Origin of the sequence: Rhizobium johnstonii 3841 (assembly GCF_000009265.1) — a bacterium.
Classification (GTDB): Bacteria; Pseudomonadota; Alphaproteobacteria; order Rhizobiales; family Rhizobiaceae; genus Rhizobium; species Rhizobium acaciae.
In genome coordinates, this window is sequence record NC_008378.1 from 459,829 (window position 1) to 517,314 (window position 57,486).

Sequence of the window (57,486 nt, forward strand, 5' to 3'; positions counted from 1 at the left end):
ATAGACATTGAGATAGGAGGTGGCCGGCCCCTTGACGGCGCTTGCCACGCTGACGTCGACGGTGTCGATGTTGGCGATCTTCATCAGCGTCGTAGGAACCGTGCCGCTGGCCGTCGCGGTGATCTTATGGTTTGAGGTATCGATGTCGATGTCGCCAAGCGTATAGCTGTTTTCCACCTGCGCGTGGAACCAGTCTGCAACCTTTTCCTTGAGGGCGTCGGTGTCGTCGGTATCGATCTCTTTGACTGCGGCGATCAGGGCCGTGTCGAGATCGCTCTGCATCCTCTGGCGGACATTGTAGGTACGGATATAGTCAAAGCTCGCGCCGACTGCGACGATCATCGGCACCAGGGTGAGGGCAACAACGATCGCGACATTGCCGCCCCTGTCCCTTCCGAGGCCGCGAAAGGCTTTGAAGACCCTGCCAATTGAATATGAAAGACCCGAGCGCAATAAAACCACCGTCAAATAAGTCATACTAATGTGCAAGAAGTATCCGAAGTGCTTAAGTCTTTGTTAATTCCTGCGTTTTCCGACGGGACGCGGACTGCCGACGCAATGTTTCGTGCGCAAATTGTATATGTCTGCGAATTATGGATAGGCCGTGGAATGACATATCATCTCATTCATGCTGCGGGGATCCGCATGCGTGAGTGAAGCCGGACGCGGCGATATGTCCGGCGCTCATCCGCGACCTCTCCAGCGTTTTCGTTCAACAGCCTGAGCTATCCAAGCACGGATATCAGCGCTTTGGCGGCAGGTTCTGCTCTTTCTCGGGCCGAAGACCAGGCCGACGAGGCTGGTGTGGGACATTTCCGCCAGGCCGGAAATTGGATAACCCAGCGATGACCGTGCGTATCAAGATTTCGCATTCAGCGCTGGATCAGGAGGTCATGCAGGCGTTGTTGAACGCCCTGCGGGGACATGTTCCGATTGTTGAAGAAGTCGCTCACTATGCCGATCCAGCCTTCCGACTTCTGGGTCGGCATGGCCTGGGATTGGGCGCTCACTTCGCCCTTCCTGGCCGAAATTAGCCACTTAAACCCGGTCTTTATTCGGCTCCGACGAACTCAGTTTCTTCAGAAGCGCTTCGGAAAGAGGTTCAACAAACGGGGAAGACAGGAGATCAAGAACTTTCCCCGTTGACATTCTACCTACTAGAAGGTCATCAGCAATCTTTCTGGGCGATCAGCGTACCGACAGAGACAGTCGAGGGGAGCCCGGGTCTGATCGTTATTGAGAAAGACGGTCGGCGCCTATTCAAATCTATGCCCTGGGGATTCCCGCTCCGGCTTCAGGGCATGAAACCTGACTCTAAACCCAAGCCTGTCAACAAATATCGCCGATCTTAAAAGGCATCTGGATCGGCCTTGCGCGCAAGCCGCAATGGCGTGCCTGATCCTGCTCACCGGCTTCGCCGAGATAGTTGGCGACGGAGTGGTCCTCGGTTCAGATCCCTTCAAGCCGCCACACTCAAAACGTAGGGAGCAGTCGGTGAGGTCTAATCCGTTTAAAACTCGGAGTTCACACACACCGCATGCCATTTTTTAGAAGTTAAAACGACTTATAGTTCTTCAAGATTCTCGTTTAAGGCCTCAATGTCACGAAGGCGTTTTCGCCCTTCAACCCCGGCTTTTTCGAAACACCGGGTAATCAGCAAATGGCACAACGCCATCACCGAGGTGTGGTTGAACAACGGGCCGGGCGCAAGTGTCTGGCATTGGAAGTGCCAACCGGCGGCCGTCTCGAAGGGTGCGCTTTCGTCGGTAACGTAAAGAAGATTTGCCTTCGATCTCCGGATTTGCTCGAGAATTGCGTCCATCTGCGCAATTCGTCGGCGCATAGCAAAGACGACGACGACGTCCTTTTCACGAAGGCTCACGAAATGTTCGCCTAATGTCTGCCCAGAACCGGGGATGGCGACGATGTTTTCAATGACCTGGATCAGTTGCCATTGAAGATACGAGGCAAATGGGTGACTGCTTCGAAATCCGACAACCCAGACTTTTCGCGCATGGAGGATTGCTTCAGCTGCGGCCTCTATCTGACTGTCGGGAATAGAAATGAACGTCGCTTCAAGGTTTGCGATGCCTTGGGCTATATGTGCCTCTACCGACTGGATCGACGCAGCGTTGGCCGAACTCGCGAGAAAAAGCCGGGACCCGGTTTGCTTTTCCTCCCGCGCATGGCGGCGGGCTTCCTCGTAGGTTTCATAGCCGAGCCGCTGGATGAACCGTGTGACAGTGGCCTTTGAAACGTGCGCGAGTGCCGCAAGTTCCTGTGCTGAATAGCTCGCGAGTTCGCCGGGAAAATCGCAAACGAACTCAGCCAATCGCTTTTCCGCCGGATGAAGGTTGGGAAGCGCCTCTCTCACGCGAAACAGGAACGAACGATCTTTCGGCACAGTACTCTCCGCGACATCTCCAGGCGGCGGACTTTCCGTCGCAATCTCCCGATTTGCAATCGGAAAACTCAAGCTGCCGCGCCCGAGCGCCCTTGTCACTGCGCCAAACTCGCAGCGACTGATGCGAGAGGAAACATCCGCTTGAGGAGGAGTTTAGTGGCTGATTCAATCGGGGCGATCACTGGCGCGGACAGCTGCTGCTGAAGTTGGGCCGCTGCTCTGCCAAGCGGCCCGCCGCCGATGATGACCACCTCGGCGCCATCAAAATCCAGGCACTCTTTGACGGCAATGGCGAGGGCTGTCTGCAGCCGCTCTGGCTCGAAGGAGAGAGAGATTGGGTCCCCACTGGTCAATCGAGTGCCGGTGAAAAGGTTGGCAAGCCCGAGGCTCACTGCCTTTGCCGCGAAGCTCTCGACGAGATCTGGTGTGACTGTCGCAATGCCGAACCGTCGTCCGCCGAACGCAGCTTCCAGCATGCTTGCCTCGCATATGCCGATAATGGGTATATCGGTCATTTGTCTCAGCGGTTCGAGCCCCGGATCCCCGAAAGCGCTGACGATGATGCCATCAGCCCTTGACGCCGCGGTCAACCCCATCTGCACGACGCCGTCGGCGGAGGCGGCAAGCTCATTGCCGTTGAGGATCATCGGCACGCCTCTTGCCGCGGTCACGCCTTCGACCGAAATGCCAGCGGGAACAGACTGGCGAGCGATGTCGGTCATCATCGCCGTGGTCGCCTCCGATGTGTTTGGATTGATGATAACGATGTGTGTCATGGTCCTTCGGACGCCGCAGCCGCGCGTCCACCTCCCTGATTTATTGTATTTTTCGGGTTTCTCAGCCGTATAGAAGGCAGGCAACCCGGCCAGCTCGTCCCGCTGCGACGAGTGCCGGAACTTCGGTAAGACAGGGTTCTGATACCTGCGCGCATCGTGGCGCAAACGCGCAGCCGGGCGGCATGTTGGCCAGATCCGGCGGCGCGCCCGGAATGGTGATCAGTCGATCGCGGCCGTTTGCAAGTTCAACGCGCGCGCCGAGCAGCCCTTTTGTATAGGGATGTTTCGGCTCGCGGATGATGTCTTCAACGCGCCCCTCCTCGACGACCCGTCCCGCGTACATGACCGCGATGCGGTCAGCGACCTCGGCAGCAACGCCGATATCGTGGGTTACGAAGATGACGGACAATCCATACTCCTTCTGCAATTCGCGGATTAGCAGCAGGATCTGGATCTGTACGGTGGCATCCAGCGCCGTCGTCGGCTCATCGGCGAGAAGGACCTTTGGATTGCACGCCAGCGCCATGGCGATCATCGAGCGCTGCAACATGCCGCCCGACATCTCGTGGGGGTAATTCTGAAGGCGACGCTCTGGCGAGGGAATGCGAACCTTCTCAAACAAGGCAAGCGACCGGGCAGCCGCGGCGGAGCGAGAAATCTTTTCATGGCGCATGATCGTCTCTTCGATCTGCCGGCCAAGCGTGTAGACCGGATCGAGGGCAAGACGCGGCTCTTGAAACACCATCGACACGACGGCGCCACGCAGATTGCCGAGCTCGCGCGTCGACAGGCCGGTGACCTCGCGTCCGGCCACCGACATCGACCCGTCGATTGTCGTCCCCTTCGGATGCATACGAAGCAGCGAGCGCATGGTGACGCTCTTGCCCGACCCGGACTCCCCCAGGAGGGCCACGACCTCGCCAGCCCTTACCTGGAGGCTGACGCCATTGACGGCCTTCACCGGCTTGCGTCCTCGATTGAAGGTAACGGAGAGGTTCTGAATATCGATCACAACATCGGATTGCGTCATCTCAAGCCTCCATGGTGATGGGCGCACGGCTGTGGCCCGACCCCGGTGTCGACATTAGGCAGGCGGTGGACTGCTCGTCGGAGACAGTTGCCAGCGACGGCGCAGTTCGGCTGCAGGCATCCTCGGCGAAGCTGCAACGGGTATGAAAGCGACAGCCGCTGGGCGGATCGATCGGGTTCGGTGGATCCCCAGAAAGCGGCGGCTCCAGCGTTCTCTCAGATGGATCCATTTTCGGCATCGAGGCCAGCAGCGCCGAAGAGTAGGGGTGCTGCGTGTTTTCGAAGATTGCCTGCCGGCTGCCGATCTCGGCGACCTTGCCGAGATACATCACCATGACCCGGTCGCACATGAAGCGGACCACGTTGAGATCGTGGGAAATGAAGAGATAGGTCAGACCGAAGTCGCGCTTGAGGTCGAGCAGCAAGTTGAGAACCTGTGCTTCCACCGATTTGTCGAGCGCGGAGACCGCCTCGTCGAGGATGATCAGCCTTGGTTGGAGCGCCAGCGCGCGGGCGATGTTGACGCGTTGCCGCTGCCCGCCCGACAGTTCGTGCGGGTATCGCCCGGCAAAGCGCGTCGGCTCCAGCCCCACCCGATGAAGCAGGTCGTGAGCGCGCGCAATCGCCTTTCCGGCCGGAACACCATGAACCTGCGGCGCAAAGGCGATCGATTGCTCGATCGTCAGCCGAGGATTGAGCGAGGCATAGCTGTCCTGGAAGACCATCTGCACCTGACGGCGGTATTGAGCAAGCGGCAACGTGCTGCCGACAGTCTCGCCATCGAACAGGATGTCGCCCTGATCGCGAACGATGAGGTTCATCAACAGCCGCGCCGTCGTCGATTTACCGCAGCCGCTTTCCCCGACGACGCCGAGCGTCTCGCCCTTGAGAATATCGAAGTCGACGCCATCGACGGCGCGCACGACTTTCCGCGGCCCGAGAAAGCCACTGGTTTTGACCGGAAAATGCTTCAGAAGCCCGCGGGCGGAGATGAGGGGCTGAGCCGGTCCACCGCGCTCGCCGATTTGCATATCCTGATTGTAGGGTGAAATTGCTGCGCTCATGATTTCACGTCCATGGCTGTGCGCAGCCCGTCGGAGAAAAGATTGAAGCAGACCGAGGTGGTGAAGATCATCAATCCCGGCAGAGCCGCGACGAACGGATTGTTGTAGATCGCTGTTCTCAGCGTATTCAACATCAGTCCCCATTCGGCATCGGGCGGACGCACGCCAAGGCCGAGAAACGACAAGCCGGACGCAAGTATCATCGAGACCGAGATCAGGCTGGTGGCGAAGACGAAAATGGGACTGAGAACATTGCCGAGAATGTGCACCCGAATGATGGTGCGATCAGGAGCGCCGGATGCGCGGGCCGCATCGACGTAGTCGAGTTTCCTGACCTGGGTCGTGACGCTTTCTGCAACGCGCGCGATCTGCGGGATGAAGACCACGGTCAGCGAGACCAGCGCATTGGTCAGGCCCGAACCAAGGGCGCCTGACAAAGCGACGGCGAGCAGCACGGAGGGGAATGCGTAAAAGACGTCGATCGTGCGCATGATCAGCGTGTTGGTGATCCCGCCGGCATAACCGGCAATGATGCCGATTCCTGAGCCGATGACGAAGGCGATCGGAACCGGGATGACGCCCATCACCAGAGAGAGACGGGCGCCATAAATCAAACGCGAGAGCATATCGCGTCCAAGTTCGTCGGTGCCGAGCATATATCCGGGCGTCCCGATCGGCTTTAGGCGGCGAATGACGCTGCCTTTCGACGGGTCGTAAGGGGCGATATAGGGCGCGAATATCGCGATGAGCACCAAAAGAATGACGACGCCCAAAGCCGCGAGCGCCACCGGATCACGACAAAGACGGCGAACGACACCGCTCCAGAAACCCGGTGATTTGAGGATTTTGGGCGCTTCCGAGGCCAGATCTGCTGTAATGACGGCCATGGGTCAGCTCCTCTGGATGCGTGGATCGATTGCGCTCTGCAGCACATCGACGATGAGGTTCAGGAGGACGAAGAACATCGCAAGTACGAGGATCGTGCCCTGCAGGATCGGCAGGTCGCGGGTGAAGATGGCGCCGTTCAACAGGAAGCCGGTGCCCGGCCAGGAGAACACGGTCTCGATCAGGATCGATCCGCCCAGGAGATAGCCGAGCTGCAGGCCCATGACAGAAATTGCGGTCGGGGCGGCATTGCGCACCACATGGCGCATGATCTGCCGGTTCATCAGCCCCTTGGCAGCCAGCGCCTGGGTGAAATCCTGTGACAGGATATCGGCCACCAGCGAGCGGATGGTGCGGGCGATTATTCCCATCGGGATGACGGACATCGTGACCGCAGGTAGGATCAGGTATTGCATATATTCCCAGCTGAAGCTGCGTCCGTCCGATCCTCCAGGCCCGCCGCCCATTGCCGGCAGCCAACCGAGCGTGACAGAAAATGCAATGACGAGAACCATGCCCAGCCAGTAATGCGGGACGCTGACACCAAGCATCGCGAAAGCGGAGGCGAGGCGATCGATCCAGCCGCCCCGGAAGACGCCTGCCACGAAGCCGAGTACCGAGCCGACGGTGAAGCCGATGATCGTCGCGGCAAGCGCCAGGATGATCGAGTTGACCGAGGCATCCATGATTTCGCTGAGCACCGGGCGGCCGGACGCGATCGAGACACCCAGGTCGCCATGCAGCGTACGCCATGCCCACAGGGCATATTGCACCGGCAGCGGGCGATCAAGGCCGTAGAAGGCCCGCATCTGGTTCTGCATCTCTGCAGAGGCGTCGGATGGCAGGATCGCGGCCAGTGGGTCACCTGGAGCTATATGGATCAGCATGAAGCAAACGATGCTCACACCGATGGCCACGGGAATGACATGCAGCAGTCGTTTCAAGGCATAGGCCAGCATGGTTTCCTCACAATATTGTTCGGATCGGGCATAATGAACTGCGCGCCGGCGTGCCGGCGCGCAGGCCCATGCGTTGGATCAGGGGTCCATGCTGATGGTGGAGAAGTCCTGGAACCAGTTCTGTGCCTGGACGAAGCCCTTGATCTTGCCGGTCATGGCACGCGGGTTGACGTCATGGGTCACCATGAGGAACAGGGCTTCGTTCACGTATTTCTCGTGGATCTGCTGAAGCACCTTGTCCTGTTCGGCAGCGTCGAAGGTCGTGCGCACCTTGTCGAAGAGGGCATCCATCTCAGGGTCGCAATAGTAACCCCAGTTGGTACCGTTCGGTGGTGCGAGGTTGCATTGCGACTGGCGGATCAGCGCGGTGAAGGGATCCTGGATGAAGTAACTGTAGTTGATCGCCGTCGCACCCTTGGCGCTCGGATCCTTAGCACCGGCACGCCAAATGTTGATGACGGTGTTCCAGTCAGCGACCTCGTATTCGATCTTGATGCCGATTTCAGCCAGCGTCTGCTGGATGTATTCGTTCATCTGCAACGGCAGCATCTGGCCCGAGCCGGAGGACGAGATGATGACTTTGGTCGTGATGGGCTTGTCCGGACCGAAACCGGCCTCAGCCATCAGCTTCTTTGCCTCTTCGACATTGTAGCTCAGCTTGAACGTCGGGTTGCCGAACCACTGGTGGCCAGGCGGCAGATAGCCCTGCGCCGGGATCGACAGGCCGCCGAGCAGTTCGTTCAGGCCGTCGCGATCGACCGCAAGGTTTGCCGCCTTGCGAACGCGAATGTCATTCCACGGCGAACCCTCGACACGAGAGAAATGCCAGGTCCAGTTGTGCGGATAGGAGTTGGTGATGATCTTGAAGCCTGCGTCCTTCAGCGAGCTGACGGAATCTGGAGCCGGTGCTTCGATCCAGTCGACCTGGCCGGACCGAAGCGCGGCGACGCGGGTGTTCGGTTCAGGCAGCGGGATTAGAATCAGCTTGTCGAGCTGTGGTACGCGCTTCTTGTCCCAGTAGTCCTTGTTCGGCGTCAGCTCGACGCGCTCGCGCGGGGTGAAACCACTTTCCATTTTCCATGGGCCGGTGCCGGAGGGTTTCTGGGCAACCGCGTCCCAGCTCTTGTTCTGGGCTTCCCAGTTCGTCGGCGATGATATCAGGATCCAGCTGATCTGATAGGGCAGGGTGGCATCCGGTGTCTTGGTGGTAATTTCGACCGTGAGCGGATCGATGACCTTGTAGGAGGCAACGGCCGGAATGCGTGATTTGCCTTGCGCGGACTGACGCTTGTCGAACTGTGGGGCATCCTGCTTCAGGATCTTGTCGAGATTCCATACAACGGCATTCGCGTCAAAGGCGCTGCCATCATGAAACTTCACCCCATCACGAAGCTTGAATACCCATTTCGTTTTATCAGTCGCGTCGACGTCCCAGGAGACCGCAAGGCTCGGTATCAGGCTCGAAGGCTTGTCTGCGCTCGTCAGATCCCATTCGATGAGCGAATTGTAGACGGTATAGCCCATGAACCGCTGACCCTCGCCCCCTTGGTCAGTTTGGCCAGTCGTCAGGGGAATATCGGAGGCAGTCATCCCGATGCGCAACGTACCCGCAGCCAGCGCTCCGCTTGCGTTTGCCGTCATCATTGCAAACGTAGCAGATACTGCAAGGATTGCCGTGCGGAAGATCATGGTCATTCGCTGGCTACGGGAAATGTGAGTGTCCCTATGCGTCATTCTGTTCCCTCTTTTTTGCTGCCGCTGAGCGTCTGCCCAGTCGAAAGAAGAGAAGCAGGTTTCGTGCCAAGTTATGTGAAACTATAATTTCATCTTATTGGTCAATTAGATAACCTCTTAGGGGGAGATGTATTGCTCGCTGATGATGACTTTGATGTTGCCGAGTTTGTGAACGGCAGTCAAAGCATATGCTCAAACAAGCGCCAGGGCTCCACCGTGAGCAAAAACAGCTATTTCTCAGCCGTGGGCGGACGGCCTCCTCAGACAAATATTCCATCGAGCAAGGCTGAGTTTACGACGGCCTACGCGGTTACACGCGTGGCCTCTTGACGGCCAATCTTCACAATGCGCGTCGCGGATCGCGCCTGGAAACGATCGCCGGATCCCCCAGCGCTCGTAACGAAGCCGACCAACTGCTCATTTGCCCCTCACTGCGCCCATGTAGTTCCCGCTTGCTTGGAGACAATCCCGCCAGTGATGAGCTTGGGACCTAGACGAAGAGTGCGCTGTTTTCTCGGGCCACCGGCGCCGATGTGCTTCCGGCAAGAACGCTCTTTTTTTGCCGGGCACGACGTGGGAGCGGAGAACAGGGCCACGATCGCTCGCTCATCGAAACCTGAAAGCTCAACGCCGTCGATCCGCTTGCCTATCTGACCGCCACTCTCACCGCCATCGTCAACGGCCGCAAGCAGAGCCGGATCGACGAACTCTTGCCGTGGCATTGTCCGGTCTTATGTCGCTAGTGCCGCTAATGACTGCTGAGGCCCGAAGCGGTCACTGGGAATAGTCCGATTTTAGGCCCTCGCTGTTACTATCCATATCGAGGCGACTAGTGCCACGCTCGCCGGGTTTTCGAGCCCTGCGAGTGCTTCGCGCAACTTGGGTTGCGCCGTCGACTTGATCATGGCGTTCTCGCGAGCAATTTTACCAAGCGGGCCAATGCTCAACAGCACGCGCGTCATTGCGTCAACGTCACCACTTGTCACTGCTTCGTCATAAGGCACGATCGCAATGTCTTTAAATCCGGCAGACATCAGAACGTTGTGAACATATCCCGCGTCTGAAAAGCTGAAAGGGGTGTCGTCTTCTGGCGATTGAAATCCCGCCGCAAGTAACGGAAACCTGTCCAATTCATTATCCCGAAAGGGCCGCCAACAGCAGAATGCAAGCCTGCCATCGAGCTTTAGCAACCCGATGGAAATTGGAGAAAGCGGCTATTGGATCGCCAAATGACATCACGCCAAAACGGGAGAAAATCGCATCCACGCTGCGGGGGGTAGCTCCAGAACCTGAGCGTCAACCTCAATCAAGCGAACACATTTGCATTGGCTCGTACGTTGACCGGCGACCGCGAGGAGCTATTCTGGAATATCTACACCGTAAATCAACCCTTCCTCACCGACCCGATCCACTAATTGCAAGATCGTCTGCCCGTCCCACAACCGACATCGGTCACGGTATCCGTAGGACCCAAATGCAACTCCTCCATGGCTCGCAGGCCAAGAGGAGAAAGCTGGCGGTCAATGAGTTCGTATTCTTCGGCCCAGGCCTTAGCGTGCAATTGCCTTGGACTGCAGGTATCGATGCCTGCTTCTGTCATTCACTGGTCCGTCCGATGATCCCGTGATTTCCCATCCGCGTGTGAGCGGCACACCGCCTCTGATGTCCGTTGTCAATGCTTTAGGCGCGAGGAACCGACCGCCCAAACGAACGGCTGTTCATGATGATGATCGCGTATGGGTGGAGGCGGAACTCAAGGACGTCGGTGATCAAGCTCTGATGCGCGGATTGGCTACCGCATTCCCGATAGTGCGTCCGGGGCTGCTCCGATCTTACTGCGGGCGTCGGTCAAATGCCGGCCACAAAGCGTCTGACGGGTGTTCCCCTGCCGTTGTTCCGCCCCCGCCCATGCGCGAGGTGCAAGTTCGATGTGGCGATCTATAATCTGATCGCCTGCGCCTCCCTTGCAACAGCCCACATGAAGCCGGTCAGCTCACGGGCAATGGCGGTACAAACCACCGTCGTTCGCTTTCCGCGCCCGGTCAACATTCGATAACGAGCCGTCAACCGGCTCTGAGCCTTCCATGCTATCTCCCGCACTTTCGGCGGCGCTTGCTCCAGACGGTACAGCTTCCTCGCGCCGACCTTCGGCGGATGGCGATAAGTCCAGGCGCTCTCGACCAACATGTGCCGAACCCGGCCGTCTCTCGACTGGACGCCGGGCCCAGCATCAATGGAGAACAGCCATGACAGAGTATATCGGTCTCGACGTGTCAATGAAAGAGACAGCAATTTCGATCCGTCGCGCGGGCAGGCGGATCTGGCGCGGGAAGTGCGCCTCTGATCCCGCCGCCATAGCCGAACTTATCCGCACGCGAGCGCCAAGTGCGGAGCGCCTTGTGTTCGAAACGGGCCCTCTCTCGGTATGGTTCTATCATGCGCTGCGCGCCGAGGGACTGCCGGCCATTTGCGTCGACGCTCGTCACGCCAAAGCCGTGCTCGACATGGCTGCCAACAAAACCGATGCCAACGACGCCGACGGGCTCGCGCACCTGGCGGAGGTCGGTTTCTTCCGCGAAGTCCGAGTAAAGGCCTTCGACAGCATGCTTTCTCGGACATTGGTCGCGGCTCGCACGAAACTCATGCGAACGACACTGGACGTAGCGAACCAGATTCGGGGATTGATGAAAACGTTCGGCCTTATCGTTCCGTGCAGTATGGGGGGCAAGTTTGAGGTGCATATTCGCTCCCTCCTGGCCGACAACGCCGGCCTTTCGAGGATAATCCTGCCCTTACTCGAAGCGTGGCGTAGCCTGCGCCTCCAGGCGGCTAGGTTGGGGAAGCAGCTCCTCGCCGAAGCACGTAGAAACCAGCAATGTCAGTTGCTTATGTCGATCCCCGGCGTTGGCGCGATCACAGCTACTGCCTACATAACTGCCGTCGAGGATCCCGCGAACTTCAAGCGATCGCGCTCGGTAGGCGCATGGCTAGGGTTGACGACGCGGCGCTATCAATCAGGCGAAGTAGACTATGACGGCCATATCTTCAGACGCGGTGACACTCATGTGCGTTCGCTTCTCTATGAAGCGGCGGTGGTGATCCTGACCCGCAGCCGGGCCGACAGCGATCTGCGTAAATGGGGTACAAAACTACGCGAGAAGATTGGCTTCAAACGCTCCGCGGTCGCTGTCGCCCGCAAACTCGCCGTCATCATGCATGCGATGCTTCGATCCGGTGAGCCCTTCAACAGGGCGACAGCCACTACCTAACTCTCGAGCTCTGTAACGCCCATGGCGTGAAGAGGCGTCCCTGCCGGGACCGAGGCTGGTCCATTCCGTTAAGACCGTTGCACCACGAGTTGCTCGGAGCGTGCGAGACATACATTGGAAGGACCGTCCCGCGAAGCACCATAATGCGGCGACCCATGTCGACCGCGTAGACGACCATGCTCTCGGCAAACAGCCTCTCACACCTAAAAAGGCGCTTGCAAATCTCGCTATTAGACGACGGCCTTACACAGATCCGGCTGACCACCTGGGTCGGTCATGAGAGCCCGGGAGTCAATCGAGCACACATCGGATGGTGTAATCCGGAGGATGACCGGGGGACGCGGGGCAGTCGTTAAGACGGCTAGTTTGACAGGCAGAAAGAAGCCGACTTCGCTCGTTTCTGGGCCTGCCTCCGGGGTCATCCCGCCCTGGCGCTCGCAAAGAAAAAACAGTTTTTAAAAGTCCTTGCGTCCGGATCATACGGTTGTTTTGGCTTGTGTCGTACGCTGCTCCGTATCCTAACGTTAGGCACCTCGTTACCAAGCGACTTCGTAGATCCTCGCGGCATCCGACAGCGACACCGTGCGCGGATTGTTGACCAGCAGGCGGATCTGTTTCATCGCACTTTCCGCTAGCAGGGGAAGCCCGTCCTTGGGAATTCCGACATCCCTCAGGCGTACGGGCAGGTTGAGGCGCACAGGCAGTATTGCCAGTCCTTCGATGAAACCGGCAAGCCGCTCAGCCTGACCGGCGGGCTCAAGGTCAGGAAAAAGGCACGGCGCCAGTTCCGCATAGGCATCACCGCACGCGATCGCGTTGAAGCGCAGCACATGCGGCAGGACCAGACTGTTGGAAAGGCCGTGCGCAACGTGATAGCGGCCACCGATCGGGTAGGCGAGAGCATGGACGGCAGCGACCGGCGAATTGGCAAAGGCCTGACCGGCCAACATGGCGCCGAGCAGCATCGCCTGCCGGGCGGCGAGATCGGTTCCTTTCATGACTGCGATCTCGATATTTGCCCCGAGTAGCCGAAGAGCCTCCTTGGCTAGGGCACGGGAAACCGGATTGTTGTTCGCACTCGCGGAGGTAAAAGCCTCGATGGCGTGCACCATGGCGTCAATCCCCGTTGCAGCCGTCACGGCTGGAGGAAGGCCGAGGGTCAACTCCGCGTCGAGAAGTGCCGCATCCGGCAGTAGCACCGGCGATACGACGCCTTTTTTCTCGTGTGCACCCGTAGTGACAATGGAAATTGGAGTGACTTCGGAGCCGGTGCCTGCCGTCGTCGGCACGAGTACCAGCGGAAGGCGCTGCCCACGAACCTTAGCTACACCATATATATCGCCGAGTGCTTCGCCGCTTTTGCAGAGCAGGGCTACAAGTTTTGCGACATCGAGCGACGAGCCGCCGCCAATGCCCAGCACACCCGTGGCACCGAAACCGATCGCCTGCGCCACAGCCGCATGAATGATGGCTTCCGGCGGATCGGCGACAACGCCGGTGAAGACCGATACTTCAACGCCGCCGTCCGCAAGGCTTGCCAGGGCCGGCTGAACAAGCCCCGCCTTGACGACGCCTTCGTCCGAAATCACCATGACGCGCGACCCAAGTCGCGTTTTCGTCAGCTCCGAAAGCCTTGCGATGCAGCCCGGTCCCGCGATGATCTGCGGGACGGTCGCGAATGTGAATGTGGACATCTTGGCCTGTCTCTCACTGATGCCATTTGACGAGCGGCTGATAGTGATGCGGCTGGCGCATGACGACAAGATCCTTTCGTCTGACGATGTTCGTCGGATAAGGCGTGTCGAGATTGGTGGTGTCGACGGCTGCCGCCGCAATCCCGTCCTCGTCCAGGATTGCCGATTCCTGACGCGGAAAGGCAAAGGAATCCGGCCCGAAGACAGCGCTCTTGCCTTGGTATCCCCGTGCCGCATCCAGGACGTTGGCGAAGGCGAAATAGAGGTTGTTCTCGCCACCGCGCACGCGCAACGCATGCCAGTGGTAGGGATCGGCGCCCTTGGGGATCGGATAGTTATGCGGGATTTTCGTGCCGGTGTGGCTGCCGGTGAAAGTGCCTGCTATGGCTGATGGGCAAGCGACCACGTCGCATCCCATCAGCGCGAGCGAACGGATGGCTTCCGGATAGAGCGCGTCATGGCCGACCGCCAGGCCGACGCGGCCGATGGCAAGATCGTAGACTTTCCATTCGTCGCCGGCCGTCGCCCAGCTGTCGGCAATGCCGAGATGTGTCTTGCGATAGCTGCCCACGAGGCCCTCGGGGCCGGCGAGAACAGCGCTGTTGTAGACCTTGTCCCCGTCCTCTTCGGCAAATCCGGCTACAAGATAGAAACCGAGCTTCATCGCCAGACGAACGAAGGCCGATACCGTCGGGCCCGAGAGCGATTCCGCCCTGCCATGCGGGGCCTCCAATCCTGTCAGAGATAGTTCCGGGAACACCAGAATATCCGGTGCTGTCGTTGCCTTCGCCTCGGCTGCCAGATCGGCGATGCGGGCGAGATTGTCGGCGACAACGGAGGTGGGGGCGAACTGGGCGACGGCGGCGCGCGATGCGCGTCCGCGCGGGATCGGCTGGTAGCCATAGAGACGGAAGTAATCGCCCGGATTCCAGGTGAAGCTGTTGGTCATCATGTTCATGTAGAGCTCGGGCCGGCGGGACTTGAAGACCGGTTCGAACAAGACCTCGCGGCGGCGGGCGCGGGCAAGATCGACCGTGCCATAGGCAATCCCGTCGCCCGTATCGATCGATGCTGCGACCGTGCCGTCCGGTTCGATCAGGCAGCTTCCACCGGAAAACTGCACGGTTCTCTCCAGCCCCCACCGGTTGCTTTCGATCACATAGCAGGCGTTTTCGAAGGCGCGGTTGATCCAATAGGGTGCCGGCGTGCGCTCCTGCAGCCAGTTGGAGATATGGCAGATGATGTCGGCACCGGCGAGTGCCTCCAGGCGCGCCGTCTCGAAGAAGTGCAGATCCATGCAGACCAGCATCGAGATCCGGCCGATCTCGGTTTCGAATACCTCGTGGACGATGTCGCCGTTGGCAGCCCATTTCGGTTCCGCGATATAGGGATGCGATTTGCGATGCCGGCCAACGACGCCGCCTGGGCCGATCAGGACGGCGGTATTGTAGTAAAGATCGCTTGCCGGATCGACTTCCGGCATGCCGACGACGATATAGCAGCGGTGTTTGCTGGCAATGGCCTGGAAAACATCCGTGGTCGCTCCGGGGATAGTCTCGACGAAAGGTTTCACCTCGGCCCTGTCGAACCAGCAATAGCCGGTCGTGCCCATTTCGGGCGTGACGATCAGGCGCGCACCTGCCTCCGCTGCCTCCTCGCAAAGGGCTGTCAGCCGGCTGATATTGCGCGCCTTTTCGAACATGGTCGGTTCGAACTGGATGGTGGCCGCGGTATAGCTTTGTGTCGATGTCATGGTTGTTCCCATTGTCTCTATGAAAGGATATCGGTCTGTTTCAGACAGCCATATGCCGATGAACAAGCGCGTCGGAGAGCGTGTCGATGGCGCCGGCCGCGACCACGCCTCCCTTCTCCAGCATTGCGAACTGATGAGACGCGTGCCGCGCAAAGGCGACGTTTTGCTCGACGAGAATGATCGTCATGCCGATCTCGCGATTGAGCCGGATGATGATCTTTTCAATCTCCTCGACGATGGAGGGCTGGATGCCTTCGTTCGGTTCATCGAGAAGAAGCACCTTTGGGTCGGCGGCCAGCGCGCGGGCGATAGCAAGCTGCTGTTGCTGACCGCCCGAAAGCACGCCGCCAGGTCGATCGAGGTTGGCCATAAGATAAGGGAAGAGCTCCGGCACCAGCGCCGGAATCTCGCGTTTGCCATCGGTGCGGGCAAAGGCGCCCATCAGGATGTTCTCACGGATGGTAAAATCGGGAATGATCTCCCTGCCCTGGGGGACATAGGCGATACCGGCCCTGGCCCTCACATGCGTTGGGGACAAGGCGATGTCTTTTCCCTGCAGACGCATCTCGCCCGTCATGCGGTCGGTCAGCGCCATCAGGGTTTTCAACAGCGTCGTCTTGCCGGTGCCGTTGCGGCCGAGAATGCTCGTCACCTTGCCGGCCGGAACATCGAGCGTGATGCCGTGCAGGATATGGCTGCGGCCGTAGTAGCTGTGCACGTCTTTCAACGACAGCATCAGGATATTCCTTTCGAACCGAGATAGGCTTCGCGAACTTTCGGATTGCGTTCGATATCTTCGACGCTTCCTTCCGCCAGAACCTCTCCGAGATGGAGAACGGTGATGCGCTCGGCGATTTCACGGACGAAGCCCATGTCGTGTTCGACAACGAGAATCGTATGGCGACCTTTGAGATTGTTTATGATCTCTGCGGTCTTGCGGGTTTCCGCCTGGGTCATCCCGGCGGTCGGTTCATCGAGCAGAACCACCTTGGGATCCTGGACAATGAGCATGCCGAGCTCCAGCCACTGCGTCTGGCCGTGACTGAGATAGGCGGCCATCATGCCGTGCTCGGCATCGAGGCCGATGAGGGCAAGGACGTCGTCCACACGCCCTGCCTCGGCGCGCGAAAACCCAAACCGCAGATTGGCGAGCACTGAAGGGTTGCGGCAATTGGCGACCTCCAGATTCTGTCGCACGGTAAGATCGCGAAAGACGCTGGGGATCTGGAATTTCCGGCCTATGCCGGCGCGCGCGATGCGGTGTTCGGGCCAGTTGGTGATGTCGGTGTCGTAGACGAAGACCTTGCCCTGCGTGCTGCGCGTCTTGCCGCTGACCAGATCCATCAAGGTCGTCTTACCCGCGCCGTTCGCGCCAAGCAGCACACGCAGCTCGCCGTCGAAGACGGTGATGCTGACATTGTTGACGGCGCGGAAGCCGCCAAAATCGACGCTGAGACCGTCGATGGTCAATGCGATCGCACTCATATCACAATGCCTCGCTTTGTTGCTGCAACGATGAAGATGCAGCGCCTGGTTTGAGCCGGCGGATAAACTGCCGCAGCACATCATGTGCAACGCCGCCAAGGCCACGCGGCATGAACAGAACGACCAGCACGAAGATGAGACCGATGATTGCCTTCCATGCCTCGACCAGCGCTTCGGTCTCGCTGACCTCCGCCTCGATCATGTTGATCAGGATCGCGCCGATGCAGGCGCCGAGCAGGGAGGAGCGGCCGCCGACGGCAGCCCAGACCACCATCGTCACGGAAAAGGACAGGTCCATGAACGTCGGAGAGGCGAACTCTGCGACGACCACGTAGAGCATGCCGGCAACGCCGGCGATCCCCGCCGAAATCACGAAGAAAAACACCTGGTAGAGCGAGACGTCGAAGCCGAGATAGCGGGCGCGCACATGATCGTCGCGGATGGCCTGCAGGATCATGCCGGCGCGGGTTTCAACAATGAGACGGGCACCGATGAGCGTCAGCGACAGGCATGTGGCACACAGATAATAGGTCGCCCGGCTGTAGGGATCGAATTCGATGCCGCCGATCGTCAGCCAGCCAAGATCCGTCAGGCCGTTGAAGCCGTTGGTCACCGGTTGCGCATCGACCACGACGAGGCGGACAAGCAGAACGAGCGCCAGCGTGATGATCGAGACGAAAACGCCAGAAATGCGCTTGCGGAAAACCAGCATGCCAAGTGCTCCGGCAATTACCACCGGAAGCACGATGCCGAGCACCAGCCCCACCGACTGGCTTTGAAACGGAAGCCAGAGGAAGGAGCCCTTGTTGATGCAGCAAAGCTCCGTCGGCGCGCCGGGCTCGGCATTCCAGAGCATGAAATCAGGAACGGGCTTATCGGAGCCCTGTTGGAGACTGGTCAGGCTCGACAGCTTCAGCGACATGGCCAGCATGTATGCGCCGAGGCCGAAAAACAGTCCCTGGCCGAGATTGAGAATACCTGCATATCCCCATGTGAGCGCGATGGCGACGCCCAGCATGCCGTAGACCAGGTATTTCGAAATGCGATTCAGCCAGAATTCGTCGCCAAAAACGGGCGCTGCAAAAATCACCGCGATGAAGAGCACATAGGCCGCGACCTGGAATTTCCGTTCGATGCTCATGTCAGCGCCCCTTGAACGAGAACAGCCCGCTGGGCTTGACGAGAATGACGAGAATGACGACCCCGAACACGACGGCACGTGCCAGGATGTCGTTCGTCCCGATGGCGACCAGCGCATTGATTTCGCCGAGCAGCCCTGACGACAGGATGGTGCCGAAAAGGCTACCGACCCCGCCGGTGACGACGACCATGAAGCCGTCGACGACCATTGTCGTGCCCATATCGGGAAAGACCGTCTTGAAGCCGGACATCATGACGCCGGCAACACCGGCAAGGCCGGAACCGAACGCAAATGTCATGGCGTTGACGCGTTTCACGTCGATGCCGCAGGCTGCCGCCATTTTCGGGTTCCGGATGATGGCGCGAACCTGCATGCCGGCCGCCGTCCGGTAGAGAATGAACCACGTCGCCAGTGTCAGCGCGGCGGTAACGGCGATGATAAAGGTGCGGTAGGCATTGATGTCGGCGCCGGCAAGCCTGAACGTGCCCTGCAGGTAGGCAGGCACCGGGACGTTCTGCAGGCCGGCCCCAAGACCTTCGACATGAATGCCGAAAAAGGACAGGCCGAATTCGAGCCGCACGGCCTGCTGCAGGAGGATGGCGATCCCCCAGGTGGCGAGAAGCGTGTCCAGCAGACGGCCATAAAGCCGCCGCACAACCACCCGCTCGATCAGCAGACCGAGCAGGGCCGTCACGACGAAGGCCAGCGGGATCGCAAGCAGAAGGCTTGCCTTCAGCCAGATGCCGGAGAGGACGGCGACATAGGCGCCGATCATGACCATCTCTCCATGAGCCATGTTGATGACGCCCATAGCGCCGTAGGTGATGGCAAGGCCGAGCGCCACCAAAAGAAGGATCGAGCCGAGACTGAGGCCGATAAACAGAATGTCGAGCATAACGCCACCGTTCGTGACAAGGGTGGGCCGAACTCTGCTGCGCCTTGCCGATCCTGACGGCAGGATGGCAGCTTGGGGAAGAAGAGTGGAGGCCCGCCTTAACGAGACATGATCCCGCCACCCATGGATGGCGGGACGACGCGGGAGGGGTCAGCCCTTGAGCTTTGCGGCGTCGAGACCGTTGCTGGTGCAGAACAGATTGCTCTCCGTCTCCCCATAGGCCGAATAGGGCAGAGGCTTGATCGGCGCCGGGTAGGCGTTCACCACCTTGCTCTGGCCGTCCGCCTGCCATTGCCCGATGCGCGGCGTCAGCCAGCAATGCAGGTTGTCGGGGTCGGTGGTCACCTTGCCGCCGGGCGCTTCGTAGGTTTGGCTGCGAATTCCGGCCCTGATCGCGTCCGCGGACAGGTCGCCGGATTTTTCGACGGCCTGCTTCCACAGGAAGACCTGAAAATAGGCGGCTTCGAGAGAATGGTAGGTGACGGCTTTCGGATCGTTGACGAAGGTCCTGAAGCGATCGATGAAGCTCTTGTTCGCCGGCGTGTCGATCGACATAAAATAGGGGAAGGAGGTGTAGCTTCCGGCGGCATATTCGGCGCCCATCGCCGCGATCTCGATTTCGGAGGTGACCGTCGCGCAGATCGGCAGAACCTCCTGCGAGAGCCCCTGGTTCTTGAACTCGCGGTAGAAGGCGATGATGGAGTCGCCGACCACGTTGGACAGGACCACGTCGGCGCCCGACTCCTTGATCTTGCTGACCATGACGGCCCATTCCGAATGGCCAAGTTCCAGATATTCGTCCGCCACCCACTCGGCGCCGGCTGCCTCGATCAGCTTCTTGGAAACCTTAGCCATTTCGCGCGGATAGACATAGTTCGAGCCGACGATGAAGAATTTCTTCTTGCCCAGTTTCTCGACGATCCAGGGAATGTAGTTGGAGAGCTGCTGGTTCGGAACGGCGCCGGAATAGACGACGTTGCGCGAGCACTCGAAGCCTTCGTAATGCGTCTGGTAGAACAGCATGGCGCCACGTCGCTCGAAGATCGGCAGCACGGCCTTGCGGCTTGCTGATGTGTGGCAGCCGAACACGGTCGAAATCTTGTCCTTGAGGATCAGTTTCGAAGCCTTCTCGCTGAAGGTTTTCGGATCGGAAGCACCGTCTTCGACGACCACCTCGACGGGGCGACCGAGTACACCGCCGGTCGCGTTGATTTCGGCCACGGCCATCATGACGCCGTTCGCCAGAAGCTTCTCGGCAACCGAAAGCCCGCCCGTCTGCGAGTAAAGCGCGCCGACCTTGATGGCATCGGCTGCGAAGGCGCGGCTGCCCAGAGCCGGCAGGGCGAGTGCGGCGGAAGCGGTCGCTGCGGTTTTCAGAAATTCACGTCTGTTGAACACCATCTTGGTTCCCCTTTTTTTGATTGGCGCGGACGGCGGCAGAGCCCGCCAAACGGCGAGACTTTCATGCCGAAAAATGGATAGAGGACTGACGTCACTGTCAGCAAACAACAAAAAACCCGCGAGGCTTGTCACAGCCTGCGGGCATCCTTGCCATCACCGCATCACGGCTGCGCCGCGTGCAACAGCGGCACATGGCTTCGTCAAACGAAGGGATGTGCCGGAGGTGTTTTGTTGGAAACACGTGAAAAACTAATCATGTTTTTGGGGCGGGCGCAAGAGCTGTTCGGCGTTGATAATCGAATTGGCGATTTCATCGATCGGCACCCGCCGAGCCATCGCCTGGTCGCGCATTTCACGATACGCCTCATTCTCGCTGGTGCCGCGATTGGCCATCAGAATGGCTTTGGCCCGAGCAAGTTTCTGGTCGCCCAGTACCTTGCGTTTGTATTTGCGCGCTTCCTTGACGAGCTTTTGCCGCTCCAGCCACAGGTTGCGGGCGATGGCGAGATTGGTCAGCAGGCCAAAGGGTTTGATCGGTCTTTCGACAATGGCGAGTGCGCCGCTTTCCAGAACGATCTGCAGCGTCGAGGGGTTTTCGTAACCGACGATGGCAAGCATGGTCGGGGCAGGATTGGGGAAAGACTTCAGCAGGCGTTCGATTTCCGGTCGCGCCTCATCTTCCATCGCGAGGAAGACGACATCTGTCCCGTGCGGCAACTCGGCAGGCACCGGCCAAAGGCAACTGACCGTACAGCCGATACGGCGCAGGTGATCGACGAGAAACTCTCCTTCGGATGTCCGGGGGTGGATGACCAGAACCTTGAGATCCCGCAAATCTCTGAGAAGGGCGAAAGACATCGTCGCTCCCTCTCAAACCTGAACACGATGCGGGAAAGTCCGCGTCAAGTCCGGGCGATATTCTCGCATGAACGGGTCTGGCGCCACCCGGAGCGACGGATCATAGACGATGTCGTAGTCGCCCTGTGGATTCACCCTTGCCACTCTTGGCCACAGATGCGTGTGGTTTGTCGTCCGGTCTATCTTTACCGCGCCCTGCGGGGCATCGTACTCGACATCATAGAGAGCCGGCAGAAGCTGCTCAAGCCCGTCGCCACCGGCGCGCTGCAAAGCCGCCGCATAGAGATAAACCTGGAAATAAGCCGCTTCGGCCGGCGCGGTCGGCAGCATCTGCAGGCCGTATCGCTGTTGGTAAGCCGAGACGAAGGCGCGGGCGCGGGGCGTATCCAGAGAGGCGAAGAAGGGGGCTGCGGTGATATGCCCCTCGGCCACATCCGGCCGCATACGGATCACGTCCGCCTCGCTGGTCGACTGGCTCGCGATCGGCATTGTCGCCGCATCGAATCCGGCCTCCTTGAACGCCGTGTAGAAGGGAATGATACCGTCGCCGACGATCGTCGAATAGATGACATCCGGCTGTGCCGCGCGAATATGCTGGATGATCTTTGCAACGTCCTCGTTTTTGAGGTTCAGGGGAACATACATCTCGTCCAGCACCTGTCCGCCCAGCTGGAGAAACAGGTCGCTGATCGTCCGATTGGATTCATAAGGATAGACGTAGTTCGACCCCACAAGGAAGACCCGCTTTCCATAATGCTCGGTCAGGAAGTCAACGAGCTGGACGGAGTTCTGGTTGGGGGCGGCTCCTGTATAGATGCAGTGACGGGAGTATTCGAATCCCTCGTAGAGCGTCGGGTAAAACAGCAGTGCATCACGGGCCTCGATGACGGGCAGAACAGCTTTGCGGGTGCTCGACATATGGCAACCGAAAACGACCCGGACCCGGTCTTCGTCGCAAAGCTTGACTGCAAGTTCCTTGTAGAGATTAGGCGTCGATTGCGGATCATAGGCGATGGGTTCGATCGCCCGGCCGAGCACGCCGCCCGCCGCGTTGATCTCATCGATCGCCAGCACGGTCGCGGCCTTTTGGGTTTTTTCCACGGCTCCGGTCACACCCGTTTCGGAGAACAGCACACCGACCCGCCAGTTTTCTGAATGCATCATCGCCCACCAAAAAATAAAAAAGCTCCCGCCCGTTTCCGGTCGAGAGCTACCCTGCTCATGGAATATCAGCGGCTCATTGAAGCCTGCCGATCCATGATGTCAGTTTCCGTGTCCGGTGACAATAGCGGAACGAAAGGCACCTTTCATCGCGATGATCGCTGTCGGCGTAGTGGCGTTGCTTTGTCCCGGCTACTTCATGACCCACTGGCCTTCACGCATCGCGCGCGAACGGGATGAGATTGATCCGCCTGTTAGAATTCATCCCTTCAAAGCGCATCTAGTCGTTTGTCGGATCGAAGATGATGAGACAATTTTTGTAGTACGAATTCGCCACGCCCATGAAGATTGGGCAACTGATTCAATTTAGCGACGCCTCGGATGGAACTGTGGGATTTGGTGTGTCTCAGGTTCGAATCGGTTCAAGACCCTCAATTGGGCAGACCCTTACCAAGGGCTCGTGTGGACTACGCGTTACGCCGCCAATTGCCAGGCGTGGTGCCGACGATACCCGCAAAGACGCGCGTGAAATGGCTTTGGTCCGCGAAGCCGCAGGCGATGGCCACTTCGGCGAGAGGAGTATTTGAGGTCCGCAAGATGTCGCGGGCACGGCTTATTCGCTCACGAAGGACCCATTGATAGGGCGTCATACCGGTCGTTTGACGAAAAGCGCGAATGAAATAGCCACGTGACAGGTTGCAGACCTGGGCGACGTCGGAAATCGACACGTTGCCATCAAGGTTTTCGAGAAGCAGGCTTTTCGCCAGATCCTCCTGCGCCCGCGAAAGGCTACCCGACCTATCGGAGCCTACCATTGGCCGGCCGCCGTAGCGCTGGACCAGGTAGGTGCCGATGGCGGTCGTCATTTGTTCGACGAAAAGCGCGTTGGCTTCGTCTGGCTTTTCGAGCGCCGGGATCAGCGCCCGAGCGAGATTGGCAAGCACAATATCTTTTGATGCTGTTTCAACTGACAGCGACGTTATGCCGGGCATTTCAGCATCATCGGCAATTTTGCCGAGGGAGGCTGGCGAAATCTCAAACAACACGAAATCGAAAGGACCGCGGAGATCCGCCTTGTAGGCGTGCGAGAGATCGCGAATATAGATCGAGTTCTCGGTAAAGTCGTGGGTTGTCGCACGATGTTCGTGGAAGATGCGTCGCGTGTGGCCGCCGAGCGAGGAAACCCCCACGACGAACCCTCGATCGCTTGCCGGTGTCATGACCTGATCGAGTTCAGTGTTGACTGTCGCCTTACGAAAGATATCGATGTCTGAACCAGGAAGGCTTTGGTTGATCGACAACTGCTTCAACGAGCACCCGAACCCGTCGGTCGAGTTTCCGGTGGAAGATTGCTGGCGGAGGGGGAGGACTTGGACCACGACGCAGTTCTTTCATTTCTAGACACTCGAACAGGGGACCTGCCGGCTTTGGTCGCTTTCCCACGGTAAGCTTGCCTCACGACAATTTATTAAATCGGCCCCGCGAGGATCCTTTTGTTCAAGATTGCCGTTTGAAACCTGTGTAGGAAACTTTGACGCGCGGCATCTCGTCGGTACGGCTATACAGTCCCCAGCCAGGATGATCGAGACACATATGAGTGAGGCGTTGACAATCAGTGAGAGAATTGCGGCGTGTTTTGGGATTAATGCCGCAAGGGCGCTGGCAATCAGGCCTCTTTACAAGGCAAAGCTCGCTGTCGTCCATCTCGAGCACTCCTATGACAGTAGCGAACACACAATCGTCCTGCCGGCTGATGACGCCTTTCTGGTCATGCTCTATCTCGTTGACGTTGATCATTGCGACGTCCTGCCGGACGGAGCACGGACACCTCGGAAGACCTATTCCAGAGGTTCTATGTGTCTCATCAGTTTGAGGAATGGGGCCGCAATTTCTGTTCGTGGCCGCTTCGAAGCACTGGCGTTTCATATCCCAAGCGCGCTTTTTGTCGAGCTCGCGGAGGAAGCGGGCGAGCCGCGTATTGATGACCTCACAACCTGCCGCGGGATTGACGATCAGGTGGTCCGCAATATCGGCGCTGCACTGATACCGATGTTCGACATGCCGGACGAGGTCAGGGATACACTGCTTCCTCATATCGGATTAGCGCTAAGCGCCCATCTTGCGCATCGTTACGGGCGGTCCCCCATCCAGCACCTGTCGGGCACCGGTCGGCTGTCTCCGCTGCAGGAAAAGCGCATCAAGGCGTACATAGCTGCGAACTTATCGGGCGGCACACCGGTCGATAAGATTGCCGAAGCCTGCGGATTTTCAGTCGATGAGCTCTGTTCCGGATTCTTGAACACGACCGGGCAGTCTGTTTCGGAATGGATTTCGTCATATCGAATAAGCAGAGCCCAGTCGCAACTGAGCAGAACAGGTGAAACCATTGCCCGGATCGCTGAAGAGTGCGGGTTTCCGGACGAAAATGAACTCGTTGCAACATTCACGAGGGTCGTGGGGGTGCATCCTGCGGCTTGGCGCTCGAGCAACCGACACTAACAGAAAACCATCGAGCAGCACTGCTGGGCTTTGAGCTCAGCTTCGCTCAGGACTGTCCTGGTGACAGCCTGCTTGGTCGGGTTTGTTCGGCCGGATCCGGGTGCAGCGTGGGCAGCCACACCCGGACGGTCCAATTAAGCCTGGATAAATGCCAAGAGGTCGGCGTTCAGGACCTCAGCATGCGTTGTCAGCATGCCGTGCGGATAACCCTGATAGACCTTGAGGGTGCCATTCTGCACCAGTTTGACGGACAGCTTGCCAGCGTTGTCGATGGGCACGACCTGATCGTCGTCGCCGTGCATAACGAGCGTCGGAACAGTGATTGCCTTCAGGTCTTCCGTCTGATCGGTCTCGGAAAAGGCCTTGATCCCATCGTAATGAGCCTTGGCGCTACCCATCATGCCCTGCCGCCACCAATTCTGGATGACGCCTGGATAGACCTTCGCGTCGGGACGGTTGAAGCCGTAGAACGGACCGGTGGGGAAATCGACGAACAGCTGTGCGCGGTTATCGGCCACCCCCTTGCGAATGCCGTCGAAGACTTCCATCGGAAGGCCGCCCGGATTTGTCTCCGTCTTCAGCATCAGCGGCGGAACGGCGGAAACCAGAACGGCCTTGGCGACGCGCCCGGAAGGCTGGCCATATTTTGCCACATAGCGAGCGACTTCCCCGCCGCCGGTTGAATGGCCGATATGAACGGCGTTCTTTAGATCGAGCGCTTCGACCACGGCGAAGGCATCGGCGGCATAGTGGTCCATGTCGTGACCGTCAGAAACTTGAGCAGAGCGGCCGTGGCCACGGCGGTCATGGGCGACGACGCGGAAGCCCTTTGCCAGGAAGAACAGCATCTGCGCATCCCAATCGTCCGACGAGAGCGGCCAGCCGTGGTGAAAGACGATCGGCTGGGCATCCTTCGGACCCCAATCCTTGTAGAAGATTTCGACGCCGTCCTTGGTGGTGATGTAGCCCATTCTATTGTCTCCTTTGATTGAGGTGGGGGTGGAGGAAATGTTGGCAGCAAACCCGAAAGATGTGGGGAGTGCCATGGCTGCGGCGGCGGCAGCGCCGGAAAGCAATGCGCTGCGGCGGGTGATGGAAGGGAAGTTCTCGGTCATTGTCGATTACCGTCATCCTTTATTGAGTATGATTGCGAGGGTAGCAGCGGATGCCGCCCAACTGCGTCGCTAGGCGGCCCCCGGCCGGTTGATTGTGAGGAAATGCCGGACAACGGGCTTATCCGTTCCTGAGTGATAGGCGAGGACCTGGCCTTGCAGATCAGCATCGGCATTTGAAACCCGCTTGTGCTGGCGAAGATGCTCGGCCCAGGATTCGACCATGAACCATTCGACAATCTTTTGCGGATCGGCGGAGTCTTCCGTCACCCCCCATCCGTAGGCGCCGTCCCGCCGCCGCTCGTGGGACATCTCATCCAGCGCATGCAGGAAGGCTGTGCGATGATGTTTTTCGACATGGTATTCGATGAGGATCAGAACAGGACCGCGGTCGTGGGCGATAGGCTCGGCGACCAATGGTTCTGGCCAGTGATTGGACGGCACCATATCCGCGTCGCCGGCCGGCAGCTTTAAGCGATGCATGATGAAGCCCGCAATGAGCAGTCCAACCGCGCCGATCAGCAGCGCACCCGGCACCCCGGCAGCTTCACCAACGGCACCCCAGCCAAGGCTACCTGCCGTCATCGCACCATTGAAGACGGTGAGATAGACCGCCAGGCCGCGACCGCGGACCCAGTTCGGAAGCACCGCCTGCGCTGCGCCATTCAGCGTGGTCAGGGCGGTGATCCAAGCGCCTCCGAGAAAGAGCAGGACGATGATGGCGACCCATTTCGGCGGCGCGAACGACAAAGCGCCCATGACGAGTGCGGTGATGACAGCGGCCCCTAGAAGCAGGCCATCGGCATTCAGGCGTTCGCGCAGTTTAGGCATGAGCAATGCGCCGCCGATCGCGCCGGCGCCAATGGCGCCAAGCAGGATACCGTAGAAGCCTGCGTCACCGCCGAGCAATTCTCGGGCGACGAGCGGCAGGAGTGCCCAGATGGCACTGGCGAAGGCAAAGAATATCGCCGCGCGCAAAAGTACGACATGCAAGGGCTTGCTGGCGCGGGTGTAGCGCAGGCCTGCACGGAACGCGCCGAAGAAACCTTCAGCCAGCGCATCATTTGTGTTCTTTGCCCGCGGCCACCAGACGAGCGCCGCGATGACGACGAGATAGCTGGCAACATCCGCGCCATAGGTGACGCCCGCGCCGAAGGCAGCAAGGAGCAGACCGCCGGCGGCCGGCCCGATCGACCGGGCGATATTGATGCCGAGCGAGTTGAGCGCGACGGCGCTCTTGACGTCTTCTCTTTTCACCAGTTCCGGCACGATCGCCTGCCAGGTCGGCCCCATCAACGCGGCGCCGATGCCGCCAAGGAAGGTCAGGCCGATCAGCGCACTGATCGAAAGCATGCCGGTATTTGCCAGGACCATCAGGCTTACGCTGACTGAGGCGAGCAAGATCTGCACGGCGATCAGGAACTTGCGACGATCGAGAATATCGGTGAGCACGCCCGCAGGTATTGCCAGGAGGAAGATCGGCAGGGTTCCGGCCGCCTGCACCAGGGCGACGGCGGCCGGCGAAGCCGATAGATCAGTCATGAGCCAGGAACTGGCGACATCGCGCATAAAGCTGCCGGTATTTCCAAGGACGGTTGCAGCCCAAAGAACTGCAAAGACGGGCTGGGCAAGCGGAGCAAAGCTGCCCCCGGAGGATTTGGTGCTCATTTGCCTGCTCCCTTGGTCAAATCAATTGCCGCGACAATGATGAAAGCGCCGGCGAGCCCGAGATGTTCGAAGAAGGCGTTGGTTGCCATCATGCGGTCTATGCCCGGGGGCAACTCCCAGAAACGAAGAGCGATAAGGGTGGCAAAGAGCGTGAACGCGGCGAGCGCCAGCGCACCTGCCCAGCGAAGGATCCCCGACACCACCATGGCCGAGGCAGCCAATTCGAAGACGATAACGGCGACTGCAAAGAATGCCGCCGGATGGAGGCCGAAATGGTTCATTTCAGCGATTGCACCGTTGAGATCAAAGATCTTGGTAATTGGTCCCTGGATATACGCCGCACACAAGGCAAGCAGCGCAAGCGTCCGGCTGGCGGGGGCAGCAACGATCCCGGCGATAAGCCGGCGCCACCCGTTGGCAGAGAAGGTGTGATCGGTCATGTCGGCTCCTGCAATGTTGGCCGCTTCGTCCATGCGGGCGGCGTTGGTTCCATCTGATGGAGCGATATTGGCCGCAAAGATTAGAGCCAACAATTGCATCAAAAATTGAGATTCTCTTGCGATATTCGCAATAGTCTTCCATGGGGCAGCGATCTGCTGCTGCCTCATGGATGATGTTGAAAATCACACCGCCCAGCAGGCGCAGCCAAGGGCGCCGAAGAAGCCCTTGAGATCGGCGATCGGCAGCTTCGATGTCCAGGCGCCAGCGTGGTCGTGACCGTGGACATTGCAGGAACTGGCGCAGCCGCAGGTCGAGATTGCCGTCCGGCGCAGGGAATTCACGCCGGCACCCTGCGGTTCACCCCAGGCCGCATAGCCGCCGAACGTGCGAACGGGTGACCAGTCGGGCATGGCGGGCGGGACGTCATTCTCGTCGAGCGCCGCAAAATCGCCCGCGCCATAGACGATCTTGCCGCCGACCATGGTCAACTGCGAGGTGAGGTACGAGATCTCGTCTTCGGCGCAGGTGAAGAAGTCCTTGTCCGGCACGACGACGTCGGCAAACTGGCCTTTTTCGATCCGGCCCTTCTTGCCTTCCTCGTTGGAGAACCAGGTCACCTTTTCCGTCCACATGCGCAGCGCCGTCTCGCGGTCGAGGCAGTTGGCGCGCGGGTAGAGCTGCATGCCGCCCACCGTCTTGCCGGTCACCATCCAGGCAAGGGAAACCCATGGATTGTAGGAGGCGACACGCGTCGCGTCAGTCCCTGCCGATACGTTGACGCCCTTGTCAAGCATGCGCCTGATCGGCGGCGTGGCCTCGGCGACGCCGTGACCGTAGCGCTCGACGAAATATTCGCCCTGATAGGCCATGCGGTGCTGAGTGGCGATGCCGCCGCCGAGCGCCGCGATCCGGTCGATCGAACGATCCGAGATCGTTTCGGCATGGTCGAAGAACCAGTTCAAACCTTCGAGCGGAATGTCCTTGTTGACCTTCTCGAAGACGTCGAGCGAACGGGAAATGGTTTCGTCATAGGTGGCATGCATGCGCCAGGGCCAACGGTTCTCGGCAAGCACGCGAACAACTTCCTCAAGTTCTCCTTCCATTTCCGGCGCCATTTCGGGCCGTGGTTGACGGAAATCCTCGAAGTCGGCGGCGGAGAAGACGAGCATCTCCCCAGCGCCGTTATGCCGGAAGTAATCGTTGCCCTGCTTGTATTTGACCGACTGCGTCCAGTTGAGGAAGTCCTGCTTCTCTTCCTTCGGCTTCTGCGTGAACAGGTTGTAGGCGAGGCGCACCGTCAACTGGTCCTCGTCCGAAAGCTTCTGGATGACCGCATAATCGTCCGGATAGTTCTGGAAACCGCCGCCGGCGTCGATCACGCCGGTGATGCCCAGCCGGTTGAGTTCGCGCATGAAGTGGCGGGTGGAATTGACCTGATATTCGAACGGAAGCTTCGGCCCCTTGGAAAGGGTCGAATAGAGAATGCCCGCATTCGGCTTGGCAAGCAGAAGCCCCGTCGGATTGCCGTTGGCATCGCGGGTGATCTCGCCGCCTGGAGGGTTCGGCGTGTCTTTGGTATAGCCGACGGCGCGAAGGGCGGCGCCGTTCAGCAGCGCGCGGTCATAGAGGTGGAGCAGGAAGACCGGGGTATCGGGTGCGATCGCGTTGATCTCGTCGATCGTCGGCAGGCGCTTCTCGGTAAACTGATGCTCGGTAAAACCACCGACCACGCGAACCCATTGCGGCGCGGGCGTGATCGCCACCTGTCGCTTCAACATGTCCATCGCATCGGCAAGCGAGCGAACACCGTCCCAGCGGAGTTCCATGTTGAAGTTGAGGCCGCCACGCACGACATGCGTGTGGTTGTCGATCAGGCCGGGAAGCACGCGCTTGCCCTTGAGGTCGACGATCTTCGTATCCAGTCCGGCGAGCGCCATCACCTCGCTGTCGGTTCCCACCTCGAGGAACAGGCCGTCTTTCACGGCGATCGCGGTGGCGTTCGGATTTGCGCGGTCAAGCGTTGTGATCCGCCCATTGTGAAGAACGATATCGGCGTGCATGGAAGCGGCTCCGGTCTTGATAGGATCGGCGGCATTGGCCGGTGAAAACAAGTTTGAAAAGGCGAGGCTCGATGCTGCGCCCAGGAATGTGCGGCGCGTGGCCATCAGCTTTTCCTCGATGTCGGATCTTCGCGGGGCGGGTTCACCGCCACCATGTTGGTCCCGCCCTTCGGGAGGTGCCCGAACATGTGCGGCTTGACCTGGTGAAGCCAGGAGACGGCGGCAGGCTCGCGCGCCCAGATGCTTTTTGCCAGGGGCACCAGCTGCTCACCAACGAGGATGCCGAGCAGACCTATGAGAGCGACAACGGGCGGGGCGGGCGAACGGACATTGAGCAGGCTGTAGATCACGCCCACCAGCAGACCGGCACCGAGGGACAAGAGATAGATTTTCATCGCGGATCACCTTCGCTTGGGGAGAAAGAGTTCACTCCGGCAGGCGGCGGCCTGCCGGAGTGATGACGGTTTTACTTCGCGGGGTTCGGGCCGATCCGCTTGCCATGGCTGACCCGCTCGGCGCCGCCGTGGACGTGGGTGACGGCATAGTCGATGCCCATGCCGTAGGCGCCGGAATGCTCCTTCACCAGCGACGTCACCGCGTCGTAGGTTTCCTTACGGGCCCAGTCGCGCTGCCATTCCAAAAGGACCTGCTGCCAGGTGACCGGAACGACGCCGGCCTGCACCATGCGGTCCATCGCATATTTGTGCGCATCGACGGAGGTGCCGCCGGAGGCATCGGCGACCATGTAGATTTCATAGTCGGTGTCGTTCATGCAGGAGAGCGCGAAGGTCGTGTTGCAAACCTCGGTCCACAGGCCGGCGACGACGACCTTCTTGCGGCCGTCTGCTGCATGCTTGGCAAGCGCGTCGCGGACGTTCTGGTCGTCCCAGGAGTTCATCGAGGTGCGTTCGAGGATATCATTGTCGGGGACGACGGCGAGCAGTTCCGGGAAGGTGTTGCCCGAGAAGCTGTCGGTTTCGACGGTGGTGATGGTGGTCGGGATGTTGAAGATCTTCGCTGCCTTGGCAAGACCGACGACGTTGTTCTTCAAGACCTGGCGGTCGATCGACTGAACGCCGAAGGCCATCTGCGGCTGCTGGTCGATGAAGATGATCTGGCTGTTCTGCGGGGTGAGGACCTGAAGCTTGCTGGACATCTCGTGTCTTCCTTTGATTGGGTTGCAGGTAGGTAATGGGGCAGGCAAGGCGGCACGTCTTGAAAGTTATGCCGCCGTATTGTTGGAAAGCGACCTCAGGCGGCGAGTGGCGTCAGGCCGGCTTCGATCTGGTCACGATAGGGCTCGTAGCGGGCCGGCAGTTTCAAAACTTCGCCGAGATGCGCCGTGTCCTCGTCGCGGTCGAAACCGGGTTCGTTCGTGGCGATTTCGAAGAGCACGCCGCCGGGTGTGCGGAAGTAGATGGCCCAGAAGTAATCACGGTCGATGACGGGTGTTACCTGGTATCCCGTATCCATCAGCGCCTTGCGGACGTCGAGCTGCTTTGCGCGATTCTTGACGGCGAAAGCGATATGATGCACCGAACCCGCGCCCTGCCTTGCGAAAGGCGTTTTCGGAAGAAGCTCGAGATCGATCTTGTCCGCACCATTGCCGCCGGGGATGATGAAGCGGGTTACATCGCCATCCGTCTCGGCACGCTGGTATCCCATGAAACCGAGCAGTTCGGACGTGGCAGCGGTGTCATGCAGGCGGAACTTGGCACCGGTAAAGCCGCGGATACCGACGCTTTCGTCGATATCTGCACCGGTCCAGGCCTTGCGGCCATCGTCTTCCGCTTCAACAAGGGCAAACCCTTCACCGTCCGGCCCCTTGAACAGCAGGTGGTCAGCACCGAAGGCAGTACCGGCCTGCAGCTCCCCGGCTCCCTTTGCCGACAGGCGATCCTGCCAGAAGGAGAGGGAGCCCTTCGGCACTGCGAACTGCGTTTCGCCGACTTCGCCGACGCCGGGTCGGCCGCGCATTACGTCGGGAAAAGGGAAGTAGGTCATGACGGAGCCGGGGGTGCCGGCCTCATCACCGTAATAAAGGTGGTAGACATTGGGGTCATCGAAATTCACGGTCTTCTTGACGCGGCGCAGGCCGAGCGTGTCCGTGAAGAACGCGTTGTTCTGGCGGGCATCCGATGCCATCGACGTGATGTGATGCAGTCCCTTGATATCCGTGATCATAATGCTCGCCCTTTCGCGGCTGCGTTGGTTTGTCTGGTGTGATTGAAAACCTACGCCCGTTGATCCGCGGTCGGAATTGCAATAATAGTTGTCAGTGAATTGCCTCAGGTGAAATAATCAATGAACGACTACAAGCTGCTTCGAACCTTTCTACTGGCCGCCGAGAAGCGCAACTTCGCGCAGGTCGCGCGCGAGCTCGACATGACCCCCGCAGCCGTCACTAGGGCAATCGCGGCCCTGGAAGAAGATCTTGGCGTGCAACTCTTTGTGCGGACCACGCGCCAGGTATCGCTGACGACTGACGGCGCGATCTTCGCCGCACAGATCCAGCCGGCCGTGCAGACGTTGGACAATGCGCGCAAGGATCTGATGAATACCCACAAGGCGGATCATGGCCGCCTGCGGATCAGCGCACCGACCTGGTTCGGCCAGCAGGTCCTGCCGCCTATCCTTTCCGCATTCAGGGAACGCTACCCGAAGATCAGCTTCGAGATCTCGCTTGCCGATGGGCTCGTGAATATCATCGACGACGATTACGATCTGGCGATCCGCATTTCCGCAGCCCCCTCGGACAAGTTCACGATCTGGCGCAAGATCAGCGTCGTTCACCGCATCCTCGTCGCAGCGCCCGGCAGCCGGTTTTGCGACATGAAGCACCCGAATGAACTCATTCCCGACGATTGCCTGGCCTATAGCGGTGACAGCAAACGGGAGACCTGGGCACTGTCGGATGGCAGTGGCAGCGCCACGATTTCTGCCGGCCGCGCAGTCAGCGCCAATAGCGGGGAAGTGCTCGCGAGCATGGCTGCCGACGGCGCCGGGGTCGCGATGCTGCCCAAGTTCCATGTGGCCGAGCATCTGCGGACCGGACGGCTGGCCCACGTCCTGCAGGACTGGTCGCCGCCGGACTTGTGGCTGACCCTGTACTATCCGCCGTATCAGGCGCTTCCGCCGCGCATCGCCTCATTCTCGAAGTTCTTCGAGCAACAGATCCCGGCGTTTATATCGGCAATCGAATGAACAGAGTTTGTTTTGAACAGGTCTTCGAATGGAATATTGCTCTTGACCGCATGAGCTCGCGCGAACGGCAATGCTGCGTTGCCGGCGCAGGGATGGCGAGCTCGTCGCCCATTTTCGCCAAGGGCACCAGCTCGGCGTCAGAGAGTGTCGATATCTGCTGCCGGTGTCGCTCGGCCGGAACCGGAATGGCTGTCGTGGAAATTCTCCGCCTGCTGGCCGTTCGATTGGAGCCGGCCCTATGGCCGGACATCCAGTTTGCCCGTCACGGCGGGATGAAAACGACAATAGAAATCGACGGCTCCCGCTTGGCTGAGGGTCATGCGGCCTTCCGATTTCGCCGGCAGGTCGATATCGAAGCTTGTGTCGCGAGCGGTCGCCGTGTGCGTGAATATGTCATCGTTTCGCCAGACGATCACATCTCCGAAATGCAGCTCGGCAGGCGGCGAGCGGAATTTCATGCCGGTGATGGTGATCTGATGGTCCGCCGCCGAGGCAAGCCCGTTGCCTGCCCAAAGCAGTGCTAAGAGTAGCGGGAGCTGCAGCGATGTCATCAGCGAGCCCATTGCCATGTCTACTTGATCATCGAAGCTAGATGCTCGGCATGCTCGGATGTTCCTTGAACAAGAGGCATGCCCGTTTCCAGCAGCGACTTGAGCTCTTTATTCTGCGCCGAAGGGATCAAGATGTTGGCAAGCGCGTCGTTGACCGACTTGTGATAGGCGACCTCGTTTTCGACATAGGCCTTGGCGAATGCCGCGCCGTCGAGCGCTTCCAGCGTCGTCAGTTCCTTGGTCGCCTGTGTCGAAAGGGACTGGCTGACGGGGTTGTCTCCGGGCGTCACCTTCAGCTTCTTGACGAGGGCGAGCGCCTGGTCGTTGACGGCCTTGTGGTCGCGCTCCATGGTTTTGGCGAATGCAATGACGTCGGCATTCTTGCTCTTCTTCAGCGCCTGCTCTGCCGCGGTGACATCGATCTGTCCCGCCGTATAGGCGATGTGGGCGATCTGAGGATCGGTCCGCTTGGCATCGGCGGCGAGCGAAGCCGTGCCGAGCGATGCCGCCAGCAGAGTGGCGCCGAGAATTCGTTTCAACATGATCTGTCTTCCTTTTGTCGTGACTGGATGCCTTCCGGCGGGAACGATGTGTGCCTTCGGAAGCGAGCATTGGATGCAGCTCGGACGAAAAGGTTCCCAGAAATTTCGGACACGGGGAGGCCGGGTGTCATCGACGTCGGTCACCGACGCGTCAGTCTTTGCCGAGGAAGCGTTGAAGCACGATGGCGTGATTGTGCTGTAGGTCTTTCGCAGCGTAGAGAAGCGTCGTGTCCGCTTGCTGGATCTGGCGTTTCAGCTCCTCGACGGCGGAGGGATTCTTCTCCAACTCGTCCCGATACCGGCGCTGGAACTCGATCCATTTGGCGGGATCATGGCCAAACCAACGGCGCAGCGTCGGGCTTGGTGCTATATCCTTCAACCAGATATCGACTGCTGCATCCTGCTTGCTCAATCCGCGAGGCCATAGACGATCGACCAGGATGCGCGTGCCGTCCTTGTCGTCTTTCGGCTCGTAGATTCTTTTGATGTGCAAGGCCATTTTCTCACCCCGTCATAAGTTCGAAAGCCAATCTCGACGAATACGCGTGCCAAGGTTTTGGTTCCAAGCTGGAGCCGGTGGAACAGGTGTTGGCCTGTTCAAGCCGCATCCATCTCACTCAACTTAAGTAATATGGTTGCCAATTAGCCACACCTGCTGGCCTCCGGACTGTCATAATTGATTTTTCGCGCGCAACTGGTATTGCTCGGTCGTTCACCGCTGATATTTTTCGATTCTCTCAATATTGCCAAAAGGATACCTGATGCGAAAGTTGGCGCCGCTCGTCCTTGTCGCAGTTCTTAGTGCCTGCGCCCGGCCATCGGATGGCCCAACCGCCGGTGGTTTCTATAATGCCACCGCCCCTCAGAGCAACGAGCGGATTCCGGTCGTCAGGCTCTCGGAAGCGCCGATGGGTCCGGTTGCGGCCACCCCGCTTGCCTATGCGGCCACCGATCCCGGGCTCAGCCTCATGCGCTCGAGCGGATTTGCCGATACGAGGCTGCGACGCGGCGATGTCATCGAGGTCACGATCCTCGACACCGGCGAAGAGGGGCTTTTCTCTTCAACCCAAAGCAAGACCCTCAATCTCGGCCGCTTCACCGTCGATTCCACGGGCAACGTGACCCTTCCCTTCGTCGGCAAACAGCGCGTGGTGGATTCCTCGACCGAGGCGCTGCAGACGCGCATCGTCACCGGCTTGAAGGGGTCGGCGGTCAATCCGCAGGCCGTCGTCACCGTGGTCGACAGGCCCTCCAGCGGTATCACCGTCAATGGCGACGTGCGTGCCGCCGGTCGCTTCCCGCTCACAGCGCGCAAGGAGCGTGTACTCGATGCGGTCGCACTTGCCGGCGGCGCATCGTCTGCGCCGGGCTCGGCGACCGTCACGCTGATGCGCGGCAAGCAGCGCGCCACCGTGCCGCTCCAGCGCGTCATCGACGACAACAAACAGAATGTCTACCTTCTGCCCGACGACCAGATCTACGTCGACAAGGATTCACCCACCTTCACCGCTTTCGGCGCCTTCAAGAGTGTCGGCGAGTTCGAATTCGAGCCGGGCAGGCTGACGCTTGCCCAGGCGCTCGGGCGAGCCGGCGGCCTGCTCGACGATCGTGCCGATGCGCGCAATTTCTATGTGCTGCGCAGCCAGCCGGTCTTTACGCAGGTTGCGGCCGCAAATGCCAAGACCCCCGTGCCGGCTGTGGTGAGCACCAAGCCGGTGATCTATCGCGTCGATCTGAAGGACGTTTCCAATCTGGCGCTGATGCAGCGGTTCCAGATGATGGATGGCGATATCATCTACGCCAGCAACGCCAGCCTGGTGGACTTTGCCAAGCTCTTCAACGTGTACCAGAAAAGCGTGCCGACGGCCGCAGCACCGATCCCGGGGTCGAGCGGCAATTAAGCATCGACAACAGGACGTTTTGCGGAGCCGCCCAGCAGACGCAAGGCGGCTCTTGCATTTTCGGGCCTGTCCTGCGGATCCTGTTGGGACAGGCGGTTCGCCAATGCCTTGAGGGCTTCGGTTTCGTCGCTCTCCTCGTTGCAACGGCTAAGCAGCAAGGACAGCAGACACCCGGCTGCGTAAAGATCGGATCTTTCGTCGAGCGGTTCACCGGCCATCTGTTCAGGAGATGCGAAATCCGGCTGGCCGGCAAAGGCAAGATCGAATTGACCATGCCGGCATCCGCGCTGAAGCGCGATGCCGAAATCGGCGATCTTCAAACGGGAGAGATCGCCGTCGGCGAGAAGGTTGAGAGGCGACAGGTCGCAATGCACGAAACCGCCGGCATGGATGGCCTCCAGGCCTGAAAGCACTGAGGTCATCGCTGAAGTGATCTCGCCGAAGGATAATGACCTTGTCTGCAAAAGCTCCGCAAGGCGGCTGCCGGTCCATTCCATGACCAGGGCAGGGCGCCCGTCGGCAAGGCGCAGAACGGTCTGCGTCTCGGCAATGTGGGGATGGCGGAGCGCCATGCCGATTTCCGCCTCGCGCAGCATCAGTTTTCTGAGGACGGGATCGTCGGCGTGGTCGGCCTGCGGCATCTTGATGGCATGAAACGTTCCGAGATCGCGATGGCGGGCGCGATAGACCCGGGTGGCCGCGCCGTCATGGATCAGCGCCTCGAGCATAAAGCTGTTGGCGACGATCTCGCAATCCGCGTCGCGGAGGCGGGCCTCGCCCCGATCGAGCGCGTCCCGGACGCGGTCTACCAGGATTTTCCGGGTCTCGGGTGAACCGCGATTCAACGCCTGCCAGAGATGCGAAAAACGTCGGGCGATCTCTTCGAAATCCGCAGGATGATCATTTGTCATCGGTCTTCACATCGATCACGACTGCGCTGAGGTTTTCGCGGCAATTGGCAATCAGCCCCTCCTGGACGAGGATATCGGCGGCCTTTTCGATCTTTGCGGAAAGGAGGATTTCGGCGATGATCCGCTCGGGGACGACGCTCGGCAGCGGCGCGCTGCAGAGCAGCAGCCTGTCGCCGGCCTGCAATCCGCCGGAACGGACTTCGGGGACGAGATGTCCGCGCATGCCGATGGCGCGCGAAAGCGTGCGCCGCAGGCCGATCTCCACATGGTCGCGCGTGAGGCAGCGCATCATGCCGTCCCGCAGAAGATAGCAACGGGCGTCACCCACCCAGAGCAGAGCGCAGCTCTCATCACGCGTGGCCAGCACGACGATGCTCGCGGCCGATGGTTCGCGATCCGAGGAAAGATAGGCCGATTGAAGCAGGCCATGGGCGCGGCCGAGCTTGCCTTTGATCTCCTGTACCAGAGCTTCGATCGTCTGCTGGTTCCCGGTTTCAGCCAGCATATGGACGGCGATCTTGCCGACCTCGGCAGCGGCGTTGCCATCGCCGACGCCATCGGCGACGGCAAAGAGCGAGGGCGTTTCCGAAACGAGCAGCGCATCGGCGTTGACGCTCAGCCGCGTGCCGGGATGCGTGGCATGGCTGTGGCGGATCACCAGCGGATGATGTGGCTCGACGACAACAGGGCGCGGCGTCTCGGCCGTTTCGGGTTGCGGCCGTGCCGAAGCCGCGGGGGGATTGTCGTGCAGCAGCTTTGGAAAATCCTCGGGGTCCGGGGCGCCGCCGACACGAAACCCCTTGGCTCGCCGATCCTCGGGGCTGATCCGCCACCAGAGCGTGCCGCGGCCGGAAGCATTGTCCTGCAGCGTCTCGTTTTCCCCGAGGTCGGCCGGGCGCAGGGTCCGCAGTCGCTTCAGGCTCGCGGTGAAGTGATTGATGTCGAAATCCCGCTTGGCCGAGCTTTCGGCGATCGCCTCGGCGGCCGTGAACCAGGTGTCATCAAGGTAGAGCTGGCGTGGATGCTCGGCAAAACCGTGAAGCTGGGCGGCGATCACAAGCGGAAAACTGCGCCCGACGCGGTCGAGGCTCGGAAGCAGAACGCCGGCAATGGTGGCAGATCCCCAAAGACCGCGTTCGACGATAAAACGCCATGCCGGCATCATGCGAAACCGGCGTTCCCAATCCTCGCCGAGTTCCCGCTGAGACGCTTGCAGCCCCGACTGCAGCCAGGCGTCTAGTGCCGCCTGCAGGTGGCGGCTCAGTCCCATCGAAACGAAATCGCCATGGCTCGGCAATTTGCCGAAGAAGCCGATCCTGTCGGCTTCGGTCGGGCTTCGGTCCAGGGTGGCGCGCTCGTTCATATCAGACCGGTCAGAATTGCGCCGGGCATGAGAAGGCGCCGAGCGCCTCCAGCCGGAATGGATTGAGCACCGAACCGAACTGCACGTCGAACTCTGCTGCCTGGCCGCTCTGCTGGAACTTTGCCCGGAAGAGGTCGTCGCCCTGTATGGCGAGATCGGCATCGTCGAAAAGCCGGAAGGGCGACCAGTCGCCGTTCTCTGTCAGCGCCTGCTGCCAGCCGCCCGGCTGGAAGGCGAGGCGCGAAACGTTGCTGGCGTCCGTCGACGGCCAGGTGATCGATTTCGATTGGATGGGCCCGTGGAAATAGACCACGCGTTCGCCCTCGATCTCCAGCATCACGGCGCTGGCCGCCTCGGTCAGCGATACCGGCTTGACGTTGATTGATATCGACGGGTTCTCGCTGCCGGCCGGGAAGAAGGCGCGGTTGATCTTGTCGGCATTCTCGAACTGGGCAATCGCCGCACTCGGAATGCTTACCGCGCCGAACGTGCCCTTCCAGCCCCATGGCGAGGCGCTGGTGTCGACGAAGGCTTCGAGCTTTTCCTTGAAGAAGGTCTTGAACAGCCCCTCGGGTCCGAAAAGCCTGATGAAATCGCTCATCGCCACGTCGCGCGGAGATTTCCGGTCGAAGGGATAACGACCGGCGACGACATTCGAGCAGAAGCCCGCGCCTTCGGCAGCCCAGGCGTCGCTGATGCGTGATCGGGCGGATTTGACCGCCAGCGATCCGACATCCGCAGCCAGCCCCGCCATCCAGGTATCGACCGGCGCCGGGAGCTTGCGCGCCTGCTGCAGCAGGTCCTGATTGGCGTCGGTGAGCTGGCTGTCGACGTCGAAGACTTTCGCGACTTCGGCCGTCGACGTCGTGGCGCGCGAAAGCTGCTCCTGGACCCTCTGCAGGATCGGCTCGAGCTGCCCGATCTCCGATCGCGGCGCATCCTTCGGCTGGTCGTCCGGCGACGATTGGCCGGCCGGCGCCTTCAGCGCATCTCGAAGACGGCCGAAGGGATCGGGCGCATTCGCTGCGCTGGCAAGCGCCGTAGTCGAGGCTGGCAGGCTGTCGCCGGCGGCCGAGGCGATTTCCGCCCCGGGCGCGCGTAGATCGGTGGCAGCGACGATTGATTTGGTGATCGTCTCGACCGGGCCGGGCTTGCCCGCCAGGATGCGGGTGGTTTCCGCCGCATCGCCAATCGTCTGGGAAGGCTTCACCCTGATATCGGTGAGGATCATCGACCAGCGCTGCTCGAATGCGTCGAAGTAAAGCTGAAGCGTCGCCTGGGCGATCGTGTCGACCGTGACGCCGGCGGGATTGGGGTCGCGGCGGACCCATTGCTCGTCGAGCGCCTCGCGCGCGGCGTCGGTGATCCCAGGCAGAACGACGGTGCGATAGCCGGTCGCGGAGAAGAGGCCGGGAATGCCTTCGTTGAGCGGCGCCTTCGAGGTGCGCTCGAAAGCCTGTTCGCCAAGCGGCCCCAGCGCGCCTGCCGGGCTCCAGGCGGGAAGCGCGCGGGACTCGCGATATTCCGCCAGGATGTCATAGGCGCGGTTGGCGATGTTCTGCGAGCGGATGACCTCGCGCGCCTTGGCGATCAGCGCCTTGTCGAGCTCGATCGGCGGCAGCGCGCCGCGCGCCATGACATCGGCATGGGCAATCAGCGCCTGCCGGGCCGCGGCCCTGCCTTCGTCGGGATAGAGCCTCGTGAACATGTCTTCTGCTTCCAGCGCGGCAAAGTCTGCATTCACCGGGCCGAGCCCGCCGAGCATGCCGTAGAGCTTCAGCGCGTCGAAGGTTCGGGTGACGTCGGTGGTCTCGGTCATGTCCTTCTGGAGCTGCACCAGCATGCGCGGCAGGAGCAGCGTGTTCAGCGCCCGCTGATAGGCCTCGCGCTGCCGGCTGGCGACCTTGCCTTCCTGGTCGAGGCCGAGGCTTATCGGCCAGACGCGGGTCTTCGAGAAGTCGGTGGTGACTGCTGCGAGATTGTCGAGCGCCGGCAGGATGCGCAGGAAATCCGTATCCGAAACGTCGCGAACCGGCACGCCACGCACCAGTTGTTCGTAGGCGTCGATGCGTCTTTCCGCGCCGGCCAGCGCCGTGGCGTTCTGGATGTAGGTGGCCGTCCAGCTGGTCAGCACCACGGCAAGCAGCAGGACCGCGCTCGCATAGGCCGCGCGGCGGAAGAGCAGCTGCCGCCCCGAAAGCCGCTTGTCGCGGGCGACTAGCGAGGCCTCGCCGAAGATCACCTCCTTGAAGAGCCGCGAGAGGAAATAGCTGCGCCGCATGCGGGGCACGGTGACTGTCTCCTCCCTCTGGGTGCTGGAAGCGAAATAGATGCCGCGCAGCAGCGGCGCCTCCACCAGCTTGGAACCCGAGCAAAGCTCGGTGACGACCTCGTGCAGACGCTCCTTCAAAGAGGTGAGTTCGGCCAGGAAACGGAAGATGCGGCCGCGCAATTCCGGATTAGGCTCCTGCTGCAGGCGTTCGATCAGCATGCTATCGACGCGCTGCTGCAGCAGGGTGAATTCCTCCGTGAAGCGTTCCGGCAGGTTCGCCGCCTTATAGCTCTCGTCTAGCCCGAAAGTCGTGCCCCAGACCTGTTCGCGGTCGCTTTTGTTGAAACCGTCGAAGAACTCCACGAAGCCGGTCAAGAGATCGGCTTTGGTCAGCAGCAGATAGACCGGCACGCGCGCATGCAGGAGTTCATCGAGTTCGGAAAGCCGCTGGCGGATCGCCCTGATCTCCTCGCGCTGCGCTTCCGGATCGCGCGTCAGGAGATCGCCGATCGACAGCGTCACCAGGGCGCCGTTGATCGGCTGCGAACGCCGGTACTTGCGCAGCAGGCCGAGAAATCCTTCCCAGCCGGCCTTGGCGGTGCCGTTCAGATCGTCCTGTGTCGTATAGCGGCCGGCCGTATCGATGAGGATGGCCTCGTCGGTGAACCACCAATTGCAGTTGCGCGTACCGCCGATCCCCTGCACCGAATTGCTGCCGAGCGCATCGCCGAGCGGGAATTTGAGGCCGGAATTGGTGAGCGCAGTCGTCTTGCCGGACCCCGGCGCGCCGAAGATGACGTACCATGGCAGCTCATAGATATAGCCGAAGCGCTTCTTGGTGATGCGGCGGAGCAGCTGCAGCGCTTCCTTGAGCCGACCGTGGATCTCGCCGACCTCAGCCTGTTGGCTAGCCGCGGCTTCCGCTTGCGCGTCTCGCTCGATACCGTCGACGAGCTGCTTGTCGCGGCGTCGGTCGCGGATGGTCGTGAAGACGAGATAAGCGAGCCAGGCAGCGAGGATGATGCCGATCAGCGTCAGCCGCGCGCTAGCGCTCGCCAGCGGCTTGAAGTCGCCATAGACGGCGAGATAGCCGTAGAACCAGATGACGACACAGATTGCCGCCACCCAGATGATCGAGATGAAGCGACGGCCGATGAGGCCGGCATAGGCCTCCACATAGGAGCGGAGCGTATAGAAATAACTGAGCGGGTTCATCGCGAACCACCTCCTGCGGCGGGCGCCGTCGGTTCATCCGGCATGTCGGCCCGACGCGGCGTCGTCAAACCCGCATCGTTCAGCCGCTCGCTCGGATCGGTCAGGACCAGGATCTCGGTGCGGCGGTTCATCTCCCGGCCCTCCGGCGTATCGTTGGCGGCGATCGGATCGGTGTCGGCACGCCCCTCGGTCAGGATCGCACCCGGCCCGGTGAAGGAGCTCAGGATTTCGCCGACCGCCTTGGCGCGGGCTTCGGAAAGGTGCCAGTTGGAGGGGAACTGCACGGTGCGGATCGGCACATTGTCGGTATAACCCACCACCACGGCGCGGAAGTTCTCTGCGGCCAGCGCACCGCCGATCCGCTGGAGAAGATCGTGGAATTTTTGACTGACCTCCGCGCTGCCGGTGGCAAACAGGCCGGAATTGCTGATCCGCACCAGCAGCCTGCCATTCGAATCCGAGAGTGTGACGAGCTTCTTCTCGACCTCCGGCTGGAGGAAGGCGAGCAGATTGTCGAGCCGGCTCGGCGGTTTCACTTGCGGCGGTGGCGGCGGCGGCGGCGTTTCGGCGACGACGACGGGCGGCTGCTGCCGAGGCGGCTCCGGAACCTTGACGAGTACGCTCGGCATATCGCGCGGCGGCAGCCTGGCGAGCCGCTCGAACGTTCCGTCGGAGGCGCGATTGAGCGAGAGCGTGAAGAACATGTAGCCGAGCGCCAGGATCAGCGTCAGAAGGGAAAGAAGCGTCCAGATCGCGGCCGCGGTGCGCAACGGCTGATGCCGGGCCGAAACGCCCTTCCAGTGGGGAGAAAGCTCTCGTTCGAAGACGCCGTACTGGCCAAGCAGCGTCTTGTAAAGGCCGTCGCGGATGCGGCCGAGCTCCAGCCCGCCGCGCGGTGAAACGCGGGTGCGGCCCTCGAAGGCAAGTGACAGGCAGAGATAGATGAGGAGAAGCAGGTCCTTGTTGGCGCCGGGGCTCTGGTGGAAATGGTCGAGCAGGTCGAACACCCGTTCGCCGCCGGTCACGTCCATATGGAAGGTGGAAACGAGCCCCGAGCGGGCCCAGCCGGCGCGAACGCCCCAGGCCTTGCTGAGCACGACATCGTCGACCGTCGCACAGATGACGTAATGGGCGGCGCGCGCTCGTTCGGGGCTGATGCGGGCGCTCGCCAGATCGCGTTCGTAGCGGCCGACGGCTTCGATCGCCACCTGGCGCAGTTCGTCGATATCAGGCTGTTCTTCCGTGTAGCGCAGGCCATGGGCGAGGTTGAGGAGCGGTGCGGCCGAGCGCACCAGCGTCGGCACGTCTTCGGCTCCGAAGCGAAAATCCCGGACGAGCGTTTCGACGGAGGCTGCGCCCTTCGGAAGCGATCCCGCCGGCGTCTTTCCGCCCTCGCTTTCGGGAAAGTCGAGGACGTCATCCAGCATCTCCGCCATCTTGCGGGCGGATTGCTTTTTCCGAGTGCCGTCCTCGGTAAGTTCGACAATGGTCGGCAGGTTCTGCCAGGTGGAGGCGGGTTCGTTCTTCATTCTCTAAGGGCCCACAGTTCTATTTCGAGCCCGGGAAAATCGCCGGCGAGATGCACGGCGATGGCGCCCGAAGTGTCGAGTTGTTTCCAAAGCGGGTTCTTGGTGTCGAGTTCGAAATAGATGGTGCCGGAGCGATAGGGGAGCTGGCGTGGCAGCACCGGCAGCGGCCGGACGGGGATGCCCGGCAGCGCGACGTTGACGAGGTCGGCGATGCGCTCAACCGGGCCGATCTTGATCTGCGCCGGCAGCTTGCGGCGCACGTCTTCGGCCGGCATCTCGGCCCGGACCGCCAGTACGAAGCCGGCATCTCTCAGCAGCGAACGGTCGTTGATCGTACCGATCCTGACGCCATGCCGGCGTTCGGCCAACTCGATCGCCACGGCTGCCTGTTCGAGCACTGATGACAGCGAGGCGCGCAGATCGTCGAAGACGGCCGCGAACGTCGCCTTCAGGTCGTCGTGGCGGTAAGGCGGGAAGTCGCTCGCGCGCTTGCGGTCGGTCGTGAAGGTGGCGAGCTCGCCGGCAAGCTGGATGCAGGTCTCGTAAAAGACGATGGGGTGGATCCGCGTCGCATTCGCCGAAATGTGTTTCAGCATCGGATCCGCGCGGTTGAGCATCTGTAAGAGCAGGTAGTCGCCGACCTCCGCGGTCCCTCGAATGGTGGGATCGCCGATCCGTTCGGCGATGGCCTCCGCGCGGTGGCGCACGATGCCGAGCAGTTCGGTGATCAGCTCGCCGAGCCGTGCAGCAGCCGTACAGTTGAGGCTCGGCACAATATAGTCCGGATCGAGGATCACGGCCCTGTCGGAACGCACCTCGATGATACGGGCAAGTCCGATGAGTTCGTAGCCGGCGAGTTCATCACCGGTCCTCAGATAGCGCAGGCTGAGACGGCCGACATCGATCGGCGCCATGAAGTCGGTCTCGACATTGGCATCCGGCGCTTCATAGGGCGACGCGACGAGCCGGACGCTGTTGCGCGCGGCACCGCCGTTCAACGCCACATCGGCCTTGCCCGGCTGACGGGCGGGAAGTGCGAGATAGACGACCGCATTCTTGGTGTTCTCGTCGAGATCGAGCGGCGGCGGCAGGTCGGTATCAACAGGGGCTTCGAACGGCGTTCCGTCCGGCAATACGCCGCGCAGGTTCGACAGCGCGAATTGGCCGATCGCCAGTGCGCCGCGGTCGATGCCGATTTCCGCCACTCCCCAGGGATAGGGCGACAGGCCGTGCGTCGCCGTGCGCACGAGCCGCTCGGTCCAGCGGTCCGCCTGCTGAAAATGCTGCACGCGAAGGAACATGCCTTCGCTCCAGGCCACCCGGTTTTCATTCCTCATGATGCGCGTCTTTTCCTTCCTGCCCGTCTTGCGGACGAGGCCCTGCCTGCGTGCCGTTTACCGCCCCCGTCATTGCGTCGCGGAAAACGTCATGGATCGACCGGCTCCTGCCGTCCTGTTCGAATTGTGCCCGGTAGGCGCGCCAATAGGCCCGGTCTCGGCCCCAGGGCAGGCGCCAGGCGCCGGTCTCGACCCGCGCCTCAAGCATGCGCGGCTCCAGCCGGCCCGCTGTCTGAACCAGAGCCTCAAGCGCCGAATTGAGCTTGAGCTGTTGCCCGAGCAGGGTTTCGGTGCGGGCAAAAAGCGCTTCCTCCCTGCTGCTGGCGGCAAGGAAAACCGGCTCGCTGGCGGCGGATGGCGCATTGATCTCGAAAACGGCATAGCTATTCTGGACAGCCTCCTCGAGCCGGGCAAGCAGTGGCTCCAGGCGATCGGCGAAGGCTTCGGGCCGGCCGATCGTCAGTGCCGGAAACTCCTCGGCCTCCGGCTCTGCCTGCGGATCGTTGTCGCTGACGATCTCGATCACCGGGGCCGGCCGGCGCTGAGTGATGGGCGCCGAAACATGGGTGGCGGAGCCATGTTCCAGGTGGCTGCCATATTCGGTTTCTTCCGAATTCCAATCCTCCGGCAGAAGCTGGGTGACTGAGCGGATCTCCGGAGGGCCGCTCCAGCCGATCTCGACATTGCGGGATGAGGCCGCTCCCTTTTTCCCGGCCTTTTCGGGAAGGCCCCAATCATCGACCGCACGCTCGCCAAGGATGCCGTTTGCGGTATGACCGCCCGGAGCGATATCGGCCAGGATTGCGGAGATGGTCAGCGGTTCGTCACTCAGCATGAGACCGGCATCGGGGTCCTCTATCTCGCGGTCTTTCTCGCCCGATATGTGGACGGAAAAGGCAAGTCCGCCTAACTCCAGCCGCGACCTGTCGGCAAGCCGCACGATCTGGCCCTCATGGACGGCGACGCCGTCGACCCGGGAGCCGTTTGCGCTCTGGTCGCGCAGCAGGAAGCCTTCGCGGTCGCGCTCGATGATGCAATGGAGCTTCGAAACGGAGCGCCGATCCTCCGGCAGGCGCCAGTCGCAATCCGGTGCCCGGCCGAGCGTTCGCCGGCCGCGTTCGAAGAACCATTTTGACTGGCCTGCTGGCGCCGCCGCGTCCCTGGTGATCTCTTTCAGTTCAAGCCGCATTCCTCGTCTCCTCACCGCGCCTGAACCGACAGGCGCTCGACGATCACTGCATCGCCGCTGTCGCTTGCAGCCGGCGCAACCCTCGCCCAACTGTTCCAGCCAAGCCGCGGCGGATCGCCCGCCTGTCCGAGCTGGCAGAAGGGAACGTCCTCCTTCTTCAGGATCGCCTGTATGTCGAATTCGAGCGCCGCACCGACATAGAGCCGCGCCAGGGCGAAGAGTTCGGTGATGGCGCGGCCGCCCGGCGCGAGCGAGAGGTAGTCGGCATAACCGAGCGGACCGATGACGATGCGAAAGCCGCCGCTGAAATCGTGGATCGCAGCACCTGCCGTCGCATTGACGCCAAGCTGGACGCCCTGGGGCTGGCCGATGCGGCTGCGCTCCTCGATCGGGATGGTAAGCCAGCGGCCGCGGAACAATTCGATCTCCACCGGCAGGCCACTGAATTCGCAGAGCATGGCGCGGAGATTGACGGCATTGCGGTTGCGCGCGGCAAAGAAGCCCGAGAAACGCAGGATCAGTTCCTCGTCGACGCCGCTCTTTTCGACGAGACGTTTGGTGCCGAAGCCGGTGAGTGACAGGAGCGTGGTGACGAAGGCGTTGTTTGCCCATGCGCCGCCCCATCGCAGCCGCCTGGCGATACGATATTTCTCGCAGGCGTCAGTGAAGAGTTCCGCCATCCGCGCGCCGAACATGTCGAAGAAGCCCGCCAGCGCCCGCGACCTGTTGCGCTCCTCGCGCATGACGAGGTCGTTATAGGCCGACGGCATCGAGCCGAGCGCCCCGACGAGACCGGCAAGCGCGCTGCGGACGGTGGCACTGCCGCCCTTGCGCTTATATCCGCTGACGGCAAGAGGCGCCGGCGAGACGCCGACATGCGAGGCGACATCAAGCCGTCCTTCCCTCACCGAAGCCTGCGCGACGCGAAAGGCCGTCACCGGCTCGAAGCGGCCGGGGTCGCGTTCGAGCAGATCGGCAAGGGCGTCTGGCTTGCGGGCGGTCGGGAGATCCATGGTTGGCTAGCGATCCTTCCTTAGAGAAGCGGGCGTTCGGCGGCGCGTGCCGGCCACCGGGCGATCGGCCTCGATTGCCCCTTCATCCGAATGGTGAGCCGGGTGAAGCTGTTGACCGAGGCGTAGAGACTGAAGAAGCGGTCGAGCACGCTGCCGAACAGGAAGGCCGAGGGCCGGTCGATGGCGGCCGGATCGAATTCAAGCGCGATCTCGGTGCCGGGCACCGTGCCGCCGCTGCCGAGGCGGGCGGTCGAAGTGCCCGCCTTGATCCTGACGAGCGCATCGACGAATTGCTTGGTCTCGGGGCTATCCCGGAAGGCGTAGAGCGACAGGATATCCTTGAGTGCCGCACCGTCATTGTCGAAGAGCGACAGGTGATTGAGGATGAGATGCGACATCAGCCGCCAGTTCCGCCCTTCCTGATCGTTCATCCTGACCGACGGCGTCGGCGGGATCAGGGCTTCGACGCTGGCGATCGCCTCATGGCCGGAAGCGAGCTGCAGGAATGGATGGCCGCCGCCGAAGGGAAGCTGTTCCGGCAGGTCGCGGTTGAGGCAGAGCGTATCGACGCTTGCGACCGCATCGACAGGACCTGAAGAACGGCGCTGCCTGTTGACGAAGGCGATGTCCATGTCGCTGGTCCTGTCGTCTTCGTCGAAACGGCGATAGGCCTGCCAGTAGGTTGCGCTCGTGCCAGCCCGTTGCGACCGTCCGAAGAACGGCTGGCAGAATTCCTCCTGGCCGCGCGATCCGGTCAGGAGAACGCGGTCGATGGAATAGATCTCGCGGGTCTTTTGGCGGCGCGCATCCGGCAGGAGGCGGTATTCCGTGCAGGTGCCGTCGATGGCGATCGGCTCGCAAACCTGGCGGAAGAGGTTGACGACGGGCGTTGCATTGAGCGCGAAGTCGCGGACCGAGACTGCGCGTTCGAGCTTGGCGTCGCTTTCCCCGAGGTAGACGAAGAGCTCCAGCGTCTCCCCCCGCCACGCATCGAACCCTTCGATGTCGAGAAAGAGAAATTTGCGCGGCAGAGCGAAAAATTCGGTTAGCAGCCGGTAGCCGATGAAGCTCGGCGCCGGATAGGGCAGCATGGCCTCTTCTGGTTCGAAGCCGACCGGTTTGAGATTGCCCGCCGGCAGGAAGACCGGCGAACGGTCGTCCGCATGTTTGGCAAGTGCGATGCCGAGTGTATGATTGGCAAGCAGTTCGTAGATCGCCACTGCCTGCTGCCAGGGGGACGGAATGTGCAGGCGCAGCCGGCTCATGCCAAGGCCGCCGAGCGGCTTTCGGGCATCGAGGCTGCGGATGGACAGCCTGAGGCAACCGGCAACGCCGGTATAGGGCGAAAGCGGCGCATTGATCGGCTGGCCGGAGAGATTAGCACCGGTGATTTCGATCGGCGCGATCTCGACATCCTGCGTGGTGCGGAAGCGGCAAGCTTCGCCTCTCACCGGCTCGGCTAGGATTTCCGTATGGCGCGGCACGGTCTGGACCGAGGCGAGCGTGTCGCTCGGGCGGAACTTGACGATGCTCATCGAGGGCAGCGGCGCCAGATAATGGGGATAGAGCGTTTCGAGAAGGCCGTCGGTCAGTTCGGGAAACTCGTCGTCCAGCTTCTGACGGACGCGGGCGGCCGAATAGGCGAAACTCTGGATCAGGCGTTCCACATGCGGGTCGTCGGCGACGTCGCCGGTCATGCGCAGGCGGCCGGCGATCTTCGGGAAGGCATCGGCAAAGCGCGCGGCCCGGCGGCGGAGCGCCAGCAATTCCTCATTGTAACGGTGCAGGAAACCTTCAGCCATGCGCCGCCTCCACGAGGAAGCGCTGGGTCGAGGGATCGATCGTCGACTCAAAGCTGATCGGCGGCATGCCTTCATGCAGGCTGAAGGTCGCCTGGATGCGCATGCGCAGCGCCCGTTCGGTCATCGTCCGGCTCTTGAGGATCGTCACCCGCACATCGGACAGCCGCGTTTCGAAAAGCGCAATCCGCCTCTCGATCGCTTGCGCCAGCTTGAGCTTGGCCTGGTCGGTCATCAGATTTGCCGAGACGATGCCGTCGACGCCATAGCTCACCAGCGCGTCCTTGAGTTCGGAAAGTGCCGCCGGTGGTGTGGCCGGGCAGCGCCGCGTATTGAGCAGCGCTTCGAGATCGCGGCGGATCGCCTCCCTGACGTCGCGCACCTGGTCGACGAAGCTTATCGGCGGATCGACGGTGCGATCCGGAGCCTCGTCGATCAACCTGTCGAGGATCGAGCGGGCAAGGACGCGGTCGCGCAGCCGGTAGCGTTCGAGGGGGTCAACCATGCGCGACCTGCCTGCCGGCAGCCGTTGCCGGCACGATCTCCAGACTTTGGGTGTCATGGAAGGAAACCATTTCGTCGCCGGCGAGGTAGCAGCGCTGGCCGCGGCCGCTGGTGATGCCGGTCGGCTCCTCGATCCACTCGGTCTCGCGGCCGAGCCTGAGCGCCGCATCCTTGCCGGTGCCATGATAAACCGCCGGCAGAAGCACCGACGCGGCCGCGCCGTCGATCAGGGAAAGCTCGGCGCGGCGGAAGGCCAGATCGCGCGGACGGGCAATCGGCTCTATCGTGAGGGCTGCGATCTTGGAAAAATCGATCCAGAGATAGCCGCCGCCGGTCATGATAACTTCCAGGGCATGCGGTGTCCGGTCGTCGAGATCGCGGAAATCGGAGACGGCCCTGCCGTTCCAGATCAGCGGACGTTCGCCCCTCAGCTTCTCGAGCGCATCGAGCGTCGTCCTCGCCTCATCCGGATTGTCGTCGCGATGGGCGATACCGAGGCGGACGGCGAGCTTGTCGAGCTCGCTCGGCCCCTGCGGAAATTCCGGCAGGGCGCCGCTCGTAAACCAGGCGTCGCGCGCCGCCATCGCCCGAAGCTCGTTGCGCAGCAAGGCGAAACCCATCGTCGCGTCGGGTGAGAGGGTGGCAGCAAGGCTGCACTGATTGTCCGCCCGCTGGTAATCGCCGGCAAGCACGAGAAGATCGATATAGAGATGCCGCGCCTCCTGATCCGAGGGCTTGACCTTCAGATGCGCCTTGACCTCCTCGATCGCGTCATCGAGGGCATTGTCGCTGAGCGATTGGGCGATGCTGGCGGAAAGCGTCATGCGGACATCCTCTCGGGTATGGCAACTGGGCGGCTCAAAATCTGGCCCGTGGTCGCGGTCTCAGCGATGAGATGGAAGCTCGTGGCAACGTCGTCGAGCTGGAAATGCGGCTGCAGCCGGACGGTACAGGAGAAGCTGCCGGGCTTGCCCGGAATCTCTGCGACGCCGATGCCGGCCGAGCGCAGGGGAAAGCGGGTGCGTAGCGCGATGTCGGCGTCGTCGTTGCCGAGCGTATAGGCGGTCAGCCAGTCCGCCAGCTTCCGCTCGATCGAGATCGCATCCGAAAGCTGGCCGATCTCGTCGCGCATGATGACTTTGAGATAATGCGAGAAGCGCGACGCGCAGAGCACATATTGCAGCATCGCGGCGAGGCGGGCGTTCTGGCGCGCATGCTCGTTGGAATAGTGCGGCGGCGCATGCAGGGACTGATTGGAATTGAAAATCGCCGAAGAGGAGAGATAGGTGGTCGCGGCGGGGATGATGCCGAGCTCGCAGAGCTGCTGCTCCTGGCCGCTGGTCAGATGGATCTCCACCGGCGCCTGGGCTGATAGTCCGTTGCTTTCTGTGCCGAAGTCATAAGGCGGCAATTCCGCTGTACTCAGCAGGCCACCGTCGACGGCATCCTGCGTGACGCCGCGGATATCCGCGAACCAGCCGGAATCGATGAAATTGCGAATGACGACGGTCGCAAAGGCGAAAGCGGCGTTGCCCCAGAGAAGCGAACTACCGTCGCCAGCAATGCTTTCGCGGAAGGGAAAGCCGTCGTTGCGATTGCGCGAATGAGGCGTCAGCGGCGAGCGCATCAGGATGCGCGGCGCGACAAGTCCGAGGAAACGCGAATCCTCACGTGCGCGGAGACCATTCCAGCGGATGCGGGCGGTCTCATTGGCAAGCCAGGAAAAGTCGTTGACCCGGTTCAGCTCGTGAAAGTCTTCAAGCCCGATCGCCAGCGGCGCAGCACCCGCGACGAAGGGGCAGAAGGCGGCGGCCGCCACCATGCCGATCTGCGACAGCGTGCTGACCGGATCGCCGCCGGCCGGATCGGCCGGAGAAAGATAATAATCGCCGACCAGCAGACCGAGGGGTTCGCCGCCCGGCATGCCGAACTCGCGGCTATAGATGAGTTCGAAGAGGTGGCTTTGGTCGAAGTCGCTGGCACGCTCCATGCTCCGCGTGAGCTCGCTCCAGCTGACGCCGAGAAGCTTGACTTTCACTTCGCCGCTGCGGCTTGCCTCGCGCACGAGCATGGCGAGGCCACGCCATCTCGCCTCCATCGCCTGAAAATCGGGATGGTGGAGGATGGCATTGACTTGCTTGTTCAGCGCTTCGTCGATCAGCGTAATCAGCTGATCCGCCCGGCGCCGCCATTCAGTGCTGGAACCCATCGTCAACCTGACACAGATGTTTCGAACGCAAGGTCCAAGCGCGGCGGCAACCCGCCGCGCTTGGACCCGCTTTCATCAGTTCTTCGAGGGAATCCGGGCGACCATGCGCAGCGAGGTGGTCAATTCCTCCATCTGCAGCCACGGGCGCATCCAGGCCACGGCGTTGTAGGCGCCCGGCCTGCCGGGGATTTCCTGTACGGTGACTTTTGCCTCGCGCAGCGGATATTTCGCTCGCGACTCTTCGCCGGCGTCGTCATTGGCGTTGACATAGTTGGAGATCCAGCGATTGAGCCAGGCCTCGCAATCTTCCGCTTCCATGAAGGAGCCGATCTTATCGCGGCCCATGACCTTGAGATAATGGGCGAAGCGCGAGGTCGCCATCATATAGGGCAGGCGGGCTGAAACGGCCGCATTCGCAGTCGCCTCGGGCCGGTCGTAGAGCTTCGGCTTGTGCGCGGTCTGCGCCCCGAAGAACACGGCATAGTCCGTGTTCTTGTAGTGGCAAAGCGGCAGGAAGCCGAGCTTGCCGAGTTCGGCATCGCGGCGATCGGTGATACCGACTTCCGTCGGGCACTTCAGGTCCAGATCGCCGTCGTCGCTCGAGAAGATGTGCATCGGCAGCCCTTCGACCTTGCCGCCGTTTTCCGCCCCGCGAATGGCGGTGCACCAGCCGTTCTTGGCGAAGGCCTCGGTGAGACGCGTACCCATCACATAGGCTGCGTTCATCCAGCAGTAGGAACCGTGAGACAGTTCGCCGGTCTTGGAGCCGCCGGTTTCGTCGAAGTTGAACTCCTCGATCGGGCTGGTCTTCGGGCCATAGGGCATGCGGGCGAGCACACGCGGCATGGCGAGCGTCACGAAGCGGGAATCATCGCTGTCACGCAGGCTGCGCCACTTGGCGTATTCAACCGTCTCGAAGATCTTCTCGAGATCGCGGGGTTTTGCGAGCTCCCGGAAATCCTCGAAGCCGAACATGCGCGGGCTGGCGGCGGAGATGAACGGGGCGAAAGCGGCTGCGGCGATCATCGAGACGCCCTGCAGCAGCTGGACGTCGTCGAAGGAATTGTCGAATTCGAAATCGCCGATCAGCGCGCCCATCGGTTCGCCGCCCGGCGTGCCGAATTCGTCTTCATAGACCGACTTGAAAAGCCGCGACTGGTCGAATTCGACGGCCTTTGCCAGATCCTTGGCGACATCGCGCTTGGATGCATTGAGGACGCGGATCTTCAGGTTGGCGCTGGTCTCGCTGTTCTTGACGAGATAGTTCAGGCCGCGCCAGGCGCCTTCGAGCTTGGTGAACTCAGGCGATTGCATGATGGCCGCGAGCTGGCTTGATATCGCCTTATCGATTTCGGCAATGGCATTGTTCAAGGTGATCGTCAGGTTGCGATCATAGGTGACGGTGCCCTTCAGGGCTTGATCGGTAAGGGTGCGCAGAAGGTCCTGGGCACGGTCGGGCTCGGTCTGGCGGGTTGCCGCAACGACCTTCGAGAGCAGGTTCTCATCAGGCGCGAAGCCTACGTCTTCCTTTGTTTGCAATTGCGTTTCGGCGGTCATCTATCGATCCTTTTTGCGAAAGCGGCGGCCCTCGAAGCATGAGGGGTTCCCTTCAAAAGGGGCCGCTGCCGGACAACGACTCTTCAGGAATGGAGCGCGCGGGCCGCGATCGGTCCGCGATCCCAGGCACTCAGTTCAATGCGTCCTTCGCCTCTTCGGCTTTGTCGCCGCCAAGCTGGGCCACCAGCTGCGAGAGATCGGCCTTGTTCTGCAGGATATCCTCGAGCAGGCGCTCGAGCTCTTCGGAGCGGTCCGCCTTGCTCATCAGGTCGCGCAGCTGGTTGCGCGCGTTGAGCAGGGCCTTCAGCGCCGGCACCTGATCGACGACCGCGCCGGGTTCGAAATCGGCCATGCTTTCGAATTTCAGCGAAACGGGAAGCTCTGTTCCGTTCTTCTCGAGAGTGTTCTCGACCGACAGGGTGAGGCCCGGCGTCATGCGGCGCATGACGTCGTCGAAGTTGTCGCGGTCGACCTGCACGAACTTGCGCTCGCCGAAAGGCTTGAGCTGCTGCGTGGGATTTCCGGAGAAGTCGCCGAGTACGCCGACGACGAAGGGCAGTTCCTTCACCACCATCGCGCCTTCGGTTTCCACTTCGTATTTGATGTGGACTCGCGGTTTGCGAACCCGTTCCAGTTTCTCATGCACACTTGCCATCGAGATTCTTCTTCGTCTCATCGGCGGATTGTCAATTGAGGATGCTGCGGCGTGCCGTTAGCCTCCCTTGTCGGCTACGGGCTGGATGCCGGCTGCCGTCAGCACCGCGTTGCGCGTCTGCTGTTCGGGCAGGAGCTCGGCAAGAAGCTCAAAAAAATCCATGCGGCCGCGACGCACCAGCGTTTCGATCGACATGGAGATCGGTGAATGGGGCTCGGTGCGGCGGAAATAGCGCGCAACGGCGATCAGAAGTTCGAAGGCCTCTTCCCGAGAACGAATCATCTCGGCGCTGACAGGCCGCAGGCCGATGGCTTCGGACTCGTCGGTTTCAACTGCCCGCAGTGGCTCGGATCCTTGCGAGGCAAGGGCTTGCGGAGCGGCCAAGGGCGCTTCGGTCGGCGCTTCGATTCCTGCCAGCATCCGGATTGCAGATGCCGCCTCCTGCAACACATTGCGTGTATTCGAACTCGGTGGCGCCTGGTCGCCGCAGTGTTCGTCAAGTATTTCGACCATGCGATCGAAAGCGGCGATGCATCCGGTCAGCACGTCGAGATAGGCTGACATCTGAGCGACACCGGCTTCCGCTGCCGCCTGCTGCAATTCCTTGCGTCGTTCGGTTTCGTTCGGCCGCTGCGAAAGCTGGAAATCCCAAAGCGAAAACTGCGCGAACTTTCCGCCGGGGATCAACGATGTCAAACGAATAGCCTGGATAAGCGTTCCTTCGCCGCCGACGCCGTTCAGTCCCGCAAACGGCGCAAACCGTTCCTCGACGTCACCATCTCCGATCGAATGCAAAGCGTCGAAATGCTTGTCTAAAAGCGACACGGTTGCGACGTAAACGTCATGCAATCCAGAGAAGCCGCGCAGCCGCAGCTGCGCCTCTGCGAGCCATGCCAATACTTCGATGTCCTTGCTCTTTGAAGAAAGGATCTGCAATCCAAGATTGCTAACATCGTGCCAAGCAGGTGCAATCGTAATAGTCTCACCCGGGATAATACTACGTTCGGCTGTACGCGCGGCGTTTCTCGCGTCCTTAATTCTATAGTATATTTGGCTTCGCTCCCTTCTTGATATCGCAGGATTTTCTGCCGTTTTCGAAGAGCTCGAGCTCTCCTCGGAGATGCTGAGAATGGAGCTCGACGCGGCGATCGCCGACATCCCGCGGGAGGATGGCGCCTCGCTCGCGCTCTCCCCGAACCTGCTCGCCCTTGGACGGGAATCCTTTCTGGTTGCATCGCTGCAGTGCGGGCGGAATGTCGTGCTTTTGGCCGACCTGCTTGCCGCGCTGATCAACGAGCCGGCATTGCGGGCGGTGACGCGCGGCATTGCCCCGTCGATGCGCAATCTGGACAGAGCGATGCTCGACAGCTTGCTGGAGACGGCGGCGCCAGGCGCGTCGGAACAGTTTTCCGTGCCCGCCACCCCGTCCGGTGACAATGAATTCCTGCGGCTCTACACCCACGACATGACCGCGGATGCCCGCGCGGGCCGCACCGACCCGGTCATCGGTCGCGATCGCGAATTGCGGCAGTTGATCGATATCCTGATGCGTCGGCGGCAGAACAATCCGATCCTCGTCGGCGAGGCGGGTGTCGGCAAGACTGCGGTGGCGGAAGCTCTGGCGCTGGAGATCGCCGCCGGCAACGTGCCGGCCCGATTGAAGGACGTGAAGCTGCTGCTGCTGGACCTGAGCCTGCTGCAGGCCGGGGCCGGCGTCAAAGGCGAGTTCGAACGGCGGCTGCATGGCGTGGTCGATGCGGTGAAGACGTCGCCGGAGCCGATCATTCTGTTCATTGACGAGGCGCATGGGCTGATCGGCGCGGGCGGACAGGCAGGGCAGGGCGATGCCGCCAATATCCTGAAACCCGCTTTGGCGCGCGGCGAACTGCGGACGATCGCGGCGACGACCTGGAGCGAATACAAGCGCTTCATCGAAAAGGACGCCGCACTCACCCGCCGCTTTCAGACCGTACATGTCCGCGAGCCGGACGAAGAAGCCGCCATCCGCATGCTGCGAGGCGTGGCGGAAGGTCTGAAAACCCACCACAAGGTCCGCATCCGCGACGAGGCGATCGTCGCCGCCGTCCGGCTTTCGGCGAGATATCTGCCGGACCGGCAGCTTCCCGACAAGGCAATCAGCCTGATCGATACGGCAGCTGCTGCGGTAGCGCTGGCGCGCCAGACGACGCCGGAGGCGCTGAAGTTGCTCGCCGACGAGCGCGATCTTCTGGAAACCGAGTCGAGCTGGCTCGCACGCGAACCGGAGACGCCGGAAAAGCGCGCCCGGCTTGGCGAAATCGCAGGCAAGCAGCAGCAGATCGTCCTGGAGATCGAGACGCTTCGGTCGAAATTCGACGAAGAAAACCGGCTCGTCCGGGAGGCCGACCGATTGGAGGAGTTCTTCTCGCCCGACGACGCCGTCGTCCCGCTGGCGCCGGCCGACAAGACCGGCGACGGCACGAATGTCGCGCCTTTCCCGTCGCAGGCGATGACGGCGGAAAGCGCACGCGCAGCACTTGCTGTCACTGAACGGAGCCTGGCGACAGTCGCGGACCAAACGCCGCTCCTGCCGCGCGTCGTCGACAAGGAAATCGTTGCCGCCGTTGTTGCCCGCTGGACCGGCATTCCCGTCGGCAAGCTGCTGTCGGACCAGATCGAGACCGTCAAGACGCTCGATGCCCGTCTGAAGGAGAGGGTGCTTGGCCAGGACGCGGCGATCGAGCGGATCGCTTCGGCCATGCGGGCCGCCCGCGCCGGGCTTTCCGATCCGCGGCGGCCGCCGGCCGTCTTCCTGCTGGTCGGCATGTCCGGCACCGGCAAGACCGAAACTGCGCTTTCGCTCGCCGATATGCTCTATGGCGGCAGCCGGTACCTCACGACCATCAACATGTCCGAGTTCAAGGAGGAGCATAAGATTTCCATGCTCCTCGGCTCGCCCCCCGGTTATGTCGGTTACGGCGAAGGCGGCGTGCTCACCGAGGCGGTGAGGCGCAGGCCCTATGGGGTGCTGCTGCTCGACGAGATCGACAAGGCGCATCCGGGTGTCCAGGAAATCTTCTATCAGGTGTTCGACAAGGGAACGCTGCGCGACGGCGAAGGCCGGGACATCGATTTCAAGAACACCACCATCGTCATGACGGCGAATACCGGTTCGGAGATGATCGCCGCACTTGTCGCTGATCCCGACACGATGCCGGAGGCAGAGGCGCTCGAAGCGCTGCTGGCGCCGGAATTGCAGAAGCATTTCAAGCCGGCCTTCCTTGGTCGCACGACGGTGCTGCCCTTCATGCCGCTTGGTAACGAGACCCTTTCGGGCATCGTCGATATCCAGATCGGCCGTATCCGCGAGAGGGTCGAGGCCACCTACGGCACCAAGCTTTCATTGTCGCCGGAAGCCCGCGACGCGCTGATTTCCCGGGCGCGCACCAGCGAGGTGGGCGCCCGCGC

At 61.1% G+C, this 57,486-nt stretch carries 50 protein-coding genes and 4 pseudogenes (2 of these 54 cut by a window edge); 9 read left to right on the forward strand and 45 right to left on the reverse strand.

From position 1 onward, the window contains the following. The 9 genes from RL_RS35040 to RL_RS35080 form a co-directional block, all read right to left on the reverse strand. Positions 1–477: the 5' portion of a TadE/TadG family type IV pilus assembly protein gene (locus RL_RS35040; protein WP_041937001.1), read on the reverse strand. It extends 909 nt beyond the left edge of the window; the window shows 477 of its 1,386 coding nt (coding positions 1–477); it begins with the start codon at positions 475–477; its stop codon lies beyond the left edge, outside the window. Between the two features lie 395 nt (positions 478–872). Beyond that, complete coding sequence (locus RL_RS38790; protein WP_225510760.1) at positions 873–1,010, reverse strand: ABC transporter substrate-binding protein; 138 nt, start codon at positions 1,008–1,010, stop codon at positions 873–875. A 554-nt stretch (positions 1,011–1,564) separates the two neighbouring features. Next, positions 1,565–2,404, reverse strand: coding sequence for a MurR/RpiR family transcriptional regulator (locus RL_RS35050; protein WP_011649193.1), 840 nt, complete (start codon positions 2,402–2,404; stop codon positions 1,565–1,567). Between the two features lie 95 nt (positions 2,405–2,499). Then, on the reverse strand, positions 2,500–3,180 hold the full coding sequence (locus tag RL_RS35055) for an aspartate/glutamate racemase family protein (protein WP_011649194.1): 681 nt from the start codon (positions 3,178–3,180) through the stop codon (positions 2,500–2,502). Positions 3,181–3,241: 61 nt separating this feature from the next. Further along, complete coding sequence (locus RL_RS35060) at positions 3,242–4,210, reverse strand: ABC transporter ATP-binding protein (protein WP_011649195.1); 969 nt, start codon at positions 4,208–4,210, stop codon at positions 3,242–3,244. Position 4,211: 1 nt separating this feature from the next. Then, positions 4,212–5,273, reverse strand: coding sequence for an ABC transporter ATP-binding protein (locus RL_RS35065; RefSeq protein WP_011649196.1), 1,062 nt, complete (start codon positions 5,271–5,273; stop codon positions 4,212–4,214). Further along, a complete protein-coding gene (locus tag RL_RS35070) occupies positions 5,270–6,160 on the reverse strand; it encodes an ABC transporter permease (RefSeq protein WP_011649197.1) in 891 nt (296 codons plus the stop codon). The genes RL_RS35065 and RL_RS35070 overlap by 4 nt, the downstream gene beginning before the upstream one ends. 3 nt (positions 6,161–6,163) lie before the next feature. Next, the gene (locus RL_RS35075; protein WP_011649198.1) at positions 6,164–7,117 is read right to left on the reverse strand and encodes an ABC transporter permease; all 954 of its coding nucleotides are present in this window, start codon (positions 7,115–7,117) and stop codon (positions 6,164–6,166) included. Between the two features lie 78 nt (positions 7,118–7,195). Further along, complete coding sequence (locus RL_RS35080; RefSeq protein ID WP_049778485.1) at positions 7,196–8,761, reverse strand: ABC transporter substrate-binding protein; 1,566 nt, start codon at positions 8,759–8,761, stop codon at positions 7,196–7,198. Positions 8,762–9,067: 306 nt separating this feature from the next. Here RL_RS35080 and RL_RS41205 point away from each other — a divergent pair. Together RL_RS41205 and RL_RS38800 are read left to right on the forward strand one after the other, a co-directional pair. Continuing rightward, positions 9,068–9,163 (forward strand): annotated as a pseudogene (locus tag RL_RS41205) ((S)-ureidoglycine aminohydrolase); the annotation flags it as partial. Between the two features lie 231 nt (positions 9,164–9,394). Next, positions 9,395–9,594 (forward strand): annotated as a pseudogene (locus tag RL_RS38800) (transposase domain-containing protein); the annotation flags it as partial. 51 nt (positions 9,595–9,645) lie between these two features. On the opposite strand, the gene RL_RS37020 reads toward RL_RS38800, so the two are convergent. Together RL_RS37020 and RL_RS35095 are read right to left on the reverse strand one after the other, a co-directional pair. After that, positions 9,646–9,981, reverse strand: a complete 336-nt coding sequence (locus tag RL_RS37020; RefSeq protein WP_049778480.1) for a hypothetical protein — start codon at positions 9,979–9,981, stop codon at positions 9,646–9,648. Between the two features lie 808 nt (positions 9,982–10,789). Continuing rightward, positions 10,790–11,065: pseudogene (locus RL_RS35095) on the reverse strand (IS110 family transposase); the annotation flags it as partial. Between the two features lie 32 nt (positions 11,066–11,097). Between RL_RS35095 and RL_RS35100 the strand changes: the two are divergent. Then, positions 11,098–12,120 (forward strand): IS110 family transposase, encoded by a 1,023-nt coding sequence (locus RL_RS35100; RefSeq protein ID WP_011649201.1) that lies wholly within the window; start codon positions 11,098–11,100, stop codon positions 12,118–12,120. A 536-nt stretch (positions 12,121–12,656) separates the two neighbouring features. Here the strand turns inward: RL_RS35100 and RL_RS35105 are convergent. The 9 genes from RL_RS35105 to RL_RS35145 form a co-directional block, all read right to left on the reverse strand. Next, entirely contained in the window at positions 12,657–13,814 is a 1,158-nt protein-coding gene (locus RL_RS35105; protein ID WP_011649203.1) for an iron-containing alcohol dehydrogenase, read from the reverse strand. A gap of 13 nt (positions 13,815–13,827) precedes the next feature. Further along, positions 13,828–15,579, reverse strand: a complete 1,752-nt coding sequence (locus RL_RS35110) for a nitrilase-related carbon-nitrogen hydrolase (RefSeq protein ID WP_011649204.1) — start codon at positions 15,577–15,579, stop codon at positions 13,828–13,830. 28 nt (positions 15,580–15,607) lie between these two features. Then, the gene (gene urtE / locus RL_RS35115; RefSeq protein ID WP_011649205.1) at positions 15,608–16,303 is read right to left on the reverse strand and encodes an urea ABC transporter ATP-binding subunit UrtE; all 696 of its coding nucleotides are present in this window, start codon (positions 16,301–16,303) and stop codon (positions 15,608–15,610) included. Continuing rightward, positions 16,303–17,052 carry an urea ABC transporter ATP-binding protein UrtD gene (urtD, locus tag RL_RS35120; RefSeq protein WP_011649206.1) on the reverse strand — a complete coding sequence of 250 codons (750 nt, stop codon included), beginning with the start codon at positions 17,050–17,052 and terminating at the stop codon, positions 16,303–16,305. Before urtD ends, urtE begins: the two co-directional genes overlap by 1 nt. Position 17,053: 1 nt before the next feature. Further along, positions 17,054–18,193: an urea ABC transporter permease subunit UrtC gene (gene urtC, locus RL_RS35125; RefSeq protein WP_011649207.1), complete on the reverse strand. Its 1,140-nt coding sequence runs from the start codon at positions 18,191–18,193 to the stop codon at positions 17,054–17,056. A 1-nt stretch (position 18,194) separates the two neighbouring features. Further along, the gene (gene urtB / locus RL_RS35130) at positions 18,195–19,088 is read right to left on the reverse strand and encodes an urea ABC transporter permease subunit UrtB (RefSeq protein ID WP_011649208.1); all 894 of its coding nucleotides are present in this window, start codon (positions 19,086–19,088) and stop codon (positions 18,195–18,197) included. A 150-nt stretch (positions 19,089–19,238) separates the two neighbouring features. Beyond that, positions 19,239–20,489, reverse strand: a complete 1,251-nt coding sequence (locus tag RL_RS35135) for a transporter substrate-binding domain-containing protein (protein ID WP_011649209.1) — start codon at positions 20,487–20,489, stop codon at positions 19,239–19,241. Between the two features lie 249 nt (positions 20,490–20,738). After that, positions 20,739–21,347, reverse strand: coding sequence for an ANTAR domain-containing response regulator (locus RL_RS35140; protein ID WP_011649210.1), 609 nt, complete (start codon positions 21,345–21,347; stop codon positions 20,739–20,741). 12 nt (positions 21,348–21,359) lie between these two features. Beyond that, positions 21,360–22,511 (reverse strand): transporter substrate-binding domain-containing protein, encoded by a 1,152-nt coding sequence (locus tag RL_RS35145; protein WP_011649211.1) that lies wholly within the window; start codon positions 22,509–22,511, stop codon positions 21,360–21,362. Positions 22,512–22,725: 214 nt separating this feature from the next. Here RL_RS35145 and RL_RS38810 point away from each other — a divergent pair. Continuing rightward, positions 22,726–22,878 (forward strand): annotated as a pseudogene (locus RL_RS38810) (type II toxin-antitoxin system RelE/ParE family toxin); the annotation flags it as partial. Positions 22,879–22,975: 97 nt separating this feature from the next. On the opposite strand, the gene RL_RS35150 reads toward RL_RS38810, so the two are convergent. After that, positions 22,976–23,809, reverse strand: coding sequence for an AraC family transcriptional regulator (locus RL_RS35150; RefSeq protein ID WP_041937048.1), 834 nt, complete (start codon positions 23,807–23,809; stop codon positions 22,976–22,978). A 292-nt stretch (positions 23,810–24,101) separates the two neighbouring features. Between RL_RS35150 and RL_RS35155 the strand changes: the two genes are divergently transcribed. Then, positions 24,102–25,007 (forward strand): helix-turn-helix transcriptional regulator, encoded by a 906-nt coding sequence (locus RL_RS35155; RefSeq protein WP_244432413.1) that lies wholly within the window; start codon positions 24,102–24,104, stop codon positions 25,005–25,007. Between the two features lie 134 nt (positions 25,008–25,141). Here RL_RS35155 and RL_RS35160 read toward each other — a convergent pair whose 3' ends face one another. Next, a complete protein-coding gene (locus RL_RS35160) occupies positions 25,142–25,978 on the reverse strand; it encodes an alpha/beta fold hydrolase (RefSeq protein WP_011649214.1) in 837 nt (278 codons plus the stop codon). A gap of 40 nt (positions 25,979–26,018) precedes the next feature. On the opposite strand from RL_RS35160, the gene RL_RS40940 reads away from it, so the two are divergent. Next, positions 26,019–26,195 carry a hypothetical protein gene (locus RL_RS40940; protein ID WP_244432414.1) on the forward strand — a complete coding sequence of 59 codons (177 nt, stop codon included), beginning with the start codon at positions 26,019–26,021 and terminating at the stop codon, positions 26,193–26,195. On the opposite strand, the gene RL_RS35170 is transcribed toward RL_RS40940, so the two are convergent. The 6 genes from RL_RS35170 to RL_RS35195 all read right to left on the reverse strand — a co-directional run bounded on the left by RL_RS35170 (position 26,192) and on the right by RL_RS35195 (position 32,472). Continuing rightward, entirely contained in the window at positions 26,192–27,787 is a 1,596-nt protein-coding gene (locus RL_RS35170) for an MFS transporter (RefSeq protein ID WP_011649215.1), read from the reverse strand. The two genes, RL_RS40940 and RL_RS35170, sit on opposite strands and share 4 nt — an antisense overlap. After that, complete coding sequence (locus tag RL_RS35175; protein ID WP_041937050.1) at positions 27,784–28,227, reverse strand: DoxX family protein; 444 nt, start codon at positions 28,225–28,227, stop codon at positions 27,784–27,786. The genes RL_RS35170 and RL_RS35175 overlap by 4 nt, the downstream gene beginning before the upstream one ends. 183 nt (positions 28,228–28,410) lie before the next feature. Further along, the gene (locus RL_RS35180; RefSeq protein ID WP_041937005.1) at positions 28,411–30,393 is read right to left on the reverse strand and encodes an amidohydrolase; all 1,983 of its coding nucleotides are present in this window, start codon (positions 30,391–30,393) and stop codon (positions 28,411–28,413) included. Next, positions 30,393–30,683 carry a XapX domain-containing protein gene (locus RL_RS35185; RefSeq protein ID WP_011649218.1) on the reverse strand — a complete coding sequence of 97 codons (291 nt, stop codon included), beginning with the start codon at positions 30,681–30,683 and terminating at the stop codon, positions 30,393–30,395. Before RL_RS35185 ends, RL_RS35180 begins: the two co-directional genes overlap by 1 nt. Before the next feature lie 71 nt (positions 30,684–30,754). Next, a complete protein-coding gene (locus RL_RS35190; protein ID WP_011649219.1) occupies positions 30,755–31,444 on the reverse strand; it encodes a hydrolase in 690 nt (229 codons plus the stop codon). A 95-nt stretch (positions 31,445–31,539) separates the two neighbouring features. Continuing rightward, a complete protein-coding gene (locus RL_RS35195; RefSeq protein WP_011649220.1) occupies positions 31,540–32,472 on the reverse strand; it encodes a VOC family protein in 933 nt (310 codons plus the stop codon). A 120-nt stretch (positions 32,473–32,592) separates the two neighbouring features. Here RL_RS35195 and RL_RS35200 point away from each other — a divergent pair, with 120 nt between their 5' ends. Next, a complete protein-coding gene (locus RL_RS35200; RefSeq protein WP_011649221.1) occupies positions 32,593–33,492 on the forward strand; it encodes a LysR family transcriptional regulator in 900 nt (299 codons plus the stop codon). A 236-nt stretch (positions 33,493–33,728) separates the two neighbouring features. Here the strand turns inward: RL_RS35200 and RL_RS35205 are convergent, their stop codons facing one another. The 3 genes from RL_RS35205 to RL_RS35215 all read right to left on the reverse strand — a co-directional run bounded on the left by RL_RS35205 (position 33,729) and on the right by RL_RS35215 (position 35,084). Then, positions 33,729–34,055, reverse strand: a complete 327-nt coding sequence (locus tag RL_RS35205; RefSeq protein WP_041937051.1) for a cupredoxin domain-containing protein — start codon at positions 34,053–34,055, stop codon at positions 33,729–33,731. An 8-nt stretch (positions 34,056–34,063) separates the two neighbouring features. Next, positions 34,064–34,585: a DUF4142 domain-containing protein gene (locus RL_RS35210; RefSeq protein ID WP_041937006.1), complete on the reverse strand. Its 522-nt coding sequence runs from the start codon at positions 34,583–34,585 to the stop codon at positions 34,064–34,066. Between the two features lie 151 nt (positions 34,586–34,736). Next, a complete protein-coding gene (locus RL_RS35215; RefSeq protein ID WP_011649224.1) occupies positions 34,737–35,084 on the reverse strand; it encodes a DUF488 domain-containing protein in 348 nt (115 codons plus the stop codon). Positions 35,085–35,346: 262 nt separating this feature from the next. Between RL_RS35215 and RL_RS35220 the strand changes: the two genes are divergently transcribed. Further along, positions 35,347–36,486 carry a polysaccharide biosynthesis/export family protein gene (locus tag RL_RS35220; RefSeq protein WP_011649225.1) on the forward strand — a complete coding sequence of 380 codons (1,140 nt, stop codon included), beginning with the start codon at positions 35,347–35,349 and terminating at the stop codon, positions 36,484–36,486. Here RL_RS35220 and RL_RS35225 read toward each other — a convergent pair. The 14 genes from RL_RS35225 to tssA all read right to left on the reverse strand — a co-directional run bounded on the left by RL_RS35225 (position 36,483) and on the right by tssA (position 55,197). Beyond that, a complete protein-coding gene (locus RL_RS35225; RefSeq protein WP_011649226.1) occupies positions 36,483–37,397 on the reverse strand; it encodes a serine/threonine-protein kinase in 915 nt (304 codons plus the stop codon). The two genes, RL_RS35220 and RL_RS35225, sit on opposite strands and share 4 nt — an antisense overlap. Beyond that, on the reverse strand, positions 37,387–38,760 hold the full coding sequence (tagF, locus tag RL_RS35230) for a type VI secretion system-associated protein TagF (protein WP_011649227.1): 1,374 nt from the start codon (positions 38,758–38,760) through the stop codon (positions 37,387–37,389). Before tagF ends, RL_RS35225 begins: the two co-directional genes overlap by 11 nt. A gap of 10 nt (positions 38,761–38,770) precedes the next feature. Continuing rightward, positions 38,771–42,247 (reverse strand): type VI secretion system membrane subunit TssM, encoded by a 3,477-nt coding sequence (tssM, locus tag RL_RS35235; RefSeq protein ID WP_011649228.1) that lies wholly within the window; start codon positions 42,245–42,247, stop codon positions 38,771–38,773. Then, on the reverse strand, positions 42,244–43,776 hold the full coding sequence (tssL, locus tag RL_RS35240; RefSeq protein ID WP_011649229.1) for a type VI secretion system protein TssL, long form: 1,533 nt from the start codon (positions 43,774–43,776) through the stop codon (positions 42,244–42,246). The genes tssM and tssL overlap by 4 nt, the downstream gene beginning before the upstream one ends. Next, complete coding sequence (tssK, locus tag RL_RS35245) at positions 43,773–45,113, reverse strand: type VI secretion system baseplate subunit TssK (protein ID WP_011649230.1); 1,341 nt, start codon at positions 45,111–45,113, stop codon at positions 43,773–43,775. The genes tssL and tssK overlap by 4 nt, the downstream gene beginning before the upstream one ends. Further along, a complete protein-coding gene (locus tag RL_RS35250; protein WP_011649231.1) occupies positions 45,103–46,302 on the reverse strand; it encodes a type VI secretion system-associated FHA domain protein in 1,200 nt (399 codons plus the stop codon). Before RL_RS35250 ends, tssK begins: the two co-directional genes overlap by 11 nt. Positions 46,303–46,313: 11 nt before the next feature. Next, a complete protein-coding gene (gene tssG, locus RL_RS35255) occupies positions 46,314–47,315 on the reverse strand; it encodes a type VI secretion system baseplate subunit TssG (protein WP_011649232.1) in 1,002 nt (333 codons plus the stop codon). A gap of 20 nt (positions 47,316–47,335) precedes the next feature. Continuing rightward, complete coding sequence (tssF, locus tag RL_RS35260; protein WP_011649233.1) at positions 47,336–49,117, reverse strand: type VI secretion system baseplate subunit TssF; 1,782 nt, start codon at positions 49,115–49,117, stop codon at positions 47,336–47,338. Then, positions 49,110–49,619 carry a type VI secretion system baseplate subunit TssE gene (gene tssE, locus RL_RS35265; RefSeq protein ID WP_011649234.1) on the reverse strand — a complete coding sequence of 170 codons (510 nt, stop codon included), beginning with the start codon at positions 49,617–49,619 and terminating at the stop codon, positions 49,110–49,112. The genes tssF and tssE overlap by 8 nt, the downstream gene beginning before the upstream one ends. After that, positions 49,612–50,442, reverse strand: a complete 831-nt coding sequence (locus tag RL_RS35270) for a type VI secretion system accessory protein TagJ (protein WP_011649235.1) — start codon at positions 50,440–50,442, stop codon at positions 49,612–49,614. The genes tssE and RL_RS35270 overlap by 8 nt, the downstream gene beginning before the upstream one ends. Next, complete coding sequence (gene tssC, locus RL_RS35275; protein WP_011649236.1) at positions 50,439–51,827, reverse strand: type VI secretion system contractile sheath large subunit; 1,389 nt, start codon at positions 51,825–51,827, stop codon at positions 50,439–50,441. The genes RL_RS35270 and tssC (RL_RS35275) overlap by 4 nt, the downstream gene beginning before the upstream one ends. Positions 51,828–51,902: 75 nt before the next feature. Further along, complete coding sequence (tssC, locus tag RL_RS35280; protein ID WP_011649237.1) at positions 51,903–53,384, reverse strand: type VI secretion system contractile sheath large subunit; 1,482 nt, start codon at positions 53,382–53,384, stop codon at positions 51,903–51,905. Between the two features lie 130 nt (positions 53,385–53,514). Further along, positions 53,515–54,039 (reverse strand): type VI secretion system contractile sheath small subunit, encoded by a 525-nt coding sequence (tssB, locus tag RL_RS35285; protein WP_041937007.1) that lies wholly within the window; start codon positions 54,037–54,039, stop codon positions 53,515–53,517. A 57-nt stretch (positions 54,040–54,096) separates the two neighbouring features. Then, positions 54,097–55,197: a type VI secretion system protein TssA gene (tssA, locus tag RL_RS35290; protein WP_244432415.1), complete on the reverse strand. Its 1,101-nt coding sequence runs from the start codon at positions 55,195–55,197 to the stop codon at positions 54,097–54,099. On the opposite strand from tssA, the gene tssH reads away from it, so the two are divergent. Continuing rightward, a protein-coding gene (gene tssH, locus RL_RS35295; protein WP_244432416.1) for a type VI secretion system ATPase TssH crosses the window boundary here: on the forward strand, positions 55,169–57,486 show its 5' portion. The gene runs 247 nt beyond the window's last position; only the first 2,318 of its 2,565 coding nucleotides appear in the window; it begins with the start codon at positions 55,169–55,171; the stop codon falls past the right edge of the window. The genes tssA and tssH overlap by 29 nt on opposite strands.

Excerpts from the sequence above, each read along its gene's own strand:
- urtB (WP_011649208.1), bottom strand. The coding sequence starts at position 19,088 with ATGCTCGACATTCTGTTTATCGGCCTCAGTCTCGGCTCGATCCTTCTT.
- RL_RS35135 (WP_011649209.1), bottom strand. The coding sequence starts at position 20,489 with ATGGTGTTCAACAGACGTGAATTTCTGAAAACCGCAGCGACCGCTTCC.
- tssL (WP_011649229.1), bottom strand. The coding sequence starts at position 43,776 with ATGAAGAACGAACCCGCCTCCACCTGGCAGAACCTGCCGACCATTGTC.
- RL_RS35160 (WP_011649214.1), bottom strand. The coding sequence starts at position 25,978 with ATGGGCTACATCACCACCAAGGACGGCGTCGAAATCTTCTACAAGGAT.
- RL_RS35270 (WP_011649235.1), bottom strand. The coding sequence starts at position 50,442 with ATGACGCTTTCCGCCAGCATCGCCCAATCGCTCAGCGACAATGCCCTC.
- RL_RS35250 (WP_011649231.1), bottom strand. The coding sequence starts at position 46,302 with ATGCGGCTTGAACTGAAAGAGATCACCAGGGACGCGGCGGCGCCAGCA.
- RL_RS35110 (WP_011649204.1), bottom strand. The coding sequence starts at position 15,579 with ATGGGAACAACCATGACATCGACACAAAGCTATACCGCGGCCACCATC.
- urtE (WP_011649205.1), bottom strand. The coding sequence starts at position 16,303 with ATGCTGTCGTTGAAAGACGTGCACAGCTACTACGGCCGCAGCCATATC.
- tssB (WP_041937007.1), bottom strand. The coding sequence starts at position 54,039 with ATGGCAAGTGTGCATGAGAAACTGGAACGGGTTCGCAAACCGCGAGTC.
- RL_RS35200 (WP_011649221.1), top strand. The coding sequence starts at position 32,593 with ATGAACGACTACAAGCTGCTTCGAACCTTTCTACTGGCCGCCGAGAAG.
- RL_RS35175 (WP_041937050.1), bottom strand. The coding sequence starts at position 28,227 with ATGACCGATCACACCTTCTCTGCCAACGGGTGGCGCCGGCTTATCGCC.
- tssC (WP_011649237.1), bottom strand. The coding sequence starts at position 53,384 with ATGACCGCCGAAACGCAATTGCAAACAAAGGAAGACGTAGGCTTCGCG.
- RL_RS35065 (WP_011649196.1), bottom strand. The coding sequence starts at position 5,273 with ATGAGCGCAGCAATTTCACCCTACAATCAGGATATGCAAATCGGCGAG.
- tssF (WP_011649233.1), bottom strand. The coding sequence starts at position 49,117 with ATGGCTGAAGGTTTCCTGCACCGTTACAATGAGGAATTGCTGGCGCTC.
- RL_RS35100 (WP_011649201.1), top strand. The coding sequence starts at position 11,098 with ATGACAGAGTATATCGGTCTCGACGTGTCAATGAAAGAGACAGCAATT.
- RL_RS35220 (WP_011649225.1), top strand. The coding sequence starts at position 35,347 with ATGCGAAAGTTGGCGCCGCTCGTCCTTGTCGCAGTTCTTAGTGCCTGC.
- RL_RS35195 (WP_011649220.1), bottom strand. The coding sequence starts at position 32,472 with ATGATCACGGATATCAAGGGACTGCATCACATCACGTCGATGGCATCG.
- urtD (WP_011649206.1), bottom strand. The coding sequence starts at position 17,052 with ATGAGTGCGATCGCATTGACCATCGACGGTCTCAGCGTCGATTTTGGC.
- tssM (WP_011649228.1), bottom strand. The coding sequence starts at position 42,247 with ATGAACCCGCTCAGTTATTTCTATACGCTCCGCTCCTATGTGGAGGCC.
- RL_RS35145 (WP_011649211.1), bottom strand. The coding sequence starts at position 22,511 with ATGATGCATTCAGAAAACTGGCGGGTCGGTGTGCTGTTCTCCGAAACG.
- RL_RS35140 (WP_011649210.1), bottom strand. The coding sequence starts at position 21,347 with ATGTCTTTCGCCCTTCTCAGAGATTTGCGGGATCTCAAGGTTCTGGTC.
- tssG (WP_011649232.1), bottom strand. The coding sequence starts at position 47,315 with ATGGATCTCCCGACCGCCCGCAAGCCAGACGCCCTTGCCGATCTGCTC.
- RL_RS35190 (WP_011649219.1), bottom strand. The coding sequence starts at position 31,444 with ATGTCCAGCAAGCTTCAGGTCCTCACCCCGCAGAACAGCCAGATCATC.
- urtC (WP_011649207.1), bottom strand. The coding sequence starts at position 18,193 with ATGAGCATCGAACGGAAATTCCAGGTCGCGGCCTATGTGCTCTTCATC.
- RL_RS35105 (WP_011649203.1), bottom strand. The coding sequence starts at position 13,814 with ATGTCCACATTCACATTCGCGACCGTCCCGCAGATCATCGCGGGACCG.
- RL_RS35155 (WP_244432413.1), top strand. The coding sequence starts at position 24,102 with ATGAGTGAGGCGTTGACAATCAGTGAGAGAATTGCGGCGTGTTTTGGG.
- RL_RS35180 (WP_041937005.1), bottom strand. The coding sequence starts at position 30,393 with ATGGCCACGCGCCGCACATTCCTGGGCGCAGCATCGAGCCTCGCCTTT.
- tssA (WP_244432415.1), bottom strand. The coding sequence starts at position 55,197 with ATGTCGGCGATCGCCGCGTCGAGCTCCATTCTCAGCATCTCCGAGGAG.
- RL_RS35185 (WP_011649218.1), bottom strand. The coding sequence starts at position 30,683 with ATGAAAATCTATCTCTTGTCCCTCGGTGCCGGTCTGCTGGTGGGCGTG.
- RL_RS35055 (WP_011649194.1), bottom strand. The coding sequence starts at position 3,180 with ATGACACACATCGTTATCATCAATCCAAACACATCGGAGGCGACCACG.
- RL_RS35215 (WP_011649224.1), bottom strand. The coding sequence starts at position 35,084 with ATGGCCTTGCACATCAAAAGAATCTACGAGCCGAAAGACGACAAGGAC.
- RL_RS35075 (WP_011649198.1), bottom strand. The coding sequence starts at position 7,117 with ATGCTGGCCTATGCCTTGAAACGACTGCTGCATGTCATTCCCGTGGCC.
- RL_RS35080 (WP_049778485.1), bottom strand. The coding sequence starts at position 8,761 with ATGATGACGGCAAACGCAAGCGGAGCGCTGGCTGCGGGTACGTTGCGC.
- tssE (WP_011649234.1), bottom strand. The coding sequence starts at position 49,619 with ATGGTTGACCCCCTCGAACGCTACCGGCTGCGCGACCGCGTCCTTGCC.
- tssC (WP_011649236.1), bottom strand. The coding sequence starts at position 51,827 with ATGGGTTCCAGCACTGAATGGCGGCGCCGGGCGGATCAGCTGATTACG.
- RL_RS35060 (WP_011649195.1), bottom strand. The coding sequence starts at position 4,210 with ATGACGCAATCCGATGTTGTGATCGATATTCAGAACCTCTCCGTTACC.
- RL_RS35225 (WP_011649226.1), bottom strand. The coding sequence starts at position 37,397 with ATGACAAATGATCATCCTGCGGATTTCGAAGAGATCGCCCGACGTTTT.
- RL_RS35210 (WP_041937006.1), bottom strand. The coding sequence starts at position 34,585 with ATGTTGAAACGAATTCTCGGCGCCACTCTGCTGGCGGCATCGCTCGGC.
- RL_RS35205 (WP_041937051.1), bottom strand. The coding sequence starts at position 34,055 with ATGGGCTCGCTGATGACATCGCTGCAGCTCCCGCTACTCTTAGCACTG.
- tagF (WP_011649227.1), bottom strand. The coding sequence starts at position 38,760 with ATGAACGAGCGCGCCACCCTGGACCGAAGCCCGACCGAAGCCGACAGG.
- RL_RS35070 (WP_011649197.1), bottom strand. The coding sequence starts at position 6,160 with ATGGCCGTCATTACAGCAGATCTGGCCTCGGAAGCGCCCAAAATCCTC.
- RL_RS35170 (WP_011649215.1), bottom strand. The coding sequence starts at position 27,787 with ATGAGCACCAAATCCTCCGGGGGCAGCTTTGCTCCGCTTGCCCAGCCC.
- tssK (WP_011649230.1), bottom strand. The coding sequence starts at position 45,113 with ATGAGGAATGAAAACCGGGTGGCCTGGAGCGAAGGCATGTTCCTTCGC.